We start from the raw sequence: 57,671 nt of genomic DNA on the forward strand, positions 1-57,671 counted from the left end.
CGCGTCTATGAATATTTCTTGAAGGAATTTGCCGTAAACGCCACGAAGGAAGAAGGTGAATTCTATACTCCCCACGATGTGGTGCAGTTGATAGCCTCGATGATTGAACCTTACGACGGAACGCTCTACGACCCGTGCTGTGGCTCGGGCGGCATGTTCATCCAGAGTGCGGAACTGGTCAAATCCAAGCAGGGCGACGTCAACCGCATCAACATTTACGGTCAAGAAAAAGAGGCCGCCACTTACCGCCTTGCCAAAATGAACCTCGCCTTGCGCGGGCTCAGCCACCATCTGGGCGAGACAAACGATTCAACATTTAGGAACGACTTGCACAGGGGACTCTATTTCGATTACATCATGGCGAACCCGCCTTTTAATCTCAAGGGTTGGTACGACAGCGATTTGAAAGATGATGCGCGCTGGGCCGATTACGAAACTCCTCCAGAAAGCAATGCAAACTACGCTTGGATTTTGCACATGCTCTCGCACCTCAAGCCTGCCGATGGTGTTGCCGGATTCTTGCTGGCGAACGGTGCGTTGAATGATGAGGATACGGTTAACATTCGCAAGAAACTTATCCAAAACGACAAGGTTGAAGCGATTGTCGTATTGCCGCGAGAATTGTTCATTACCACCGATATCAGTGTGACGCTATGGATACTGAACCAGAACAAGAAGGGCGGAAAATACAACGGTCGTAAACTGCGCAACCGCACGCACGAAATTCTCTTTATGGATTTACGTCAATGGACGGAAAACCCCGTGAAGAACGAACAGAAGAAAAAGGTGCGTCTTGTCACGGAGCAGATTGAACGTGCCGTTGGCATCTATCACACCTGGCAGAACGAGGGAACCAACGGCATGAATTATGCGGTGCCGGAACTTTACCGCAGCGTAGGAATTAAGGAAATCGAAGAAAAGGGTTGGGCACTTACGCCGAGCAAGTATATCGAATTCATCGACCACGATCTGGATATTGATTACAAGAAAGAAATGAAACGTATTCAGAAAGAAATGAAGGATTTGCTCAAGACAGAACGCGAGTCGCAGCAGATGCTTGTTGATGCATTCAAAGGAATTGGCTTTGATATTGAGGATCGATAATGGCTGTGAAGAAATATAAATTTGGTGATTTGATTGAATTAACGAATGAACAAAATTCTGATGGGAAATATGGGGTAAATGATGCCATCGGAGTGAATATTGGCAAGACTATTATTCCTATGAGGGGTGATAATTCGCAAAAAGACTTACGAAAATTTCATATTGTTCCTCCTAGGCATTTTGCTTATAATCCACGTGGGAGTCGAAAACTTGGACTTGGTTATAATGATACAAACGTTACATATATAATCACATTCAATGATAACGTTTTTCGAATAAAAAAAACAAAAGAAACTACGGTCTTAAATAAGTATTTGTTTATGTATTTAAGCAGACAAGAGTGGGATCGCTATGCGGAAAGCGTGTCTTGGGGAAGTTCAACAGAAGTTTTTGATTGGAAAGTTTTTTGCGATATAGATATTGTTTTGCCAGATTTGCCGACCCAACAGAAGTATGTGGATATTTACGAGTCAATGGTCGCTAACCAAAAATCTTACGAAAAAGGCCTTGACGACCTAAAGTTCACCTGCGATGCGTATATTGAAGAACTGCGAAGAAAAACGAAATGTGAAAAAATTGGAAAATATCTACATGAAGAAAATGTACGAAACAATGATAATAAACTAAACAACGTTTTGGGCGTGAGCAAAGATAAAGTTTTTATTCCAACCGTAGCTAATTTGATGGGAATAGATCTTGATAATTATAAAGTAGTCAATCCAAATTGGTTCGCTTACAGCAATCGAATAAATATTGGAAGTATAGCGTTAAGGTATAAATCTGCATGTTTGGTTTCCCCATCATATACATTTTTTTCAATAGATGAACAAAAGATTAATCCAGAATATTTTGCCTTATGGCTTCAACGAGAGGAATTTTTACACTTTGCATTTTTTTATTCTATGGGAACAGTAAAGGACGAGTTAGATGTTGAAGAACTTGGACAGATGGAAATACCTATTCCTAGTTTAAATGTACAAGAAAGCATTGTAAATATCTACAAAGTCTATACAGAACGCAAGCGCATCAACGAACAGCTGAAACAACAGATAAAGGATATCTGTCCCATTCTCATCAAGGGTTCGTTGGAGGAATAAATTATGGCGAAATTGATAAACTTCAACGGTCGCTTCTGCGAATCGGATTACGAATTTGCCTTTATCTCATATCTTGAAACGGAAGGTTGGCTGTATTTGCCGGGCAACAAACTTGCCCGAGAAGAAATCAAGGAAGTCCTTCACGCTGATGACATCAAGGAATATCTGGCCACAAATAATCCCGACTTGCCGAAGGACGATGTCGAAAAACTGTTCGACACCATTCGCCTCGTGGGTGCCGAAAGCGATTTCGCGACACTCCACAAGTTCTACAACTGGCTTATAGACGGCATCAAGTTCACTCCGCAAGACGGGAAACCAAGAACAATACAACTGATAGATTTTGAACGCCCTGAAAATAATATTTTCCGCGTTGTGAATCAGTTGACGGTAGAATACATCAACAACGGCAAAAAAGAAAACCGCCGTCCCGATGTAATGCTATATGTAAATGGGTTCCCACTTTGCGTTATAGAACTGAAAAACCCCGCCGATGCAAATGCCACTATTTATGACGCCTGGGAACAAATCAACATCCGCTACTGGCGCGATATTCCGCATCTTTTGCATTATTGCCCATTGGCCTGTATTTCCGACGGCGTAAAGACCCGTCTTGGAACAGTCCGCACGCCTTACGAACATTTCTATGCGTGGCGACGAATAAACGAAGGTGACAAGATTTCAACGATGCCGTTTGCCGAAACCGAGGCGATGATAAAGGGCGTCTATAACCCAGTCCGCTTCCTTGAAATTTTCCGCGATTACGTTTACTTTCAGGACAGCGAATACGACCACGACGAAAAGGAAATCGTCTGCCGTTATCCGCAGTTCTTCGCCTCCCGTTTGCTAAAACAGAGCATTGTCAAGTCTGTCATTGAAAAAAGCGGCAAGGGCGGCACCTACTTTGGTGCGACAGGCTGTGGTAAAACTTACACGATGGCGTTTCTTGCCCGTCAATTGGCACTTCGCTGTTCCGATATTCCCGAAATCGGGTCTCCTACAATCGTGATGATTGTGGACCGCGAGGAATTACAAAAGCAGGGAGCAAAACTTTTTAAGAAAAGCACGGAGTTCCTGAATCTTGGAAGCGTCGAAGTCGTAAAGAACCGCAAACAACTTCGTGAAGAACTGGGTGCGCGCGAAAGCGGAGGGTTCTACATTTGCACCATCCAAAAATTCTGCGACCGCGAAGACGATAAAATCGGCCTGATCAACAACCGTGCCAACATCATCTGCTTTTCAGACGAGGCTCACCGAACCCAACTGGAACATTCCAAGAAAATCCAGTTCAGCAAAGACGAAAACATGAAGGCGATGATTTCGAAGCCTTATGCGAAAGTCCTGCGCGAAGCGTTCCCGCATGCGACTTTCGTTGGCTTTACGGGCACGCCGATTGCAGAAACGTACCAGACCTTCGGTGACGAAATCGACCGCTATACCATGGACCAGGCGGTTGCCGACGGCTTGACGGTTCCTATCAAGTATCACCCTCGAATTGCAAAGGTGCTGCTTGACAAGGAAAAAGTCAAAGAAATTGAAGATTACTATAAGAAGTGCGCTGAAGATGGTGCAACAGCCGAAGACATTCAGGCCAGTAAAAAGGCGATGAGTTCCATGGAGGTGATTCTTGGGGATCCCGCTCGCTTGGAACGCCTCGCAGTTGATATTCACGACCATTATGTTTCTAGTTGCGCAGGCGAACCGGACCGCGTACAAAAAGCAATGATCGTGTGCTCTTCTCGCCAAATTGCATACGACCTGCTGAAGAAATTCCAGGAGAAGTATCCTGAATGGTTTGTCGAAAAGAAAACACCTGATGGTGTTATAGCAACTGAAGAAGAATTGAAGAAAATGCAGCCCGTGCCTTTTATGGCGATGGTTGCAAGCGTCGGGAGTAACGACCGCAAGGAAATGTACGATTATCTTGGTGGAGTCAAAAACGATTCCCGTTCCGAAGAATTAGATATTGCCTTCAAGAACGAAAAGTCAAATTTCCGAATCGTCATTGTCGTGGATATGTGGATAACGGGTTTCGACGTTCCCTGTCTTACTTACATGTACAATGACAAGCCTCTGAAAAAGCACATGCTTATCCAGACAATAAGTCGTGTCAACCGTAAAGATACGGGCAAGGGATATGGCTTGATTGTGGACTATATCGGCATTCGCGACAACATGCGCGAAGCGATGAAACTTTATGGCGGAGATACATCCGTTGCTCCGACGGTAGATGATGTGGAACAGGCAACAGCCGTATTCAGGGGCGAATTGGAAATTCTAAAGCACCTGTTTGCCGGGTATGATATCACTCCGTTTCTGGATCCGGAATGCGAACCAGGAAGGCGGTACATGCTGCTTGCAAAAGCCGCTGAATACGTGTTTACCTCAACGCAAGAACTCAATTCGGAAAACAAGAACGGAGCAAAGGCTCCGCAAAAGGTTTCCTTCAAGAATTACTTCTTGCAGGTTGTGAAACGGATGCGCGTGGCGTTTGATATCTGCTCGCCTTCTGGAAATTTGAGCGAAGAAGAATCTGCCCTGGCGCAGTGTTTTATGGCGATTGCAGGCTTTGTGCGGAAAATGAGCGGAACAAGCGACATCGATACCGATACGATGAATCGCAATGTCGCTAAAATGGTAGAAGAAGCGCTCAAGTATAGCAAGGTCGAAAGCGTTCTTGAAAGCGGCGATGAAGAGAATCTTTTCAGCCCGGAATTCTACGAGAAACTTTCCGATGTGAAGATGCCCGCAACTAAGCTTGAACTTCTGGTGAAAATGCTCCGCAAGCAAATCAAGGAATTCGGGAAGATTAACCAAATTGCTGCAAAATCGTTCTTGGAAATGCTCGAAAGGACAATCGAGGAATATCACGAACGCCGCAAGGCGTTGACCGCTGAAGAAGCGGGAGAAACACAGGAACACGCGACGGACGAAATTATCAAGAACGCGACAGAACAAGCGCTTGAGATTTTGCGCCAGATGAACGAAAACCGCGAAAGCTTCCGCAAGATGGGCTTGACCTTCGAAGAAAAGGCTTTCTACGATATTCTGCTTGCTCTCCGCGACCAATACAACTTTGAATATGGCGAAGACAAGAACGTTGACGGCGTGGTCATTAACGAAAAATGCAAGGCCTTGGCGAAGAAGGTGAAGGAAATCATCGACACGAAATCTTCATTTGCCGACTGGCTCAACAATCAGAATGTGCGCAACGCCCTCAAAGTGGATATCAAAATCTGCCTTGTGAAAAACGGATACCCGCCGCAGTACAGTCCCGAAGAATTCAGCAAGGTTATGGAACAAGTGGAAAATTTTGAGGAGAATCAGTAAAACCTCTTGACAACCGCCATTCCGTAATTTATATTTAGTGCACAAGTGTGTATAAAACCAATTTTTGCGCACAGCGTAAAACAATCAAAGCCCCGCCTTTTTATGCTTGTAGGCGGAGGGAGGAAAGATGAATACTAGCCAAACAAGGCCTGAAAATGTTATATTGCCATTAAGCAATATGATGTACCCCTTCATGACACTTGACGACAACGCGGAAATCGTCCATTCCGAAATGGGCAAGGATGGCCGCGTTAAGGTGTACATCGAAAAGCCCGACGCAAAAGACGGCTTCCATCGGGCGACATGCTATTTACCCTCCTATACATGGGAAGATATATTCGGTTTTTCAGATGAGGAAATCAATCGCTATAAGAAGGTGATTGAATCTACGGCTCATTTGATAATGGAATTTTCTCAGAAAGGTGGGTTCAGCAATGCCGCAAATCTTTAAGATAGGATCTTTCTGGGTTTATTTCTGGTCCAACGAAGGTGTTCCTCTGGAACCGGTACATGTCTTGCAAAATATTCTTCGGATTATTGAAGCTCGTCATGAGGACGTTGTTGCGAAATGGATTGCTCATTTCAACGAAATATCGTATTTCTGCTAGACTTACTGCGAATTATGGTAAGGGATTTTCTATGACGAACTTGAAGCAGATGCGGGATTTCTATCTGACTTATCAAATTGGTCAGACGGTGTCTGACCAATTCGTCTTGAGCTGGTCCCATTACTTGTTCCTGATGCGTATCGATAATCCCGATGAACGGAAATTCTACGAAATTGAGGCGAAAAACTCGAATTGGAGCCTGCGGGAACTCAAAAGGCAGTTCGATTCCAAAAAGAAGGCTCAAAGATGGTGTGTCGTTCCGTAAAATTCTGCCATTTTTTTGCCGTTCCCGGCATTACAATCCCAAAATCCTCAGATAGTCCATCCGGCTATTCAAAATTCGAATGACAAAAACTTTATCACGTTCGTTCCGGTAAAAGACCAAATACCCGCTGACAGAAAGGCAACGATACTTCACCAGGTTATTTACTTTACCTCTTAACGAAGGACCAATCTCAGGGAAGACGGCTAAGTTGTCAATGGCATCAAGAATTTCAATGAGTTTTTCGTTCGCCGCCTTGGGACTTCCCAGCTCGGTTTCGATATAAGCTTTGATACCGTCTAAATCTTCGACGGCTTTTGGCGAAAATACGACGGAGGGCATCTAGACCTCGTATTTTTTCCGCACATCAGCGGCGGAAAGCCATCGTCCCTGTTCGGCGGAGCGTTCGCCTTCGGCAAGAGCCTTCTGTAGCTTCAGTTCGGCGACCATGCGTTCGTATTCCTTGATATCAATTACAACGTAACAACCGCGACCGTTCTTGGTCAAAAAGACTGGAGAATCTTCGGTCACGTTCTGAAGAACTTCGTTATAATTGCGCAAATCAGAAACTGGCAAAATACAGGGCATGGGGAACCTCCTTTCCTAAAATACAAAATCTTAAGAATAATTGCAAGTAAAATTCAACGAAGTACGTGCCGTATTGCGAGTTTTCTGCCTTAAATTTATGCTTTATAAGCATATCTAGTTATGAAAACAAAGTATTTGCAATATCTGAAAAACGAAGGTATATTTGGACATGTAAAGACTTCAACCGAGAGGAACCTATGAAAAAAGTATTGGTCTTGTCCAGCAGTTTGCACAAGGGAAGCAACTCCGAAACCTTGGCGCAGGAGTTCGCGAAGGGTGCCGCCGAGGCGGGCAACAAGGTGGAATTCGAGTCGCTGCGCGGCAAGAAGATCGGTTTTTGCATGGGCTGCCTCGCTTGCCAGAAGAAGGGCAAGTGCGTCATCAAGGACGACGCTCCCGCCATCACCAAGAAGATGGAATCGGCGGACGTCATCGTATTCGCAACGCCAATTTACTATTACGAGATGAGCGGCCAGCTCAAGACGATGCTCGACCGCGCCAATTCCCTTTACTCGAGTGATTACAAGTTCCGCGAGATTTACCTGCTCACATCTGCCGCCGACACCGACGCGAAGGCCATGAACATCGCAAAACGCGGCATTGGGGGGTGGATCGCCTGTTTCGACGGCGTGAAGCTCAAGGGAGCCCTCTGCGCTACGGGAGCCGAAAGCGCAGGCGATGTCAAGAAGAATTCCGCGCTCCTGAAAAAAGCGTTCGCCATGGGAAAGAAAGTTTAACTACAAGGAGATAAATCATGAAATCCAGATTCTTTAAAGCGGCGCTCGCCGTGGTTTCCGCATGCACCCTGATGGCATGCTGCCCCGAAAAAGAAAACAATGCTGCACAGGATGCGGCCAAAACCGCCGCACCGGCAACAGAAGCAGCACAACAGACAAAGGACGAAAATATGAACAAGCTCACGCTCACCGCCGAATGGGACAAGGTTTTCCCCAAGAGCGACAAGGTCGAACATTCCAAGGTCACTTTCAAGAACCACTTTGGCATTGAACTCGCTGCCGACATGTTCGTGCCCAAGGACACGAGCCTCAAGGTGAACGGCAAGTGGGCCGCGATTGCAGTCTCGGGCCCGTTCGGCGCCGTCAAGGAACAGTCCAGCGGCCTTTACGCCCAGCAGATGGCGGAACGCGGATTCCTGACCATCGCATTCGACCCGAGCTTCACCGGCGAATCGGGCGGCGAGCCGCGCTACATGAACAGCCCGGACATCAACACCGAAGACTTCATGGCGTCTGTAGATTTTCTCTCGACCCGCGACAATGTTGACCCGGAACGCATCGGCATCATCGGCATTTGCGGCTGGGGCGGCATGGCGATTAACGCTGCCGGCATCGATACCCGCGTCAAGGCGACGGTTGCATCCACCATGTACGACATGAGCCGCGTGACTGCAAACGGCTACTTCGATTCCGCAAACAACGCTGATGCCCGTAACGAGGCCCGCAAGGCATTGATGGCCCAGCGCACCAAGGACTTCAAGAACGGCACGTACGACCTGGCCGGCGGTGTGGTGGACCCGCTCCCGGACGACGCTCCTTACTTTGTCAAGGATTATTTCGCCTACTACAAGACCCCGCGCGGCTACCACAAGCGATCCCTCAACAGTAACAAGGGCTGGGCCGCCTCCGCAGGCACCTCGCTCATGAACACCAAGCTCCTCGCATACGCCGACGAAATCCGTAACCCGGTGCTCATCATCCACGGCGAAAAGGCCCACAGCCGCTACTTCGGCGAAGGCGCATTCGAAAAGATGACCGGCAAGAAGGCGAACGTCCCCGCAAAACTCGACGCCACCAAGAACTGGAGCAAGACCGTTGGCAACAAGGAACTCCTCGTTATCCCCGGAGCCTCCCACGTGGACCTCTACGACAATCTGGAAAAAATCCCCTTCGAAAAGCTAGGCGAATTTTTCAAAGCGAATTTGAAGTAAATTTGCTGGAGACGAGACCTACAAGGATGTCATTCCCGGCTTGACCGGGAATCTCCTTTTAATTATCGGATTAAACTTTATTTAGAGTTTTTTATGAAGATACATATCCTTTACATCGTCGTTTTATTGCTGTTCGCTGCATGCTCTGCTGATGCGGCTTCGTCTGTCAAGCCGACGCAACCTGAAGCCCAGACGCCGAAATCATCAGCCCAAACGGAGACTCCCGTGAAACTCAAGATCCATGTGAACGACACCACCTTCACGGCAACGCTCGAAGAAAATTCCTCGGCCAAGGCCTTCGCCGAATTCCTCGCGCAGGGCGACATGACGCTCGACATGCACGACTACGGCAGTTTCGAGAAGGTGGCCGACCTGCCGCGCAGTTTTCCGCGCAACGACACGCAAATCGACACTGACGCGGGCGACATCATTCTATATCAGGGCAACACCATCACTATCTATTACGACAAGAATTCCTGGAATTTTACGCGCCTTGCCCGCATCGACAACGTGAACAAGAAACGCCTACAGGAAATTCTCGGCAAGGGGAACGTGAAGGCGACTTTTTCTATCGAAAAGTAGCAGAGACGCTATTGATATCTAACGCCTTTCTTCATTTTCGGCGATGGCCTTGATTGTAAAGCCTTTTCGGTGTTCATATAACTCTGCTTCTCCAATATGCCTTATTTCCCAAGTTGGGGAGGCTTCATACGAATATCCAACGATTGTTGAAATAAAAATCCAAAGATTGTACTTTTTATGATGTTTTGTTGTTGCATTTTGTGGTGGAATAATATATATTTGTAGTTATAAGGATTATATTATGGCTACAACTGTAATGCAAATTCGGGTTGATGAAGACCTTAAGAACGATGCCGCAAAGATTTTGGAAAACCTGGGCATGGACGTGCCGACCGCAATCCGCGTGTTCTTCAAGCGGGTGGTCGCCGAGCGGGGAATCCCCTTCGAAGTCCGCGAACCCCGCGCAACCTACGATGCGAATCCTGGCTGGAAGGCTTTTCAGGCATTGAGAAGACAAGCTGCTGAAAGCGGTGCCGCCGGAATGTCCGAAGCGGAAATCGAAGCCGAAATCGCCGCCGCCCGTTCGGGAAAATAATCTATTGAGGTGGCTGTGGTTTACACGGTGATTGATACGAACGTTATTGTTTCGGCGCTTATTTCGAAGAACGAAAAATCGCCGGTTGTCGAAATCGTAAAACGAGCCTACGCAGGGAAGTTTCGCGTTTTGGTGAACAACGCGATATTGGCCGAATATGGGAAAGTTCTAAGACGACCTAAGTTTGGTCTTGCTCTTCAGCAGATAGTCGAAACTTTGGATTTGTTGGCTGAAATTTCTGTAAATGTTGATGTTCCCATGAGCGGTACTATTCTGCCTGACCCAAAAGATGTCGTATTCTATGATGTGGCCTTGGCCCATCAAGATAAGCATGCCTCTCTTGTGACGGGGAATATGAAGCATTTCCCGAATTGCTTTTTTGCCGTGACCCCGAGGGAGTTCTTGGATAGGCTTGAATTGGAAGAACTTTTGGATGGAAACTTTGCCGGATTTGGGCAGACTCTAAACGACTGCCGCGGCTGGACAAGGTATTGCTAGAAATTTTTTTATAATTTTAAGAAGTTTCTTTACGCAAGAGCTTTCGCTCAAGGGAGGGCACTCCCACACGCTCAATTTTTATTACATTCAGCGTAGAATTGAACGTGGAAAATTTTTGATATGAAACAGTTTATTGTTGACGCGTTTACGGACAAACCTTTTGCAGGGAACCCTGCGGCGGTCTGCATTCTAGAGCGGTTCCCGAGCGAAGAACTGATGAAGAACATCGCCCGCGAAAACAACCTTTCGGAAACTGCCTTTGCCGTCAAGGAAGGCGACGCCTATCATTTGCGCTGGTTCACACCGGCAAGGGAAATCGACCTCTGTGGCCACGCCACGCTCGCGACAGCATTTGTCGTCCTCAACTTCTACGAAAAATGCGCTGCAGCCGTGACGTTCAACACCGTGAGTGGCGCTTTGTATGTACGCAAGAACGGAGACCTTTACGAAATGGAGTTCCCTGCCTACGACATCAAGCCGATTCCCGTCACCGACGAGATGACTGCAGCCCTTGGCGTGCGGCCCCTGGAGGCCTTCATGGGGCGGGACTTGCTTTGCGTCATGGATTCCACGGAGTTCGTCAAAAAGTATTCGCCAGCTACAGACAAAATTATATCATTGCCCGGGACTCTTTTGCACATTACGGCAAGGGGCGATGCGAAAGCGGATTGCGTTTCCAGGTCATTCGCGCCCAAAATCGCCATTAACGAGGACCCCGTTTGCGGTTCGGGTCACTGCCATATCGCGCCCTATTGGATGCAAAAACTGCGGAAAACGGAAATTGTCGCCTACCAGGCTTCAGCGCGGGGCGGGACGCTTTACTGCAAGGCGAAAGGCAAGAACCTACTCATCTCCGGCAAAGCGGTTCTCTTCTCCGAAGCCGAAATCAACGAATCGGCGTTTTAAGTTGCTATGGTGGGAAAAATTTTACAATTTCCGCCTGAATTCGGCTGGGTTTACGCCTAGTACCCGCTTTGTGTAGCGACTAAAGTAAGACACACTTGAAAATTCCATACGGTAGGCGATTTGTGAAACGGAGAGTTTCTCGTTTTTCAAAAGTTTTGAAATGATTGGCCCTGTGTAACGGTTGATTAAATATGTGACGGATTTGCCTGTAAGCCTACGGACGGTTTCTGAAAGGTATTTTGGCGAAACATTCAAGCATTTTGCATAGTACGTCACGTCGCGGTGCGTCAAGGTGTCCCCGCGTTCAAGAATTTGGGTAAGATTCTTGACAACGGAGGCCGCACCTTGCGGGATGCCACTTTTGATGTCTTCTTCTAAATCCCTTCGCCTATGAGCTTCGAACAAGTCGTAATTCATTTGCAGGCTTGCCGCCCCCAGAGATTCCTTGTAATAAAAGTTTTCTTTGTCTTGAAGCCTATGGAAAATGTTCAAAAAATCAAGCCTAATGCGTGAGACTTCTCTTTTTTTCCCGTGAATGATAGGCTCGTTATGTAAGCTGTGCTCGCCTTTAATTCCATAGTGATTTTCGGGGAGTTGCGAATTGATGAACCGCAAATCCCCAAGAACAAGCGAAACTTTCAGATGCTTGCCTGCCTTAACATCTGTAATGCGTTCGATATGCGGGGCTATCACTATATCGTTTTTCTTGACTGCATAAAGCGTTCCGTTGTATATGAATCCGCCTGTGCCATTTAAACACACCAAATGCAAACACCAATTTTTTAAATCGGGTCGGATGATGTCCGAAAAATTTTCGGAAAAAATGAATGGTGGTTGTTGTGAAAACCTAGAATTCTTTTGCAGCATAAATCAAATATAAAAATGATTTACGCAATATGTGAAACAATTCCAGCAAAAAGTGAAAGTTTTTGTTCAAAAAGAAAGGTATAATTATAACTACAAATAAAAACGCAAATCAGCTAGCGAAAAATCGCGGAGAAATTATGTCTAAGACTTTGATTCTTTTCTATTCACGCCCGGGAGCAAACTATGTCTCTGGAAACATCGTAAACCTCGAAAAAGGGAACTGCCTTGTGGTGGCAGAAAAAATTGCCGCAACCCTTCGACAAACCCAAGGTGCAGATTCCGTGGATATGTTCCAAGTGAAGCCGCAAAAAGAGTATTCGTCGAATTACACCAAATGCACCGAAGAGGCTAAAGCGGAGCTCAAAGCGGACGCACGCCCCGCATACATAGGGGATATTGATGTTTCGCCTTACGACAACATTATCGTGGGCTACCCCATTTGGTGGGGGACATTTCCCATGCCGCTTTGGACGTTCCTTGAAAATCACGATTTTTCGGGAAAGAAGATTATCCCATTCAGCACGCACGAGGGAAGCGGCCTTGGACATAGCGTAAAAGACATCCAAAAGCTTTGTCCAAAAGCAAACGTTATGGCTGGCATCGCAATTCACGGGAGTAGTGCCGCATATTGTGAAAGCGAAATCCAAAGAATTGTGGAAAGTATTTAACTGTTTTGGTATCAAAGAAAGCAACATACCGAGGGAAGAAATTTGGATTACAAGTTAAAATTACTTTGTTTGTTAATTATGTTGTTTACAGTAATTGTAGGTGCTAAGGAGAGTAAAATGCAAGTCCAAATTGAAATCGGAAATGATAAATACAATGCTTTTTTTGAAAACAGCGGAATTGCCCAAGCGGTAGCAGCACTATTTCCAAAGTCAGTCAAAATGGAAGAGTATGCGGCAAACAATGAATATTATGCACGGCTCGATTCTAAAATTTCATCAAAGGCTTCAGAAGTAGACAAGATTTTCGCGGGCGATATTATGCTTTATAATAGTATTTCGCTCGTTATATTCTATGCAGATGCAGAACACACTTCGGGCTATGTTAAACTGGGGCATATTGAAAATCCTACAGGCTTAAAAAAGTCGCTCGGTGCAGCTGGCGGAAAATTGCGTTTTTCGCTTGCGAATGGAGCGGCAAAAACCGATGAGGTGACAGAACTCCAAAACCTTTACCGCGAAATGTGGAAAATCCTCATAGCAAAAGACGCTTCAGGCATAAAACACACCCATGCAGAAAATTTCGTCTTGATGCACATGACAGGGAGTCGCATGAACCGTGCAGAATTTATTGCTGCCGTTCAAGACGGAACATTAAATTATTACACGGCTGATCACGACGAAATAAACGTGAAAATTGACGGAAACCATGCGACTCTTGTCGGGAAATCCCGCGTGAACGCAGCGGTTTATGGCGGTGGCCGCCATACCTGGCGTTTACAGCAAAATATGACTTTAGAAAAAATAAACGGCGTGTGGCTTTTTACGCATTCAAAAGCGAGTACATATTAAAGACTTTACGCAATTTGTGAAACAAATTAGGCAAAAAGTGAAAGTTTTTCATGATTTTGTAATGTATATTCGTGTAAAACAATAGGTGATTATATGGAACAGAATGAAACCAAAACTTACCCGCAAGGCTATGTTTATGAACTGATGGACAAAGGCGGCCCTACATTTGCAACAGAGCCGTATTTCAAGGAAGCAAGTGCCGAAATGATTCGTGCACGCACGCTTTGTGCACGTGCAAATGCAACGTTCCCAGACGATCCAAGTTATGTAAAATACCTGGAGGAATTATTCGGACGATCTTTAGAGGACATTCGCATTTTAACACCGTTTATTTGCGACTTTGGAAACCGCGTGAAATTCGGGAAGAACGTGTTCATCAATCATTCTGCTATTTTATCTGCAAGCGGTGGCATTGAGTTTGAAGACGGCGTATCTGTTGCACCAGGTTGCCGTATTGCTACAATCAACCACGATTTTAACGAACGCCACACGAAATACACCTACGGAAAAGTGACCATCAAAAAGAACGCATGGCTTGGCATGGGGGTAACTGTATGCCCGGGAGTGACCATTGGCGCGTATGCAGTAGTTGCGGCAGGTGCAGTGGTAACGCACGATGTTCCTGATTATGCGGTCGTTGGAGGCGTGCCAGCAAAGGTCATCAAAATGCAAAATCCAAGTGAACAGAAGGAATTGTAAAGGAGATTTTGAACTCTATGTTTATATTACATACTATGAGAAAACTTACCTTGATTCTTTTAACACTTCTTCTGGGAGTCTCCATGGCTGCAGAAAAGAAAATCCTCGTCGTTTACTATTCCCGCGCCGGCGAAAACTATTCCGTCGGGACAATCACCAAGGGCAATACCGAAATCATTGCTGAGATGATTGCGAAAAAGACGGGCGGCACGCTCTTGCATGTGGAACCCGCGAAGGAATATCCGAAGAAATACGACGACTGCATCAACGTGGCCAAGAAGGAACTTGCGCAGGACGCGCGCCCGGCCATCAAGCCGGTGAACGTGAATCCCGAAGATTACGACGAAATCTACGTCGGCTATCCGGTTTGGTGGGGCGAGATGCCCATGCCGATGTTCACTTTCTTCGAGAAGTATAACCTGAAGGGCAAGACGATTCACCCGTTCGTGACGCACGAAGGTAGCGGGCTTTCTGGCGTGCAACGTCTCAAGAAGGTGACCGGCGCGAACGTGACAGCGGGCCTCGCCATTTACGGACACGTGGCACAGAACGAACGCGAAAAGGCCCAGAAAGAAGTGGACAAGTGGGTGAAGTAGACTGATCGCGCCTCACCGTGTGAGGCGAACCTATGGTTTTCACTCTTCGGCGATGTCAAGAAGAATTCCGCGCTCCTAAAAAAAGCGTTCGCCATGGGAAAGAAAGTTTAACAACAAGGAGAAAAATCATGAAATCCAAATTCTTAAAAGCAGCGTTCGCCGTGGTTTCCGCATGCACCCTGATGGCATGTACCCCCGAAAAAGCCCCTTCGACAAGCTCAGGGACCTCGTCGACAACAAAGCAGGCTACAGAAACTGCCTCCGCGGCACAACAGACAAAGGACGAAAATATGAACAAGCTCACGCTTACCGCCGAATGGGACAAGGTTTTCCCCAAGAGCGACAAGGTCGAACATTCCAAGGTCACTTTCAAGAACCACTTTGGCATTGAACTCGCTGCCGACATGTTCGTGCCCAAGGACACGAGCCTCAAGGTGAACGGCAAGTGGGCCGCGATTGCAGTCTCGGGCCCGTTCGGCGCCGTCAAGGAACAGTCCAGCGGCCTTTACGCCCAGCAGATGGCGGAACGCGGATTCCTGACCATCGCATTCGACCCGAGCTTCACCGGCGAATCGGGCGGCGAGCCGCGCTACATGAACAGCCCGGACATCAACACCGAAGACTTCATGGCGTCTGTAGATTTTCTCTCGACCCGCGACAATGTTGACCCGGAACGCATCGGCATCATCGGCATTTGCGGCTGGGGCGGCATGGCGATTAACGCTGCCGGCATCGATACCCGCGTCAAGGCGACCGTTGCATCCACCATGTACGACATGAGCCGCGTAACCGCGAACGGCTACTTCGATTCCGCAAACAACGCCGACGCCCGTAACGAAGCCCGCAAGGCTCTGATGGCCCAGCGCACCAAGGATTTCAAGAACGGCACATACGACCTGGCCGGCGGTGTTATTGACCCGCTCCCGGACGACGCTCCTTACTTTGTCAAGGATTACTACGCTTACTACAAGACCCCGCGCGGCTACCACAAGCGATCCCTCAACAGCAACAAGGGCTGGGCCGCCTCCGCAGGCACCTCGCTCATGAACACGAAACTCCTCGCATACGCCGACGAAATCCGTAATCCCGTGCTCATCATCCACGGCGAAAAGGCCCACAGCCGCTACTTCGGCGAAGGCGCATTCGAAAAGATGACCGGCAAGAAGGCGAACGTCCCCGCAAAACTCGACGCCACCAAGAACTGGAGCAAGACCGTTGGCAACAAGGAACTCCTCGTTATCCCCGGAGCCTCCCACGTGGACCTCTACGACAACCTGGAAAAAATCCCCTTCGAAAAGCTGAACGAATTCTTCAAGACGAACTTGAAGTAAGCAAAAGTCATCTAACCGCGACAATTATCGCTGCTGTCCAAGGTCACAATTGTGACCTTGGTTGCTTTTTGAGATTATTTACGGCTCAGTTAGAAACTGCGACTTCCCGGCGGGCGTCGCGGTACTTGTGCAAGCCAAACATCACGCGGCGGGCAATCGGCTGCGCGATCAAGATTTCTACCGCAAGCGAAATGGCAAAGTTGCGAGGCCACTTGTAAAAGAAATTCACCAGCGGCTCCATTGTAATTTCGCGGTTTCCGACCCAGGTACCTACAATCGTCAAGATGATGGACATCAGGAAAACCGTGCACATGATGTTGAGTGTAATCACTGCGTGGAAGCTGTCGCCTTTCTGCGTAAGCTTTGAAGTTAGGAACGCCGCAGGCTTGTACGTGACAAGTACCGTCGCGATGACGCACGGCCAGAGTATCGGCATAATCGGGAATACGTGCGCCCAGCTTTCCATGCTAAAGCCCATCTCGAAACAGGTGATGAGCGGCGCGATGATGTTCATCGAGATAATCGAAAGCGTCACGAGAAAAAGGGTGAATTCGCGTTTGCCGCGCGGGAGTTTCATGTAAAAGTCCATTTTAACCTCTTTTGTTGCGGGCCCTGCGCAATAAAAAAGGCGCAAAACCCTGATGTTTGAGTTTCACGCTGAACCATTATACGCAATGAAATTTCGTGCCCATAAATAAAAATATTTTTTGCCTTTGTCAAGAACTTGCCAACGGAAAAATTTTTTCTTAAATTCGCTTGCGAAATCAACGTGTAGCGGTCCCGCATAAGTCCAGTTGTAAGGCTTTGCGGGCTTTTTTTATGGCGATTCCGTGCGGTTTCGCCAAGAGGAATTTATGAGCGGAAAACAGAAATTCACTTTCCTTATGCTGTTGCTTGGGCTGCTTTCGGCATTTGGCCCCTTCGTGACAGACCTTTACTTGCCGGCCCTCCCGAGCCTTGCCGATTACTTTGCGGCAAGCCCCTCGATGGCACAGCTGAGCCTCACCATGAGCATGCTCGGGCTTTCGGTGGGGCAACTCTTTGTAGGCCCACTGAGCGACAAGTACGGCCGCAAAAAGTTGTTGCTAGTTTGTCTGTTGCTTTTTGTTTGCGGGACTATCGCTTGCATTGTCGCGCCGAACATCGTAACCTTCAACGTGTTTCGTTTGTTGCAGGGCATGGCGGCGTCCGGCGGTATCGTGATAGCACGTTCCATTTCGGCAGATTCCTACCGTGGTCCCGTTCTCACGAAGTTCCTTGCCATGGTGAGCGCTGTGAACGGAGTCGCCCCGATTATAGCCCCGGTGCTAGGCGGATTCTTGCTGAATTTCATGAGCTGGAAGGGAACTTTTGCGGTGTTGCTTCTGTATGGCGCATTGCTGCTCTTTATGTCAGGGAAATTCCAGGAATCGCTCCCGGTAAAACGCCGCAGCAAAAAATCCGTCTTTGCAAGCTTTAGCTTGTATGCAAAAGTATTCAAGAACCGCGCCTACGTATCGTATTTCTTGGTATGCACATTCCCAATGGTTATCTTGTTCGGGTATATCGCGTCTTCGCCCTTTATCTACCAAAAAATCTACGGCCTTTCGCCTGTCGGCTTTAGCCTGTGCTTTGCGCTGAACGCCGTTTTCACGGCCATCGGTTGCGCGTTGTCGGGTAAAGTCGGCAACGAATTCAAGGCCCTTAAAATCGCGGGTACGGGAATGTTCGTTTTCGCAATTGCTGTTGCTGCCGCACTCATGACGCACGCTTTACTTCCGCTTCTGCAGGTCGCCTTCATGGGGCTTACGTTCATGTTCGGCATGAGTCAGCCCCCGGCAAACGCATTGGCATTGAATGCGGAACGCGCAAATGCGGGCACCGCAGCCGCGGCCATCGGGGCATCGGGCTTCTTGATGGGCGGAATCGTCTCTCCGCTGGTCGGCATGGGCGACATCGCCACAAGTGTCTCGATCGTCCTAGTTGTGGGTGCCGTTTTGACGCTTATTTCTGTTCTCGCCATCAGTTCACTATGCGCAAAAGGCATAGTGAGTCATAGCAAATAAGTATTTTGAATCGCTCGAGCAATTATTTATATTGTGTATATGCGAAACTTTATCTTTATAGCGTTATTCTTTCTGGTAGCTTGCAGCGACGCGGCGAGCCATTCGTCGCAACCTGAAACTCAGACGCCGAAATCGTCCGCCAGTAAAACGCCCGGCGCAGTGCCAGCAAGTTCATCCGCTCAAACGGAGGCTCCCGTGAAACTCAAAATCCATGTAAACGACACCACCTTCACGGCAACGCTCGAAGAAAATTCCTCCGCCAAGGCCTTCGCCGAATTCCTCACGCAGGGCGACCTCACGCTCGACATGCGCGACTACGGCAGCTTCGAGAAGGTGGCTGACCTGCCGCGCAGTTTCCCGCGCAACGACAAGCAAATCGACACCGACGCAGGCGACATCATCCTTTACCAGGGCAATTCCATCACCATCTACTACGACAAGAATTCCTGGAACTTTACGCGTCTAGCCCGCATCGACAATGTGAACAAGAAACGCCTCCAGCAGATCCTCGGCAAAGGGAACGTGAAGGCGACATTTTCGGTGGAATAAACAGCGAAAGTTCTAACTAACCCTTGTTTTTTTTGTAACCAAATTTTTACTTTAAATTTCTAGTTGTTCTATTGACATTACAACAGCAATTGGATATATTTTGTGTTGTAACAATTAAAGAACAACGAAAAAAAATAAAAAACGGGCTTGGCCCAAGGAGATTTAAAATGGAAAAGAACAACTTCAAGACCGTAAATCTTGGCAAGGGCGTCGTGGAAATCTACGATTTCGGCGCGGTCAAGCTGCATGCCTACAAGACAAACGACCTGATAACCGACGAATGTTTCTTGCTGGAAAAGGGCGGCAAGATGTTCATGGTCGAAGCCCCCTGTTTTTTCGACAACATTAGGGAACTGGAAGCCTACATCAAGGGCCTTTCGGTAGAATTCGTGGGAACGGTGATTGCCTACCATGGCGCGGGCGCGACCTTCATGAAGGATGCTCCCGTGTACAGCACCCGCCATGCCGACGAATACAACCATAACGGAGGCGGTGCGGCCCTGGTCAAGAATTTCACGGCGGCTTTTGGCGATGCTTTTGACAACTCCATTTACGCGACGACAGAATTTATCGAAGGTGAGACTTTGAATCTCGCGGGCATCGACATGCGCATTGTCGCGACCCAGGAGGCATTCGATATCGAATTTCCCGAAATCAACGTTGTCTACACCCACATGATGGGCCACGACGTCCATTCCATCGTGGCAGGGAGCAAGCACGCCGATGCCATCATCGCACAACTTACGGACTACATCGACCGCGGGATTTCCCTGATTCTCACGTCGCACTACACGGTGGAAAACCTGGAAGATGCCCGTGCTAAAATCCAGTACCTGAAGGTGATGAAGAATATCGCCCTCAAGAACGTGAACCCGGCGGCATTCAAGAGCGCCATGAAGCAGGAATTTACGAACTACTCCGGCGAAAATTACCTGGACATGACGGCGGGAATGTTCTACAAATAGACCAAGGTGCGTGTGAACGCAGGCAACAATTGTTAAATTGCGGATTATGAAAGTCAGCGTTCGTTTTACGGCAGCGGTCCACACCTTGCTTTGCATCCACTTCTTCGAGGGGGCGGAGCGGGTGACCTCGGAATTCATATCGGGCAGCACCGGCGTGAATGCGGTCATCATCCGCAAGGTTCTTTTGCAGTTGCAAAAGGCGGGCCTGGTAGAGACGGCTCCCGGCGTAGGGGGCTCTCACCTTGCACGTCCTGCAGACAAGATAACGCTCCTGGATGTCTACAAGGCCATCAACGATAACGACGAAGAACGGATCGTCTTCAGTTTCCACCCGGAACCGAATCCGCTGTGCCCCGTAGGCAGGAACATCCATCGCCTGTTGGACCCAGCCCTGAATTCGGCGCAGACGGCTCTGGAAAGGGAGCTGGAAAAGACGACATTGAACGGACTCGCCGCACAACTCAAGACCGCCCCTGAACCGTCCGGGAGGAAACATGAACCAAGCAGAGCGCAGACTATTCCTGATAAAGTATCTATTGGCGGAAAGTCCCAGGTACAGCGGCACGACCATCCCCGCGGACGCTGAAGGGCAGAAATTCCTGTTGCGCGCCTTGATGAACGTGCGGGAGGCCGCCCCCGCAAGCGATGAATTCTACAGGATTCAGGACGAATACCTGCAGGAATCCATCCGTGACCGCGGAATAACGGATGTCGCGGACATCGAAAGTGTTGGCAGGCGGTTCAGTGCGGGTGCGCCGGACTTGTTTGGCGATTCCCTGTTTTTGTGGCGCGGCGACATCACCACCCTCAGGGTAGATGCAATCGTAAACGCGGCAAACAGCGGCATGACGGGATGCTGGCAGCCTTGCCACAGCTGTATTGACAACTGCATCCACACTTTCGCGGGAGTTCGTCTCCGTAGCGCTTGCGACGCCCTGATGAAACGGCAAGGGCACCCCGAACCTACGGGACAGGCGAAAATCACGCCGGCCTACAACCTGCCCTGCAAATACGTGCTGCACACGGTGGGGCCAATCGTGGGCTACGGCCTTACGGAACGGGACTGCGAGTTGCTGGAATCGTGCTATAGAAACTGCCTCGATGTTGCGGCCCAGAACGGTGTGGAATCTATAGCCTTCTGCTGTATTTCTACAGGTGTATTCCGTTTCCCGCCGGAACGTGCCGCCCAAATCGCGGTGGATACGGTGCTGGAATGGAAACGCCGTACGCAAAACCCCATGAAGGTTGTCTTTAACATTTTCAGCGAAAAGGACGAGGCTATCTATGCGCGGATTTTCGAAAAATTCAATGGATGATTTTTCTGCCGAAGTATCGAGACTGAAAAAGGCGCTGGCAAGGGCGGATGCCGTCGTCGTGGGCGCGGGCGCCGGACTTTCGACATCGGCGGGATTTACCTATTCCGGGGAACGCTTTGTCAAGTACTTCGCCGACTTTTCTGTAAAGTACGGCTTTTCGGACATGTATTCCGGCGGCTTTTTCCCTTACGGCACACCCGAAGAAAAGTGGGCTTTCTGGAGCCGCTATGTCACGATAAACCGCTACATGGCCGCCCCGAAACCCGTCTACGAAAATCTCCTGAAAATCCTACGGGATAAGGATTACTTTGTCCTTACCACCAACGTGGACCATTGTTTCCAGAAAGCGGGCTTTGACAAGGAACGGCTCTTTTACACCCAGGGCGATTACGGGCTTTTCCAATGCAGCAAGCCGTGCCACCCCTGCACCTACGACAACGAAAAGCAGATTCGTGCCATGTTCGACGCCCAGGGATTTTCAAAAGAGACGGGCTTGTTCGGCGCCATGACCGTCCCTGCGAAACTGTTGCCCAGGTGTCCCATTTGCGGCCGCCCCATGTCCATGAACCTGCGTTCCGATTCCACCTTCGTAGAAGACGACGGCTGGCACCGTGCCGCAAAACGTTACCGCGAATTTCTCGACAGATGTAACGCCATGCGCGGCGGAAACGTGTTGTTCCTGGAACTGGGCGTAGGCATGAACACCCCCGGAATCATCAAGTACCCGTTCTGGCAAATGACCGCCCTGAATTCGAACGCCACCTACGCCTGCATCAACTACGGACAGGCCTACGCTCCCGACGACATCGGAACCCGCTCGGTAAGCATCGACAGCGATATCGGCGAGGTGGTGACGAAACTTCTTTGATGAAGGATTTGACGAATCACTCGAATAATTTCATTTCAAAGGAGATGTCGCCGCGGTCGTAGGGGAATTTTTCCTTGTCGACGGGGATTTCTGCAAAGCCGAATTTTTCATATAAGTGAATTGCGTGTGTGCATCTTCGGTTGGAAACGAGAACGATGCTTTTCGCCTGTTTTTCGCGGGCGTACTCGATACAAGCCTTGAGGCAGGCGCTGCCCGCACCGGTTCCCGTGTACATGCCCTTGGCGGCGAATTTCATGATTTCCCATTCCCCTGCACTGCGTAGGGCGACCATGCAGCATGCCATTACGTTGTCGCTGTCGTCAACGGCGAAAAAGATTTCCGCACCTGCCGCAATGGCGGTCTCAACACTTGAAAGTTCGCGTTCGTCTTCGGGTTCCACCTTGAACATGGATGAAATCCACGCCAGGTTCATTTCGACAAAGTCTTTGCAGTACTTTGGGTTGTAAGGAACAATTTTCATGTTGACAATATATAAATTTCCGGACCGTAAAATCGTTAATTCTAGCCGTAATTTTGCTATTGCGTCCATGCGGAGTTTTGCTTAATTTATAGACAAAACGATAAAAGGAAACGCTCTATGAAAAAACTCGCAAGAATTTTCATTCCCGTCTTAACGCTCGCGCTTGCCCTGCTCTCCTTGGTGGGCTGTGCCGAGCGCAACAGGACTGACCAGAACGCCGATGCGGATTTCTCGAAAAAAGGCGATGTGCTGGTGGTGTATTTCACCTGGTCTGGGCACCTGCGGAGCATGGCGCACTGGATTGCCGACGAAGTCGGAGCTGATTACGCCCGCATCTTGCGCAAGGAAGAATACCCTGTTAGCTACAACGAAACAGTCGATGTCGCCAAAAAGGAAAAGGACGGAAATATTTATCCCGAGATAAACCTTTCCTTGAGCGACGAAGAAATGAAACGTTACAAGACGGTGTTTGTCGGCTTTCCGGTCTGGTGGTACGACGTGCCGATGCCCGTGATGACATTCCTGAAGCAGGCGAACTTGCAAGGCAAAAACGTCTATGCGTTCTTCTCTCACGAAGGGTCGTCCGATGGTGCAGGGAGCCTTCCTACACTCGAAAAGTTGATGCAGGCGAAGGGTGCTGCATTCGACAAGAAAACCGCCCTTTCTGTGCGCGGAAGCAAGGTCAAGGATTCCGAAACCGTTGTCCGCGAATGGGTGAAGGCGCTCTCGAAATAATAAACGAGGTCAAATCTTGATTTTTCGTCTAGACAAAATAGCGCTTCGTTGGATGGTGGTTTTGGCTTTTGCCTGTGCCACGGGTTCCGCTGCTGTCGAAGCAGATTCCGCAGTAACCTCGGCGAGTGTCGATAGAGTTCAAAAACTTTCCCCGTTCGATTACCTGGGTCACAACATGTTGCTGAGTGCGTTCGGCTGGCCGCTCGGGTTCCACATGCTCGGTGGAGCGCTTACGTACAAGTTCTCGATGGAAAACAACGACCTGATGGTGGCCCGATTTGCGGCCCGTCAGGACCAGCTCGCGTATGGCATCGCGTTCACTCCCGGCATGATGATGGGGACGTTCTTCCCGATACTCGTCCCCGGTTATATGTACTTCATTAGCGACAATCGCGCGCTGAACAACACCGGTGCCGTCGCCGTGCAGGCTACCGCCGTGGCTTTCCTCTACAACAACATCCTCAAGGCGATTTCGGGCCGTGAACACCCTGACGCAGAACTCAACAGCGGCGAGCGTTCCCGCGATTTCAAGTGGGGGTTCTTCAGGCGCGGAGTCTTTTACGGCTGGCCCTCGGGACATTCCATGACAAACGCGGCCATGGCCATGAGCATCGCAAGCTACAACCGCGACAAGCCTCTCGTCGTGGCGGGCTGCGCCCTGTATGCGGGCTACATCGCGACAAGCATGGTGCTCGGCGCAAAAGGGGAGGCCCACTGGTTCTCCGACGCCGTCGCGGGCTCCCTGATGGGAGCCTCCATCGGCTGGTACATTGGCAGCGTGTTCTACAAGGAAAAAGTCGGCGAAAAGCAGACCCCGCCCAAGGTCACCATCGCCCCGCTATTCTTTGACGACACCAAAGGCGCCGTGCTCAGCGTGAGAATATAAGCCAAACGCCTGGTACACAACCTTGTGGACCACAACCTTGTGTACCGATGGAAGAGGAAAAAATGCATAAACCACTTGACAATCGCGTTCTGATAATTTTATTGGAAAATGTCTCTTGCGTCGCCAGCCCCGAAATGTTAGAAAATACAATCAAGAATCTCTTTGCAAGATTCAATTGTCGCTTCAAATGGAACATCTTTTGCAAACGAAGTTTTTTTTGCATAGTTCTTCCATCGAGTTTGAAGAATGTCGCTCTTTGAAATTTCTTCTAGAAGCAAAAGAGCTTCTTCTTTTTTAAAAGGCGTTTTGCGGTATTGGCAAGTTGTTTCAAAAGATTTCTTCAAGTCAGGAATATTGATGTTATTCCTTTGCAATTGATTGATGATATAGATGTCGTAATAATCTTTGCAGCGGCTATTGAGCAGGCCTCGGAAAAGAATGGTTTGAAGTTTTTCAGCAACAACCGTTTCTAGGTTGTAGGCTCGGAACGCAATGGTTTCATGGCTGAAGAGGCTTTGGTAAGAGTATTCGATATCTTTTGGTGTAATTGGATCGCCCGTGGCAACATCGACATGGAAACTTTGTCTGACATTCTCTAGGCGTCCCGTCAAAAGGATGGAAAATCCGCCGTAGGCGTCTTCATCACGTATTGGAGAAATATCACTTATTTCAAAAGAGATAGAATCGTCTGCATCGATTGCGATGATGTCAGTGAAAATTTTCCTCAATCTATTCTCGTCCATAGTTTCCCTTCTCAAAAGGAAATCAATGTCGGCGGTGTAGCGGTTCTTTACGCCGAGCAATGTAGCGAGATAGAAACCGCCCTTGAAAACAAACTTGTTGGCGTATGTTGACTTGGCCAATCTTGAAATGAATGCATCAAAGAAGAACGATACTAGCAAGACGTTGGCGTGAACGTTCATTTCTTTGGAGAGGTTGTTGATTCTCGCTTGCAGGGAATTCTTATTAATCTTCATTCAGTACCACCGTCATAAGTTCCGCCACTTTGTTCTCTATTTTCAATATTTGGGCGTAATGGAGTAGGTTGCGGGTATTCTTGTCTTTTGATTTTGCGTAAAGCCTGAGCGCTTTGCCGTAAATTTCTGCATCGATCTTTCGGCTGTTCTTGATGATGTCGCAAAGCGTTCGTTCCGTATCGTAGCATTCCACCAGATGTCCAAGCGAAGTCTTGATTTTGCAAATTCCAAGCCTGTAGGTTTCATCGCGAGAATCTGTGTGGATTGCGACGGAAGGGTTCGGAGAAAATGGCCTATAATTCTTGGGCCCGGTTACCTCGAAATAATCGGGTAGGCGGTCTGTTAGCCCATGCAAGAATAGTGCGGAAACGTGTGAAAAGATGAATCTGGGATACTTGTATTGAAAAACAAGGTAATCGTCCCTGATCCATTGCTCCTGGGCGTAAAAACCCTTATCTATCTTGACAAGGCCCTGCTTTCGCACGAAATCGGTCAAGAACCACGAAGGAATCTTGTGGGTGTCGACTTGCTTTCGCGTGATGTAGCCGCTGTTCGCGTTCAGCATTTTTTCCAGTTTCTTCTCGTTTGTTTCTTGCATTTTAAACCAAATATATAATAAAATGGTTGAAAAAGCAAGTTTTTATTTCTTTTACCCGCTACAGAACATTAAAGACGCCAAAATCCCCACGAAAATCAGAAACGGCAGCACTTTCAACAGCAAGGTAATGGCGCAGGCATCCCCTGCGTCGCCAGCCCCGAAAAGGGCCAAAATCCCCAATACTATAAGGAATGTCGTCAGCATAGAACCTCGCGAAAAAAGCAATTTTAGCCAAAATTCGCCTTTTTTCGTTAATTGTGCTCATTTTACCCCCTTTTTAAGGCTAAGACATTCTTTGTCATGTACTTTTATTTAAATTAAAAGCACATAGGGTTTTTACTCTTGTTCCTGTAATCGAAATCGCCAAAATTTCAAATCCAATAGGAACAGGGTGAACGCTCGCGCACATTTGTGCGCGAGCTGTTTGCACTTGTCATTGGAAAGGCTTTGGCGAGCCTCGATTACGACATGCAGATGGCTCGCGCTTTTCTTTTTCCAAAAAATCGCGAAATCTGCTATCGGCACTAGAGTGAAATCTAGTCGAGGTTTTATTGATTGGGCCGACGTTTGTATTGCGATATCAGGTCGAGGTTTGTCTAACCTCGCGTTTAGGTTCGTTTATGCATAAATTCTTCGGTCTCCGTTCCCACAACATTTTCTATTACGCATATTGGAGTTCTCATGGCAAAACGTTCCCCAGAACAAGAAACGGCTGAAGAAATCGTTCTAAACGAAGACCAGCTTATTTGCATCTTGACCAATAAAATTGTCAAGGCGACCGAAAAAGAACGGAACTTGCAATATATGATTCAGATGATGTCAGAAGAATATGGCTTTGACATGTCTGACTTGCAAAGGGACTTCCAGATAGCGTTTGAAAACGACGAAGGCAAGAAACGCCGTGTCAAAATAGACTTGGCGGTCTTTGAAAACGGTCGTGAGCATGATCAGGCAAATTTGATTCGTGCAGTTGTTGTTGCAAAAGATTCTAAGGTGAAAACAAATGACGCCAAGGCAGGCGTGCATATTGTTCTGGATGATGTACTTTCCTATACGAATTGTGACTTTGGGTGCTGGACGAATGGCGAGGATTTGGCGTTTGTCTCGAAGGCCGAGGATGCTTTCGGTCAAGTTGAAATTGAGGACATTTCCGATTTCCCGGCAGCTGGTCAAACTTTGGAAGATTTGGAAAAGGCGGGTGACCACGCGATGCCGCGAAAACCCGCCAACGAATCTTTAGTGAAGGCTTTCAAGCGTTGCCACGATTACATCTATGGTAACGAAGGAATGAAGAAGACTGCTTTCTGGGAATTGCTGAATTTGATATTCTGCAAACTCTATGATGAAAAGAGACGCTTTACAGATGCTCGTGAAGGGAAATCTTATCGTCGCCAATTTTGGGTGGGTGTCAAGGAACAGAATACGCCTGAAGGTCAGAAGGCTGTTGCCGATAGAATTAAGGGGATATTCCGCAAATTGAAAGAAGATGGCTTGTATAGCGATGTCTTTGATGGAAACGAGTCTATCAACTTGTCTGATCGTGGCTTGGCCTTTGTTGCGGCGGAACTTTCCAAGTATTCTTTTTTGGACGCTACTGTTGATGTGAAGGGAACTGCTTACGAAACCATCGTTTCGAATACATTAAAGCAGGAAGCGGGACAGTTCTTTACTCCAAGAAACATCATCAAGTGCATGGTGGAAATGTTGGACCCTGACGAAAATACTCGCGTTCTTGACCCTGCATGCGGTTCTGGAGGGTTTATTGTGATGGTGTTAGACCATGTTCGCCACAAAATTGCGAAAAACATTTGGCCGGAATTAGATGATGTTCGCTTGGAAGCGAAATGCAATTCGGAAAAGGTTGAAGAGAAAGTTCGCGAATATGCGCAGAACATGATTTTCGGTTTCGACTTTGACCCCGATTTGAAGAAAGCGGCAAGGATGAACATGGTGATGGCTGGCGATGGTCACGCCAATGTGTTCAATATTAATTCTCTTGACTATCCGAAAGGTTCAAAACCCGATGTTCCTAAGGTTGCAGAAAAAGTTAACGAAAGTATTGCTGTAAGTAAGGATAAAAAGTTCAAGTTTGAAACGGCTGACGATAACGCTCAGGGTAAATTCGATATGATTTTCACAAATCCGCCTTTTGGTTCAAAGGTGGAAGTTGATAAGGAAATAGCGGATCGCTATTACTTAGGCCGTGAATTGGGGAGTAACGCTCCCGAAGTTCTTTTTATCGAAGCTTGTTATAATTTCTTGAAACCGGGTGGAAAGATGGCGATTGTCTTGCCGGATGGCATTCTTGGCAATCCGAATATGGAAGAAACGCGAATTTGGATTTTGAAGCATTTCAAGTTGTTAGCGTCTGTAGATTTGCCGGTGGAGACATTCTTGCCGCAGGTCGGTGTGCAGGCTTCGCTGTTGTTCTTGCAAAAGAAAACTGCCAAGGAACAATTGATTCCTATCGATGATGAAGATTACGATGTGTTTATGGCAATTGTGGAACATGTCGGCAAGGACCGTCGCGGTGTTCCTATTTACAAGAGGGATGATGACGGAGCAGAACTGCTTTTTGACAATGTAAAGAAATGGCTGACTCGCGACGAACGCGGTCGAGAAGTAGTCCGTGAGCGTAAGGAAAGAATCAAAAAAATTGATGACGACCTTCCTGAAGTTGTAAATGCGTATGCAAAATTTAAGGAAGCGCATAAATGAAAATTTCCAAGATAAAAACACGAGTATTCAAATCGAATGGCTTTCGTATCGATGCCTCTTTCCATTTGAGTGATGGTGTTGTTGTTCGCAGAAAGATTGCTGCTTCGCCATATAAAATTATGAAAGTTGGCGATGCTGCTAACCAAATATTCTACGGCAATAGAGCGAAACGTGTATATGTCCAAAAACGTGAAAATGGGATTCCGTTTTTGAGTAGTTCTGATATTTTACAGGCCGATCTTGAAAATGTCAAACTAGCGTCAAAGAAATACACTCCGTGTATTGAACAGATGCGACTGCAAGAAGGGTGGATTCTGATATCTCGTTCTGGAACTATAGGTAATACGGCCTGGGCTACTAAGCAACATGCTCAGAAGCTAGCTTCTGAGCATGTTATTAGGATAGATCCTAATAACATCCTCAGGGCGGGTTTTGTCTATGCGTATCTATCGAGTTCTTATGGACATTCCTTGTTGACGCAGGGAACCTTTGGTGCGGTTATTCAGCATATAGAGCCTGATTTTGTTGCATCTTTGCCTATACCACAGTTTCCTGCAAAGTTTCAAGAAAAAGTAGATAATTTAATTAAGGAAAGTGCCCGTCTCCGCGAAGAAGCGAATAGATTCTTAAACGAGGCTGTATCTGAATTTGAAAAGTGCTTAAATCCTGAATGTTATAAGAGAGAATTTTGCACATCTACTGTTTCTACAAAGCAGATCTTGAAAAAATTTAATCGATTAGATTCACATTATCAAATTGCACAAAAGGAATTTGTTAAAAGACGTAAAAGAGGTCTGAGATACGAAAAAATAGGCCCGAAGGCTGAAAAAATATTTGTAGGCAATCGGGGAAAAAGACTTTATTCTAAAGAGGGGGTTCCTTTTTTGTCTTCGTCTGATATGATGTTGTTTAACGCTTTGCGTTACTCCAAAAATATTAGCGTAAATACCCCTTCACTAAAAATGATGCAAGTTCATAAGAATGAAATATTAATTTCTCGATCTGGAACCGTTGGAAATAGTGTTTTAATTGGTGATTTGTTAAATAAGAAGGCCGTTTCAGAACATGCATTGCGATTGCTGCTAGATGAACAAAAGATAAAACCATCGTATGTTTTTGCTTATTTGAATACTGAAGAAGGTCGAGAATTGTTGCAATCTCTTGCTTATGGTTCGGTAATCGTTACTTTGGGTGAAGATTTTGTTGCTGATATTGATTTGCCCATTTTAGATGAACAAATTCAAAGAAAAATTATCCAAAAAATTAACGAATATGTTTGGGCTAGTGATTCTGCAGCTGAAAAAGAATCTTTGGCTATTTCTCTAGTTGAAAAAGAAATTGATGGTTGGAAAGTATAACTTCTGTTAGAAAAGGTTTTTATATGGCTCAAGTAAAATTCCCTGTTCATAGCGATGGTTTTGTCAATGCAGGCGAAAAACGCCTAATTGATTATTTGCAGAACAATCTTCCTGCCGATTATTGGATTGTTCCTAACGGAGAATATGCCAATAAAAATCCACAGGGTCTTGTGGCTAGCAGCGAATACGACTGCATCGTTGTTGCTCCTCATGCCATTTACCATATTGAAAATAAGGATTGGGGTGGCAATCTTCAAGGTGATGATTATGCGTGGTTTGTAAATGGGGCCGAACGAAAAAATCCGTTTGTGGCTGCAGAACGTAAAACACGCATCTTGGCTTCTATGTTAAGGTCTCATAACCATTTGTGGGGCGGGGCCTTCGTACAGACTGCGGTAACGCTGAGTTTTCCGGGCCAGTCAAAAACAGGTATTGACCATTACAGCAAATCGTATGACCAGATTTTTTTGCTAGAAAAACCGCTTATTGATTTTATTAAAGATAACGCAAAAGTCCGTAAGGCTCCAGATGCTATAAAAGCATATCAGAAAGACATTGTCGATTTTTTAACTGGTAGTGCATCGGTTGCACAATATCGTCGAAGAAGAAAAGTCCTTCTGGACTATCAAATCATCGAGGTTTTGCAAGAGACAGATTCGTTTACGGAATACTTGTGTAAGGCAAAGTTCTTTGCAGATAGAAAGTATAAAATTAGAGAGTATCCGCTGGATTACGCGGAAAAGTCCAAACAAGAACTTGATACTATTCGCAGAAAGGCCGAAAATGCCAAGTATGTTCATGAAAAACTTGGTTTCCGCGGAAACATTATTCCGTGTGAAAGTATTCTAAGCGAAGACGGTTGTTTTTATTATGAAAAAAGCCTGTACATGGAAGAATCTACGTTACGGGCTCATATAAAAAAGAAGACTTTGACCGACTTGGAAAAAATCCAGATTGTTCTCGATATTGCAAACGCCCTAAAAGAAGCGCATTCTGAAGGAATTTACCATCGTGATGTTTGCCCAGAGAATATCTATGTAACAAACTCTGGGGCAGCCCTTGCGAATTTCAGACTTTCGTGGTTTACCGAACATCAGACAATGGGTTACACTGTCGCAACCGAACTTGTGCCGACGAAAGATTCTCCCTATGTTTCTCCTGAACAAGATGACAATGATGTCAGTGCATCTAGCGACTTGTTCTCTTTAGGAGTAGTCTTTTACGAACTGATGACGGGTAAGTTGCCATTTAATGATTCACAGTCTTTCAGGGTGCATGGTGGAAAACTAGATGAATCGCTGATGCCATCCAAGGTAATTTCTCAATTGCCACCATGGTTCGATGAACTGGTGCGAAAGACTGTTGTTGTTGATGTCAATAATCGTTTTGCCTCCGCTGAGGAAATGATTGAGTTTATCAACATCAACTTAAAGCCTGCTGCCCAGGAATCTATTCGCAAAAAACAGGCCGAGTCTCCCATTGCTAATCAAACGCAAAAGAAAATTGAGGATTTGAAACCCGGTGATCAGGTGACTCCGGAGATTGTCTTGTATGAACCGCTGGGGAAAGGTGGTTTTGGCCGTGTTTTTAAGGCAAAGCAGACGTTACAGAACAAATTTTACGCCATCAAAATTTTTGACAGAGATTCTTCTGCACAAGAAACGATAAATGAGTACCAGACACTCAATAAATTGTCTCACGATAATATCGTAAAGTTCATTTACAACGGAATAACCACTCAGGGTTTCTTCTATACGTTAATGGAACTACTTGAGGGCGACAACTTGAATAAGTTTGTCGAAGGTGATTTGAAGATGACCATGAACGAACTGTATAAAATGGTTTGTCAAATCCTTTACGCTCTCAAGTACATGCAGGAACAAAATCCGCCGATGTACCATCGTGATGTCAAACCCAATAATATCATTTGGGATAAGTCCTCTCGATATGTGCTGATAGACTTTAACATATCATCCCAAATAGACGATAAGGCTTTTGCAGGAACATATCCTTATCTGGCTCCAGACTTGATTCAGGGGAGTTCTGTTATCAACTGGGATTGCTCTGCAGATACTTTTGCTCTTGGAGTATCAATTTATCAGTTAATTGCTCATGCATATCCCTGGCAGGGAAAAAATAATCAGCCTATCGTTGGCGTAGAGCCTGCAGATATTGCGCAATATGCAGAAAGACTTTCTCCAGAATTTGCAGCATTTGTCATGCGTTCTATCAAGACTGACAAAGCGGAAAGATTTGCGAATGCCGCAGAAATGCTTGCCGCTCTTGAAAAAATTGGGCTGAACGGAATGCTTAAGGAAACGGAAAAAATAATCCGTTTAGATTCCGATGGCAAAAGAACCGATTATGTAGATTATCTTAATACCCTTTATAGCCAGAGTAGTCATGGCAATAGTGGTGTTGTCGCCAAATCAAAAACGACTAATAGTTTTGATGATTTGACCTATATCGAGACAAAGTTGGATAAACGCCTCATTGACGATATCACGAACTTGAAATACAAACTGGTTGTAATTACCGGTAATGCAGGTGATGGTAAGACTGCATTTATCAAGCAAATAGAAAGCCGTAATGCTCCCGTGCAGGCTAAAACCGTCGGTAATGGCAGCACGTTCACCATCAATGGCGTGAAGTTTGAAACCAACTATGATGGCTCACAGGATGAAGATACAAAGCTGAACAATGATGTTTTGAATTCTTTCTTTGAGCCGTTCTTTGATTTGGATGATTATACCAAGGCTTCGGAAGGTCGCATTATTGCTATTAATGAAGGCAGGCTTGTAGATTTCCTCAGCCAACAACCAAGATTAAAGAAGTTTGAAACAAACATTGAGGAATTCTTCTTCAACGAAGGCCATGTAGAGTTGCTCCCCGGATTAATTGTAATTAATCTCAATTTGAGGTCGATTACAGCAAGAGAAGGCGATTCTCAGAGTTTGTTGGGCCAGCAAATTCAAAAGATGGTTGCAAGCGAATTGTGGACAAAATGCGAAGGTTGCCCTGTTGCAGAAAAATGCTTTATCAAGTATAATGCAGACACTTTCAGGGATAGTAGTGTTGGTCTTGAAGTGACGAACCGTCTGGAATGGTTGCTACGCACAATAGTCTATAAACGCGAATTGCATGTGACAATGCGTGATTTACGTTCAATGATTGCTTATATGCTTACACGTGATTATTCGTGTGAACAAGTGAAAAAGCTTATCGATATTGTGCAAACGGAAGGATTGCGGAGCTATTATTGGCAATACTATTATTTCAATATTACAGCACCGGCAATAAAGCCGAATGTCGCCTCCTTTGATTTACCGACATTGGATTCTAATGACCGTTTAATTCGCATGCTGCGAGAAACGGATATTGCCGAAGTGGCTTGGCCTGCAGTTGACCGCGATTTGTATTATAAGGAGAAAACTTCGGAAAATTACTTACTGTTTAGTGATAGGAAACAGAACCTCATTGATGACTTTAATGCGGTAGGGATGAAACCGATTTGGCAAATGGATGATGAAAATGAACGTAATGAAATTGAATGCGTACAGAAGGTTTTTGTTCGACATCAATATTTTGAAGGCAACCTCAAATTCAAACGTCGCTTGCCGTATCGCTACATTACAGATTTTTACGAATCTCTACGTGATGAAAGTGCTGACAAGTTGGCTGAATCTAAACTGAATTTGGCAAAGGCTATTTCCATTAGCGAAGGTTGCGAAAATGCGGAATTGTCAAAGGCTCATCTTCTTTTGGCCAGCTCGCAGTCGAATGATCCGATATCAAAAAGTTATCGAAGATTCCCGATTGATGAATTTGAATTGTATGTGAATAAAACAGACCATTTGACACAATATGTTGAATATGAAAGTGACAGTTTTATTTTTAGGCATAAAGCTGAGAAACATATTCAATTGACGGTTTCACTTGATTTGTACGAAATGCTCAAGTTTATCCAGAATGGTTTTAGCCCGTCTGTAAACGACTTGCAAGGGCGATTTATTGAATTGCAGGTGTTCAAGAATCTGTTGCAGAGTAAGACTTACAAGGAAATTATTGTCACCAAGAATAATCAGAAGTTTACCATTATTCGTCTTGACGAGAATAAACATATTGTGTTCGAATCCTTAAAGCAGGAGAATAACTAGTATGATGTTGAAATTGAAAAAAGGTACAGTGATATTCCGTAATCCTCAAATTTTTGCTGTTGATACTAAGTTGGTTGTTCTAGAGCGTGTTTTGACAAAATTGTTCATGCTTATTTATACAGATGGAGTTTCTCTAACGCTGAAGGTTAAAAAGGAGCATGATGTAAAAACATTAACTGAATATGTTGAATTGCTGGAAAAAGATGGGTTAGTTTCTAATGCCGAAAAAAATTTTGACGCAGTTGAAGACTGGCTACGTAGCAATCTACTTGAAATGGTTTTCCGAGGCAACGTCATTAAGGAAAAAGTATGTAGTCTTAAACCAATGCATTTGCTGAGTTTTAGAATTCAAAATCTAAAGTATTGCCGCGACTATAATACATCGGACCAGTTGTATCTTATGTTACGAAGCTGTCCAGAGGTTCTTGCAGGGTTAAAGCAGTATCTTTGTAAAGGGTGGGATGTAAATAGTAATTCTCTTGTAAAATCTGCGGATCTTGACGTGGACACCGCAGGGATTCTTTATCTAGTTAAAGAACTGAAGGAAACAAAAACTCTTAATACAAAGGACACTCCTGAGCCATTGCTGAAAAAGCAATCTGATTTATTCAATGATGATGTTCGCCGTCTTCTTGTTTATCAAGAAAAATTACCAAGATCCGTATTTATTGAATACTTCAAGATTCTTTGTGGATTTCATCTCGCTTTATATACGATGAAACTTGTCTACCTTTTGCCCCAAATGGTCGATCAGGGGAAAATCGATGTCGAAGATGATTGGTCGATGATTGTTGATGTGACGGATAATTTGAATAGTAAGATTTCAAAATATGCTAAGGATGATTTTGAAAAGAACGAAAATAATTATCGTCGGTATATTAGAGCGACATACTCCATAGATGTTGTTCAAAATTGGCTTTCGAGAAATAATACAAAGGTGACTATCGCTCAGGTTCTTCAAAAGATTAAAGATGGGTTGAGCGAAGAATATTTTAATATCCGATTACAGGATGTGTTGAGCGATTTGCCTGATGTAAGCGAAAAGGAATTTGATAAAAAAGACTATGAAGAACAATTCAAATATTTTAAGGATTACTCTTCTTTCCAGAAATTTGTTTATTTATTAGAGTCTTCGAATTTAGGTTTTTCTCAATACAAATATCTTAGACAGTTTATTGATGCTGCAACAATGAAAAATTCGCCATCAAAATTACTTGCGGATGGCCGTTCCAGAAAATATCCGAGACGTGGAGCCTTAGGTTCAAAACTGCTGGAAACGCTGGTTCAAATTTTGGTTCTGGAACCTATTGATGGTGGAAATTATCAGTCCAAATCGTTGTCTATTGATGAATTGGCTCAACTGATCCGTTCTCGGTATGGCTTGATTATCAATGGCGTTGGCGATTCTCGATTCAAGAATGCAGACGTGGAAACATGTTCAGCATTTAAGGAAAATATGGATGCGTTCAAGAATAAGTTGCGGCAAATCGGTTTCTATACAGATTTGAGCGATGCTTGCTTATTGCAAAAAATTCGTCCCCGTTACAATTTTAACTAAGGTGTTGTCATGAGTATTCAGGAATTGTATTACGACAAGTTTCTCGGATTCGTTGTTTCTCGTTATGAGAAGACTATTAAAGAAGTTAAGCCGGGACACCGAATGAAAATTACAGGTTTGTCGCTTGACAAACTTCAGCGGCTGATTACGCCTTTGCGAGAGATAAACCCCTCCGTTAAGATGTTTATTCTTTCGGATTCACTTTCGGGTGATGATTATGTCCATGCTTCGAAATTGATTGAACTCAGAAATGAAAGCCCCGATGCAATTCTTGCCTTAATTCCATCGGATAGTTCAACATCTGCTGAAGATTCCTATGGTGCGGCATTTCAGGAATTGTCTGTGTCGGATTTGCAAAAAGACTTTTTGGACTTCTTGCTTGCTAAAATTCCCCAAGATAAAACACATTTGTTCCAGATTTTTTTCAACGCTTTTGCTGAATTTAAACTATTTGCATCGGATGATTTAAGCAATTTAGTGAACTATTTGCTTTTTGTTAATTCCGAAAATTATTCTCTTGAATCGTGGGGCAATGGTCTCCAATTCATGGGAATGATTCCCGATTCAGATTTGGCGAAAAATGAACAGGATTTGAAGCGTTATTTCAAATTGAATTTTGAAATGTGCACATCTCTGCTTTGTGATTTTTCTTTAACAGAACTGGATCGCGTCAATAAGCTTCCTTTAAGCCCTGATTCCATTCAAAATGAAGTTATTGATTTCTTGACAAAAGAAAAAGATGTTCGTGATAGCATTGAACTTTGCAAAAGAATTTATGAGAAATATCCTAAACTTAATTTCTCTAGATGGAAAAACTATCTCACAGTTGCTGTAAACAAGAAAAATGTTAAGGTCTATGCTGATTTGGTGCCAGGGAAAAAAGATGGTGAAGAATTAATAAAAGACCCTACTGGAAATTTGGTGCTGAACATTAAGGATGGAAAGAAAAAAGGGAAAATCTCTTTTACAGTTGTTGTTGATCCGGCTCCAGCGCAAAACCCAGATATTATGGCGTTTGAAATATGCTTGATAAGGCGTGAAGACTTTACGTTGGTGGATACGCTAAAGAAAGCGAAACTTGGTGCCAATCGAAAAAGTGCCAAACGCAAAATGTCCGTTAATATTGAAAACGAAGCATACGAATCCGGTGATTATATGCTTCGTGTCAATGCTATTGACGAAAACGATGTTGTTCTTAATGTTGACAATGATTTTAAGGACGAAGAAAAACAAAGTAAATGGGAGGAAGAAAAGGCTGAAAATCCGGAAAAGTCCAAAGAACAATTTCGATTGGATAATCAGGCTGCCTATTGTAATGAAACCGTTGTGTTTACAATAAACAATGCCGTATCTTCTGACGAACTTGAAGAGTCTGAAGAAGTTGAAAAAAGAGCGAAGGTCAATACATTTTTGCAGGGGTTCATCCGTCAACGAGTATCGCTGTTAGTGAGCGATAAAGAAATTGAACTGGATGAATACGATGAACCCAAAAATGGTTGGCAGCATGGTTCCTTGAATGACATTTTCCAGTTTGATTTGTCGTCTAAATTTGCGTTCCAAATACAGTTGCCAAAGAAACTTATTGCCCTAGAAACATCCTTCTTAAAAAATCGAGATGCGTTTGGATATATCAATGCTACAGTCGGTGCGAATATAACTGATGTAAATTTGCAAAGTTTACGATTTAGCGCTTTGTCTCAAGATAAAATTCCAGTCGAATTAAAAAAATTAAGGTCTGAATTGTTTGAGGTTATTTCGCAGTCGGCAAAAGAAGATTCTGGCTTGCTTGAAACATTTGATATTGCAAATAACCAAGACTTGATTATAAATTATTTGGCGGAATATAATTCCTGGTTGGCTGATTTGTCGGCTCAGAATCTTTCGGAAAGTGACTCTGTTGCCGTTCAGTTTATTGATATGGTTAAATTGGAGGTGGAACTTCCTAACGGGACTTACACCGATGTTTGCCTTATTTCGCCTTTGCATCCACTTCGTTTGGGTTGGATGGTAAATCTATGGGGTTTGTTCCAAAATTGGGAAAACAGTACAAAAGAGTTTGATGCATACCGGAAATCTTGGACAAAAAAGCTGGACCAGCTTTTCTATGGCAAACTGAAAATGGATGTAGCTCCATTAATCTTGGCTGATGAAAAGTTGCAAGACCCGTATCAATATATTGGTGAAATAACATTTGGATGGGGAATTTATTCTCGCCCCGCAATAAGCAAGGATAAGTCTTTGTCTTCTGATGCAAGGCAAATAAAGGCTTATACATCGTCCTTGCTCAATATCTCCAGCGATAAGATTATTGACAGCGATGTTAGTGCTGAATTGGTGGAAAAATACATCAACCGATTTGCCAAATCGCATCCTTATGCGAAAAAATTGGTTCTGAACTTGTTCAATGCGGGTGATGCGATTTCTTTTGTAAATGCCTTGAAGTCAATTGAATTGAAAAACTCTGCATTGACTTATGAAATAAGAATCTTTTCAGAGTCGAATTTGATAAAATCTGGAAGCGCTCTTCGAGAACTTATAAATCCGGAATCCAATGTCGCCGAAGGTGCGGAGGCCTTTTCGCAAGCATCGCGTAATCGACTTTTTCCAAAAATACGTTTCTCCTTGAATGATACGCAGCAATTTATTCAAGACCCGAACCATTATCAAGCCCATATTTCGTTCTTGATAAATCCGTTCCAGATTCAATCATCTTTGGTGCGACCCAATAAATTAGATCGATCTTTCTACTTGAATTCCTTGATTTGCCGTAGCGTAATTGCGTATGAGGAAAATGGTGGCGACTCCACGTGGTATCGCTATATATCTGAAAAAATCTTGCCGAATCCTGTAGAGGAATTTGCTAACACAGAAGTTGATTTGTTGAAAAACATTCAAAATTTGGTGGGTAAGATAATGTCTAATACCATAGACAGTTCGTTGCCTACGACAACATTAGTTTTGAAGGAATCCGACCGTGTTCTCCTTAATTTGGTTCACGATGTTTCTGATTGGGTGGTGACATTCGATAAGAACATGGGGCCTGAATTCTTCGACCTTCCGGCAAATTCGGGAGAAAATCAAAAGATTCCTTATTTGCTGGACTATATTCCAGGACAAGAATCCGCAGGAACATCAGCTTTCTTGACTTCTAAGCCCACAAGTGAAATTGAGGGGCTAATGAAGCCAATGTTTAGCGAGTATGGAATTGATTTGTCTGGCAATGAACAGTTCTTGGAATTACTTGAAGATGTAAGAACTGTTAGCAGTTCTCTCATAATGCAAGCAGGAACGACGAAAAATAAGGCTTTTGAAGTTTTAGGGACGACCCTGACAAAGCGGTTCTTGAAGAAGAAAGGTTTGTTAAACGAGGCTTTTATTATCCCTATCGATTTGCATCAAGAACTGTTTGCGGATCTTGATACGGGCGATCGTGAACGTGCTGACAATTTGCTTGTAAATATTGATGTTGAATCCAAGGAAATTGTATTTACCGTTGTTGAAATAAAGTGCAGAAAATCTCTGAGTGAAAGCGAAGAAAATGACTTGAAATGTAAAATACAGGCTCAACTTATCAATACTGTGTCTGCTTTGCAACAACGATTTGGTAAACCGTTAGATGGTAGTCCAGAGAGATTGGATAGAGAACTCCAGATTTTGGAATTAGTTGATTTGTTGAGTTTCTATATCAAGAGGTCTCAGCGCTATGCACAATTAGACCCGATTGTTGCTGAAGAATATTTGGTATTCTTGTCAGAATTGGAAAAGTTGGATTATAACCTAAAGTTCAAGCAAATTGGTGTGATATATAACTTTAGCCAACATGAACGCCAAAAGAAATGTTTTGAAGGCGATAGTTGCATTTTTACGATGGGCGAATCTGTTATTGGAGAAATTCTGGGCGACAATGCAACACTGAATACAGAACGATTGAAGCAACTTGATAACGATAAGGAATTCTGTGATGCGTTTGAACCGAATCGTAAAGAAAATATTGTACGGATTAGAACTTTGCGAGATGGTGGCATTTTGCCTGAAGACCGTCAAGAAGAACCTGAATCTGATGATGTTGAAATTGCCAATGAAAAAGATGAGAATGCTAGTACGGCGGTAATTGAAGCTCCTACAGATTTCATTCCGAAAGAAATAGAATCAGCGACTTTAGAGGAAGAACCGATTCAACCAGAATCCCTTTCAAAGGAAACTCAGGAAAAACCTGCTGCGGAATCAAAATCTGTGGCTGATTTTTCGCCTAAGGAAAAAGCATCTAGTGATGAGAACATTCAGGAGAATGTAGATAGTAATTATGAACCTCCTGTTTGTGATGTATTGATTGGTAAAACAGATGCGGATACTCCACAATATGGCATTATTGGAAAAACTGTAGATAACAAACGATTAATCGGTATTGATTTGAATGAATGCAATACTGTCAGTTTGTTCGGTGTTCAAGGGGCTGGGAAGAGTTATACAATTGGAACTGTTGCAGAAATGACTTTGAAACAGTTTAGTAAAGTGAATAAGTTGCCTGCACCTCTTGCTAGTGTCATTTTCCATTATAGCGAGAGCATGGATTATGCCCCTGAGTTCACATCAATGGTTTATCCAAATGATGACGAAAGACAGCTTGCTCGTTTGAAACAAGAATATGGTGCCGAAGCAGGATCTGTAAAAGATGTAATACTTCTTACGCCTGAAAGCCAAGTCGAAAAAAGAAAGAGCGAATACCCTGGCATAGAAATTGCGCCAATTGGGTTTGCTGCCTCGGAATTGAATGTCGCTGATTGGATGTTCCTGCTTGGAGCTATAGGCAACGAGTCCACATATGTGAAAGAACTAAAGCAGATAATGAAGGCATGTCGCCATGATATGACGCTAACAAACATTAGGATGGGCGTTAATCAGAACGCATTCCTGTCAAGTTCTCAGAAGAATTTGGCTTTGCAAAAACTGAAGTTTGCCGAAGACTATATTTTGAACGATAGTTTGCTTAAACAATATATGCGTCCTGGTCGCTTGATTATTGTGGATCTGCGTGATGAATTCATTGAGAAGAATGAAGCGCTAGGATTATTCGTTGTGATGCTCAATATATTTGCAAGTGTCAAGGCCGTTGATGGTAAACAGTTTAACAAATTCATTGTTTTTGATGAAGCCCATAAATACATGAATGACAAGGACCTTGTCGCCTCTATTACTACGGCAATTCGTGAAATGAGACATAAAGGTGTGTCCATTATGATTGCTAGCCAAGATCCGATGAGTTTGCCAAGTGAAATTATTGAACTTAGTTCTATTGTGATAATGCACAAGTTTAGTTCGCCTGCGTGGGTAAAACATGTCCAAAAGGCGATTACGGCTTTACAAACATTGACGCCTGCAGCGATGTCTTCACTCTCATCTGGTGAAGCATATTTGTGGGCAAACAAAGCTACGGATAGGGCATTTACGCAAAGGCCCGTGAAAATATCGATCCGCCCCCGTGTTACTAAGCATGGTGGCGATACGATAAATGCGGTAAAGTAAAGAATTTATGAAAAAAGAGAAAGCCTATGTCTAAATCCCTAGAAAAATTTAATGTATCCATCCAAGATTCAAAGAATCTTTTAGATATGTTTGACAAACAGAGTAAATCAAATCCTGAAAATGCTGAGGTGTTGAAACGTGCCGGACTTGTCATGGCTTTTACGGCATGGGAAACATACGTGGAGGATCGCTTGACGGAGTCCTTGTCGCTGCAGATGAAGTTGATAAAAGGATGCTCGTTAGGAGATTTTTTCCAAAAGAAATTAGATGAAGAATTAAAACGATTCAATACGCCGACATCCGACAAAACAAAGAAATTATACAAGGATTTCTTGGGAATTGAAGATGTAACGGAAGGCTGGAAATGGAGTAATTATGAGCCCGCCAAATCGCGAGAACAATTGAACAAATGGATTGCCTTGCGTGGTGAGATTGTGCACCATGCAAAAGGTGTTTCGACAAATCCGCAACCTCACATTGTAAAGAAAGATGATTTGTCCAAATGCATTACCTTTTTAGAAGGACTTGTAAAAACTTTTGATGCATATGTAGAAAAGGTCCTTTGATATATATGGATAAAGAAAAACTTATAAAGGCAATCAATCAAAAAGGGTTGCGTAATAGTCTCATTTCTATTTATTACAACATAGGAAGAACGTTGCCGTTCCGTGCGCAGCGCTTTCCTGATGGTCGGGTTTCCGATTGGTATCGGTCGCAGTTTGTTGAAGTCCATGAGGTAAAGCCTGGTGGTAAAGGCGGAAAGTACGGTTACGCCTATGGATTCTATTTCAGGAATGGAGAACGCGCGGATGCTACGGAAAACAACCCCGAGCAGAGTTGGTGCAAAACGAGTGATACCGAGCCGCAGGGGATTCCGTGTGCCGCTTGTGGTTCATGGGTGCTTCTAGATATTCTGGGAGAAGCGACATCGGAGCCTACAAAAATTTATGGCGTAAACGATGTCTTGGAAGTCGGCAAGCATAAGGGAAAGACTTTGGCTGAAGTTATCCGCTCTGATTGGGGGTGGGTAAAGTGGGCTAAAGAAAATGCGGAACACATCTTTTTTGATATGGATGAAGTGGTGGAGGAAAGGAATAAAAGCATTAAGCCCCTTCATCCAGAAGATGTGTTGACCTATGGTAAGTATAAAGGGCAAAGTATTAGAGATATAGCCGATCTCGATATGAATTATCTAAAATGGCTTGCTGCTAATAACGATGACTTTGTCTTTGATTTCACAGAATTGTCCTAAAAGTGCGATATTTGCTTTTTGCGTTAGGGATAGTGACCCCTTGGGGCGGAGACTTGCAATGGAGATCCCCGCCTTCGCGGGGATGACAAGTGTAAGGCTCCGTTTTATGAGGTTGGGCGGGAACGGAGTGAACCGGGCAACCCATAAAATATAGCCCGGCCCACGCAAGTGGGAAACGCCCCCAAAAAGGCGATATTAAACGGTTGGCTATTTGACTTTTTGCCTCTATTTATATATTTTATAGGAAACTGGTCCCATTAAGGTGAAAGCAGGCTTCATGCCATGCGTTTCGACAGAAACCATAAAAGCGCGTGTTTTCACTATGCGTCCTGCGCATACTGAGCATGAAAATTAAGCATTTTGTGCATGCTCCGAAATTATTTATATTATGTTTAAAGCATTTCGGAGTGGCAAAATGAAACTCAAGTTTTTAACACTATTTTCAATCCTTGCGCTCGCTGCGAGCGTTTTTGCGGAGAGTGCCATGAGCAACATTACGGTAAACCTGCGCTATACGGGCAAGAACGGGGCGGCAAAGAAGTTCGCCGAAGAGATGGTCTCTAGCGGGACGGTGGCGAAAATCCGTGCCGAGAAGGGAAACATCCGCTACGAATATTTCCAGTCGCTGGACGATCCCGAGACCATCTTGCTGATTGACGCGTGGGAAAGCCAGGCCGCCATCGATGTGCACCATGCTTCGCCCATGATGAAGACGATTGCGAAACTCCGCGACAAGTACGACTTGAAAATGACTGTCGAACGCTACACGCCCGACAACACCATGCCCAAGACCGACGAAAAATTCATCAGGAAATAAGTCGCGACAATGCAATGCCCGCGCACTATTTCATTAACTTAACCTTGAAAAATTCCACGTTCATTTCGCGGTCGGCGAGCGGCACAATCTTGCGGTCCTTGGGAATGTCGTAATCGAACTTTTGGTCCGAAACGAACGTCAACAGCGAAGACTGCTCGATGAGCTTTGAAAAGCCCTTCACACTGTCGTGCTTGATGAAGGTGGCGTCGGGAATCTTCTTGCGCTTGACCTGCTCCCAGAAGCCTACGTTACTGCGCTGGATGATGGTTTCGCCCTTGAGTTCCCGGAGCCGGATGGACTTGCGCTTCGCAAGCGGGTGCTTTTTCGGGAGCGCAATCGAGAGCCGCTCCTGCATGTATTTTTCGGCGCGGTATTTCTTTGCACGGGGGGCCTTAAGCGTGATGCCGATATCCGCCGTGCCCTCGTTCAAGGCCTTCAGCACGCCCGCCTCATTGTCGATAATCTCGTAGGTGACCTGCGCACCGGGGTATTTTTCCTGCAGTTCCTGCACCATCCGCATGGCGGGGAGGATGGCCACCGACGCGATAGAGAACGTGCGCGTGGCACCCTGCGGGCTTACCTTTTCCATCATCTCGCCTTGCAAATCCATGATGCGCTTAGCGTATTCGGCGACTGTGCGTCCCTTCTCGTTCAGCTCAATGCGGTTCTTTTTGCGCTCGAAGAGCGGAGCACCGATTTCGTCTTCCAGCTTCTTGAACGCGCGGCTCACCGCCGGCTGCGAAGTGTAGAGCTTGTCCGCAACGGCCGAAAGCGTGCCATATTCCAGGAACCCGGCCAGCAATCGCAAAATGTAGGTCTCGACAAACATAAAAAGCCCCTTTTGGGGGAGAATATAATAAATCTGCTATGCGTCAAGTGAATAGTGGGGCTATTTTCACCAGTTCTCGTAGCGGTGTCCCGTATTTAAGGAGGCTATTTGCTTCATTTCGTCGTCTGTCAACTCGAAGTCGAAAATCGATATGTTTTCTGCGATGTGGTCAGGGTTCTTGGAGCCAGGAATGGCAATGTAGCCCGATTGCACATGCCAGCGCAACACCACCTGTGCAGCCGATTTCCCGTGAGCTTTCGCTATCTTTGCGACAACCTTGTTCCCCAAGACGTCTTCGGTGTGGCCGCGCCCGCCCAGCGGGTAATAAGATTCCACCACAGCGCCGTATCGTTTTGCGTATTCCTTGAATTCCGTGTTCTGGTAAAACACATGGTTCTCGTTTTGCACCACGGCAGGCTTGATTTCGAAATCGGCAAAAAAGCGCTTCGCCGTCTTTTCGGTGTAGTAATTCGAAATGCCGATGGAACGGATCTTCTTCGCCTTCACAGCACGTTCCATAGCCTTGTAAACAGCCTTGTCCTCGGCGTCGCTCCCGTGCTGGTGCAACAGCATCAAATCAATATATTCGAGCCCCAACCTTTCGAGTGAGTCGTCGATGTCTTCGTCCAGGGAACTGCTCCACGGCACCAGTTTCGATGTCACGAACAAATCTTCGCGCTTCACGAGCCCTTCGTCAATCGCCCGGCGGATTCCCTTGCCCACGGCTTCTTCGTTGTCGTAATATTTTGCCGTATCAATCAATCGATACCCGTTCTTGATGGCGACATAGACTGCGTCTTCAGCCACCTTGCCGCGCAAAGTCCAAGTGCCAAGCCCGAGAACCGGCATATCGAAACCCGAATTCAACTTGACCGTTGGGGCCGCCCCTTTGCTATTCTGCACGATCGAATCTCCTTTGTCCGAAACCTTCGGCACCGCCTGCGACGCAGCATCGCTCGAACACGCCACGAACAGGAAAACGAACAAGAAACTGAACCACCTCATGCCCTAAAAATAAACAAATCTCGCAACAAACCCAAATACTTATTTCGCATAAAAGATATGCTTTGAAGGCATGGGTGGGGGAAGTCTCCCCCTCGCTCTCCTTCGTTGGCTCCGTGACAAAGGTCCCTGAGCCTGCCGAAGGGCCGCTACCCCCTCTCCTAAGGGGCTCTGCCCCCTAAAACCCCCGCAAGGCGTGCGTAAAACAACCGTGCAAAAGTCCTATTTTCTTTACAAATCGGGCAAATAACGCCGTTTTTATCACAAAAAGGCACCCTTTTGTAAATTTATTGTTCCGTAAGGGCGATTTTAAGTTATTTTTAGATTGGACATATTAGAGAGTTTAGCTCTTGTTCTCTAAGTGAAATCTAGACAATTTCCATTGACTGAGAACGAGGCGAACGCTCACGCAGATATGCCGTTTTGCGGCGTATCTCGGTTTGCTGTACCAGCCCTCAAGGCTGGACTTTGGTCGTATAGGCCAAAAGCAACAGCCCTTTTGGGGCGTGGGTCGTTTGCGTTTATCAGTCAGAGGCAGTCTAGAGCCCCACTTAGGTAAATGCAACGATCTGCGCCTTTTCTTGTATCCACACAAAATTTGGCGAAATTCTTTGCTGAGCTGGGGCAAACTCCATAGGTGTATATGATGGAGGCTGCGATGGTTAAGAAAGCCGCGCATGGATTTGAACTTGATAAAAATGACTTTGTAATGCTTACGAAGTCAAATGCCGAATTAGCTCAAAAAAAAGTGGATGGTTCACCTAAAGAAGTGAATGAGAAAAAAGCTTCAAAAATACAAAAAACTCTCCGTGCAATTGGAGAAAATAGTTCTATCCAAAATGAGTTGTGTCAACTTATTCAAGAAAAAGCAAAGGTAAACTTCTCCGGTGGTTTCTTAGAAATCATCAGAAGGATTAATATTACGAATTCCACAAGGTTGAGTGAGGAAGAACAAGAGGAATTTGCGGAGTACATTAGATGCAATAAAGAAAAAATATTGAAGCGAATAAAAAAAGGTGAAGTTGGTGTTGTTAATGACATAGCAGAGGCAGGTACCAAAACAAGTAAAAAACGATATAATTTTAGTTTCGCCTCAAAATTTTGCACTTATATATCTCGTTATCATTTTAATGAATATGACAAATTTATGCCTTATGATAATGTTTTACAAAGTGTTTTGCCTTATTATGCTTGGGTATATTGCAAAATCAAAAAAGTTGAGGATTTTAAGAAAAAAGGGAATTATCAAGGATATATTGATTTGGCTCGTAAAATCATCGAACAGAGTCAAGTCTTGTATGGCTCAGAGGAACGGTTAACGCTGAAAGAATTTGATCGATTACTCTGGTATAAATACAAAGGTCTGTTAGGAGAAGATTTAATAGGTAATCCGAATTCACTTCTAATCAAGGAGACTTAATCATGAAAATCACTAAACTCTATTTAATTATTGTCTCCTTGGTTGCGTTGCTTGCGGGTAATGCGATTGCGGCGGCATGGACAGGTTCTATGTCTGAACCAGAGAATATGAAAAAGATTGACGGCAAGTCTTTCTATGTCATCACAACTGCAGATGAACTCGCCTGGTTTGCTGCTCAAGTGAATGGTGGAAGATCAACCATAAACGCTGTTCTTGGAAATGATATTGTTTTTGGAAAGGATAAAAATACCACAAGTACTGTGCAATGGACTCCAATTGGAAAGGATATTTCCCATAGATTCGATGGGATTTTTGATGGGGCAAATTATACAATTTATGGAATGTATTCGATAGGTATCTCTTTGGCAAGTTTTATTGGTGTATTGAATACAAATGGTATTGTACGAAATTTAAAAACAAATGCTGGATACTTCAGCGGAATATTTCGTATAGGAGGCGTGGTTGCTCACAACAACGGGACGATTCAAAATGTTGAAAACAACAATAAACTTGAAGCTTCCTATAAGAAAGGGGATTCGACTGCTTTTTTTATAGGAGGGATTGCTGCGCATAATCAAGGGATGATTATTAGTTGTTCCAATAAGGCATCTGTTAATAATACTGCGTTAGAAGCACGTTCAGGCGGTATCGCCGGATACAATACAGGAAAAATAGAAAATTCGGGCAATAGTGGAAGTATTTCCGGAACAACCGTTTATGCGGGAGTAAAAGATGGAAATAAACATAAAATCTATTCTGGAGGTATTGTTGGCTACAATACTGGTTCAATAAATAAAACAAGAAATGTTGGTTCAATCTCTGCTAAAGGATATTATACCTATAAAGAATCGTCTCTTTCTGCGACACCTTCAGGCTCGCAATATGTTGATTACACGGTATATGTCCATAGTGAAACTTATTCGGGGGGGATTTGCGGTTATGGATCAAATACGATCAGTAATGCGATCAATAGTGGAAATATCACCAATGGTAATAGCGCTGCTGATAATGGCCATACTGATGGAATTGTTGCTTCGGGCAAAGCAAAAAATTCCATTGATTTGCAAACATTAAAATATTGGCTCAATGAAACCGAAGTCCAAGGAACCGCGGAGAACATGCAGAAAGACCAATTCGCCTGGATCTTGAATACGACGAACGGAACAGAATCCAACAGCGGCATATGGACTCGTACAACGGGCTATCCTGACTTCGCAAAAGATTCTAATCTTCCGATATATAGGGTCGTGTTTAACGACGATGGTGCAACATCAAATCGCTACACCAATTACAAGGGACTTGCAACATTCCCTGAAAATCCAGAACCTGCCGAAGGCCTCGTATTTAAGGGGTGGTACAATTCAGAAGACATTAGAGTCAAACCAACAACGGTATTTTCGTCTGACCAAACTGTCAATGCTGTTTACATGAACGCGACAGACATCTACTGGACAATTAATTTCTTCAATACAGATGCAAATTCAACATTGTTGGAGACAAAACAATATCAACATGGCAGCATTGTCGCTTACGAGGGCGAAACACCCACAAAAGAAACGACAGCAAAATACACCTACACATTTAAAGGTTGGAACGTAGAGCCGACAAACGCAGTTGAAGACTTTGACTACTATGCGGTTTATGATTCAATCATTCGTTCCTACACGATTACTTTTAAAGACTACGATGGTTCGGAAATTAGTAGCGGTGCGTTTGAATATGGCTCAATTCCCAGTTGCAGTAAAACGCCCTCGCGAATTGCAACGGCTGAATGGATATATACACATAAAGGATGGAAACCCGCTCTTGATTATGTAACCGAAGCAACCGCATATACAGCCACTTATGATTCTACTAAAGTGGAATACAAAGTTACCTTTATGAACGGTGTCGATATCATTGACGAACAGATGGTCCCTTATGGTGAGGCCGCCATTGCTCCGACGAATGTGACACGTGAAGGGTATAAGTTTACTGGATGGAATACATCATTCTCAAACATTACAGAGAATTTGACTGTAAAGGCTCTATTTGAAGAACTGGCAACTTACATTGTTAAGGTTCTAGATGGAGACGGAACAAAAATTGATAGCGTAAAAATTGTGGAAGGCGAATCTTACACACTGCCAACAGCTCCACAAAAAGACGGTTACACCTTTGATGCCTATTATAACGGGAAAACCATGCTAGGTGTTGTCGGTGAAGTTATCCCCGTCACCGCGAATATCACAATTACAGCCATATATACAAAAGATCCGGAAAGCAGTTCTAGCTCTGTTGTAAAATCAAGTTCCAGTAGTGCAAAGTCGAGTTCTAGCAGCATTCCGAAATCTTCAAGTTCTATCAAGAGCAGTAGTTCTGCAAAGAGTTCAAGCAGTGCTGTCAAGTCAAGTTCCAGTCAAACCCACTCGTCTTCTAGTAGTTTACCCAAAGAAGTTGTCATATCAGGAAAATTAGAACAAACACTCGGAGTGTATGACTGGATGGACTTAATAATATTTAGTGGTGTCCAAAATTATTCTCGAGAGAGTTACAACATTCCCTTCCTTGAAATAACAAAATCAGGAACTGATTTGACTATTCGTGGGACAGTTCCTGGAACCTACAGGGATCTTGTATGCAATGGGGACAAAAAAACAGATTCTTTGAAAGTTAATGGGCGAATATATAAGATAGAGCTGACAATAAAAAATCCAAACAAACCCTGCAATTCTGCACTTACACTTGTGTCTGCAAAAAAGCAATTCTCTGTAAAGACTTACAATCGTAATCTCCTAATTTCGGGGGCAAAGGTTGGAGAGTCTTACGCAATATTCGACTTGCAGGGACGTATTCTTAAAAAAGGTCGTGTTGAATCTGTGAATTTCAATATTCCAGTTACGCTGGCCGGAAATTATGTCGCAAAAATCGGACACATAACGCAGCTTGTCCAAATAAGATAGTTTCCTAGGTTTGCAATTTTGGGTGGGCGATACGCCCACCCTTTTTGCGTTAGGGGACGTCGCACCGCCTCGCGGTGGCGAGACGCACAAGCGGCTCGATGAGCCGAGGAACGAGGCGAGCAGCACTCGCCACGGCCCCCCGTTCGGCAGGTTCAGGGACCAGGCCGGGGAGCGCCCAAAATTTCAGTTTTTTACAAAATGTCATAATATGACATTGTAAGAATGTATATTTGCGCAGTGAGCAATAAAAGACCCGCAATTCCAAGCTTGTTTGCGGGCAGGAGCGAAAATGAAGAAAAAGACCGGAAAAGGAATAGAGATAGCCCAAGCCCAAAGCAATGGGTACAAGAATCTTGTAACGCAAATAGGCTCATTACTGGTTGAAAGCCGTAAACAGGTGTTTCAAGCAGTGAACACCACTCTCGTAAATACCTATTGGCAAATTGGTCGTCATATTGTAGAATATGAACAAGATGGCAATGCAAAAGCCCAATATGGGGCAGAACTGTTGGATAACCTCGCTAAGGACTTGACAGCGCAATTTGGAAAAGGGTTCAGCCGATCAAACCTATTCCAAGTGAGGCTATTTTACCTAAAATTCCCAAAAATCCAGACACTGTCTGGAAAATTGAGTTGGAGTCATTATACAGAAATCATCAAGGCAAACTCTAACTTGGAAATTGGTTTTTACACAAAGCAATGCGAAAACGAGAACTGGAGCGTCAGGGAACTCAAGCGTCAGATGAAAAGTCTGCTGTTCCATAGGATTGCCTTGAGCAAGGACAAGAAGAGCGTGCTGGAAATAAGCAAGCAAGGAATCCAAACGCAAAAGCCCGAAGACATCATAAAGGACCCTTACGTTTTGGAATTTCTTGGGGTAAACGAAGACCAGAAATACCTTGAAGGAGATATCGAGGAGAAGGTTGTCGCCAACTTGCAAACATTCTTGTTGGAGTTCGGCAAAGGCTTCGCTTTTATCGGACGGCAGTACAAGATGCAGATTGGTGCCAGACAGTTCAAAGTTGATTTGGTGTTCTACAATTACAATCTCAAGTGCTTTGTTCTTATTGATTTAAAACGCGGCGAAATCGAGCATTACGATGTGGGGCAAATGAACATGTACCTGAATTTCTTCAAAAAAGAGGTCTGCGCCCAAGATGACAATCCGCCTATCGGAATCGTACTCGGTGCCTACAAGGACCAGTTGTTGATGGAATACGCGATGCAGGGAATAGAAAACAATTTATTCGTAAGCAAGTACCAACTTTATCTTCCCAAGCGCGAAGAATTGCAGAGCGAACTTGAAAAACTGCTTTCGGGAAAGTGACATAAAGACTCGCAATTTCAAGTTTGTTTGCGGACAGAAACGAACAATACTTGCTGATTTTTGCCGAATTTAGTCTAATAATGGATTTTCTTTCAAGTGCAGGTGGCCGCTTCTACTATGCGCAACACGCATAGTGGGCATAAAAATTACGCATTACGCGGCCGTCCTGAAATTATTTATATTAAAGGCAACCGGTTCAAAGGAATTTTTTACAGAAAAGGCGGATCCCATGAAAAAAATCACCTTGATTCTTTTATCACTTCTTCTAGGAGTCTCTATGGCAGCAGAAAAGAAAATCCTCGTCGTTTACTATTCCCGTGCTGACGAAAACTATTCCGTCGGGAACATTTCCAAGGGCAATACTGAAATCATTGCCGAGATGATTGCGAAAAAGACGGGCGGCACGCTCTTGCACGTGGAACCCGCGAAGGAATACCCCAAGGGCTACGACGACTGCATCAACGTGGCCAAGAAGGAACTTGCGCAGGACGCGCGTCCGGCAATCAAGCCGGTGAACGTGAACCCCGAAGAATTCGACGAAATTTACGTCGGCTACCCGGTGTGGTGGGGCGAGATGCCCATGCCCATGTTCACCTTCTTCGAAAAGTATAACCTGAAGGGCAAGACGATTCACCCGTTCGTGACCCACGAAGGCAGCGGCCTTTCGGGTGTTGCCCGCCTCAAGAAGGTGACCGGCGCGAATGTGACCCCCGGCCTTGCCATCTACGGACACGTGGCCCAGAACGAACGCGACAAGGCCCAGAAAGAAGTGGACAAGTGGGTGAAGTAATCGGCTAGCGCCTTAGTTAGAATCGCTAGTCTGCTTTCTTTTCAGTTCAATTAAATCGAAATACATCAGACGGCTGTTCAATGGCCTGTCAGGACCGAGGCAACGAAATTCGCGTTCCTGTTCTTCGGTGCTGAACAGGAACTTGAACTCATTGTTCTGGTAGAACTTGAGGTTTCGTTCGTTATTGTAGGAATCTACCAGCAGAAAACGGCAACCGGTCTTGTTGAGCGGATCGACGAACCAGGCCTTTATAAAACTGAGAACGTCGCTTCCCAAATGCTTGCTTTGGAATTTTTGGCTAATTCCGAGACGACCGATCATGACTGCCGGATAACTGCTGTATATTTTTTCGCGGGGGATGTTTTTCTCAATCTTTCTTTTGCGAGATCCGGGAATTTTCTTGATGCTGTCATTGGAAAGAGTGAAAACCGCCACCAGTTGTGCCGGGTCATCAACAAGGGAGAAACAATAATTCTTGCAAAGCAATTCGTCGCTCTGCAAAAAAGCGTCTTTTGTGAAGAAATCGTCCAAGTCGTTGTCCCCGCACTTGAATGATTTGCATAGGGCGGCCTTGCCTTGAGTGTAGAACCCAAAGCGGCAATTCTGTTGGAGAAAGTTCATTACTTAAATTCTCTAAAATCGGCCTTGGAGAGGATGTCCCTGGCCTGTTCAATTTGCTTGGAGAAATCGATGGAACCGCGACGCTTTTCGCTTTCTTCCATCATGAGGTCAAACCTGTCCGACGCTTCGCCGGTCAGTATCGGTACTGATGCGATTGCTAGTGCCATGATGACCTCCATTGTTGAATTGAACTATAGTCAATATACATTTTTCCTCGTGCTGGTGCAAGTGGTGAAACTGGAGTCAATTGGCTTATTTGAGGAAAATGAAGCCTTTTGACCATACAAGAGCAAAAATATATTTTTAGAGTGTCATAAAATGACAAAATGGAAAAGAAACGGAATTTTGTCGTTTTCACTATGCGTTTCGCGCATACTGAGCATGAAAAAATGGTATTTTGCGGGGTTTGCGCATTTATTTATATTAAAGGCGTAGAAAAAAAGGAATAAACCATGAAACTAGGGACGATTATGACGATGCTTGGTATGGGTGCGGTGCTTGCCGCGTGTGATTGCTGCCCGCAGGGCGAGGCAAAGGCGCTTTCGCAGGACAAGGAACTGCGTGCCGTGATGGACAACTTCACGCAGAACGAGGTTCCGGCGGCGACTCCGCTTGTGGAAAAGCGCGAGGTGGAGTTGATTCGCCTGGTGTCGCTTGTGACGCAGCAGTCGGGCGCTCTTTTGCAAGAAGAAGTGGCGACAGCGCTTGCGCAGGGGCTTGCTCCCGAAGAAATTCTCGAGGCGATTTACCAGTGCGCTCCCTACACCGGGTTCCCGCGGACAGTGGATGCGGTTGAAATTGCCCGCAACGTGTTCAAGGCGAAGAACGTGAAGGTGGACGAAAACCGTGCGACGGTGACGGCGCAGTCCCGTCTGGAGGCGGGTGCAGATGCGCAGGGAACGCTGTTCGGCCAGACTTTCCGCGACATGGCGAAGAACGGCAAGAGCGGTATGCCGACTATCAACTACTTCCTTGCGAGCAACTGCTTTGGCGATTACTACACCCGCAAGGGGCTCGACCTGAATACCCGCGAACTCTTGACGATGGCGATTCTCGTGAACCTGGGAACGGAGCCGCAGCTCAAGGCGCATATCGGCGCGAACCTGAAGATTCGCACGGCCGAATATGTGGAACAGGCGATTTACAACTGCCTGCCGTATTGCGGTTATCCGCGCACGCTGAATGCGTTGCGACTGCTTAAGGAAGCAGTGGCTGAGACGGCAAGCCAACAAGGCCCTTCGGCAAGCTCAGGGACCTTGAACGCGGCTGGTGCTGTAAACGCGGCGGTCGCAAAAACCATGCCGGGCAAGGACTGGAGTGTGTTCCCGGTGGGCAAGCCGAACGACGCCTACGCCAAGTATTTCATGGGCAAGAGCTATCTCGACATGATCAGCAAGGAACAGGTGGGTGTCGGGAACGTGACTTTTGAACCGGCATGCCGCAACAACTGGCATATCCATCATGCAAAGAAGGGCGGTGGCCAAATTCTCATCGCGACGGCGGGCCGCGGCTACTATCAGGAATGGGGCAAGCCGGCGGTGGAACTGAAGCCCGGCGACGTGGTGAACATTCCGGCTGGTGTCAAGCATTGGCACGGGGCGGCTCCGGATTCCTGGTTCCAACATTTGGCAATTGAAGTCCCTGGTGAAGGCAGTCGCAACGAATGGCTTGAGCCCGTGAGCGACGAAGACTACGGGAAGTTGAAATAATGTTTGCCAGAATTCTCGCTTGTGCATTTATTGGCCTTATGACGGTAGGAACTTTTGCGGCGGCACCTGTGCCCGATGGCTTCGTGCTTATCAAGGGCGGAACTTGAACTCGTGAAGCCCTATTCCGACGACTACAATACCGTCTTGAAGCAGGCGCAGAACGACCAGCACAAACAGGCGCGCCCTGCCCTCAAGAAAAAGCCCGACGCAAAGAAGTGGGCCGACTACGAAACGATTATCATCGGTTACCCCAACTGGTGGGCGAGTATCCCGATGCCTATTGCGACTTTGCTCGAAAGTTACGACTTTACGGGCAAGCGGATTCTGCCGTTCTGCTCCCACGGTGGCGGGCGCTTTGGCCAGAGCATCACCGCGATTGCGAAACTCGCGCCCAACGCAAAAATCGGCGAAGGCCTTTCGGTGCATTATTCCGGCGGTTCAAGCCTCTCGAAAGATGTGGCCAAGTGGCTCGAGAAAAACGGCGTGAAGACGAAATAATGTATATTCCCTGATATGCCTATTTCCGCCAAAATCCGTATGATGCTTGATATCGCGATGACGGTCGCGACGTTCGTGCTGATGGGCGGCAATTACTTCTTTGAATCGACGGCCGTTCACGAGATTCTGGGCGTGGTGCTGCTTGTTCTGTGGGCGGTGCACATCACGCTGAACCGGCGATTCTTCCTTTCGCTGTTCAAGGGCCGCTACAACGCATTCCGCATTTTGCAGGCGGTCGTGAATTGTGGTATTCTTTTATGTGCAATTTTCCTGATGGTGAGCGGTATTATGCTTTCGAACCATGTGTTCGCATTCCTCGGGATTGAATCGGGTGCAAGCTTTGCCCGCACGGCGCACCTGCTCGCAAGCCACTGGTATTACGTGTTCATGTCGCTCCACATCGGGCTGCATGTGAGCCTGATTGCAAACCGCTTGGGACTTGCGGGTGCATTCAAGTCAAAGACTGCCCTAACTGCAACTCGCGTGGTTGCAATTCTTGTGGCAGGCTACGGAATTTACGCCTTCGCCATTCGCGGGCTTTGGAAATACATGTTCCTGCAGCAGCCCTTCTTCTTCTTTGACGCGGAACGCGGCTACGCCCTCTTTTTCGCGGACTATATCGCCATCGTCGTGCTGTTTGCCGTCGCGGTGCATTATACGGCGAAACTTACCAAATGATTTTTCGGAAAGTCGTTACTTAATTGCGATTCTTGAAGCGTCTTGCTGCCAACAAGCCCGTTTCAAAGAGCAGATACGTCGGTGCGCCCAGAAGTAGTTGGCTTATTATGTCGGGTGGAGTAAGGAGTGCGGCGAACAACAGGATTGCCACCACCACGTAGGGGCGCTTGCTGCAGACGGTTTCGTAATTCACGATGCCCGCACGGATTAACGCGTAGGTCACCAGCGGGAACTGGAACATGCATCCGAACGCAAGCGAAAGCCAGAGCGCGAGTGTTACCAGGTTAGAGACGCCAAATACGGGTTGCAGAGTCGTGCTTGCAAAGCTCATGCCGAACTGCACAATCAGCGGGAAGCAGACGACAAGGCAGAAGGCGACGCCTGCGATAAACAGCCCGCTGGTCATGGCCACGATGGAGCGGATGAATCGTTTCTCGTTATCGTATAGAGCAGGAAGCACGAACTGCCACATGTTCCAGGCGATGTAGGGCGAAAACAGCACGCAGTCCAGCAGAGCAGAAATCTTGAGCTGCAGCAGGAACACTTCCATCGGGGAAAAGTAATGGAGTGTGACGTCGCCCTGCAGGGCAATTTGCTTACAGAACCAGTCCAGAACGTAGGGTGAAACTAGGAACAGGGGCACGATGCCGATGGCAAGGGCGACAATAGAACGCAAAAGCGCCCGTCGGAGCGCTTCCAGGTGCGAAATCAGCGTAGCCTCTTGATCCTGCTTGGAGGTCATCAGCCTTTCTTTTCTTCTTCGGTTGCTGAGCGTGCCGAAGCATCGGCGGCTTTTTCCACCGTCTTCTGTAGGTCTTCAGCTTCTTCCTTCAGGGCGTCTTTCGCCTTCTTGTACTCGTTCTGGGCCTTGCCCAGGGAACGTGCAAGTTCAGGAATGCGCTTTGCCCCGAACAAAAGGAGCACCACGACCACAATCAGGATTATTTCTGGAATTCCGATGGACATTTTTTACCTGCCTTTTCGTAGAAATATAACATAATTTCTTTGTATATTTAAGGCAAAAGACAAAGGAGCTTATCATGAAGGTCGTTTTATTCAATGGAAGCCGTCGCGAAAAGGGTTGCACTTATACGGCGCTGAGCCTCGTGGCCGGCGAACTCAAGGCCGCTGGCATCGAGACGGAAATCTTCTTCGTGGGTGGCCGCGTGCTCAAGGGCGAAACCGATGCCGTTGTTCACGAAGCCAAGGAAATCCTTAAAACGGCCGACGCCGTCGTTTACGGATCTCCGGTGTACTACGCATCCCCGAGTGGCGAAATGCTGATGTTCCTGGACAGGCTTTACGGCATTGCCGAAGCGGAACTGCTCTTTAAGCCTGCCGCAACGGTTGCCTCTGCCCGCCGTGCAGGGACGAGCGCTACGCTTGATGCACTGAACAAGTATCCTGCATTTGCGCAGCAGCCCATGGTGGCATCGCGCTACTGGAATATGGTCCACGGTTCTAGCCCCGAAGATGTGCTGAAGGACGAAGAAGGCGTGCAGATTATGAAGGAACTGGGCCGCAACATGGCATGGATCCTGAAGAGCATCGAAGCGGGCAAGAAGGCGGGTGTAGAACAGCCCGTTGCCGAAAAGAAAATCTTCACGAACTTTATCCGCTAGATATAGTTTTTTCTATATTTGGCCGCAAAATGAAAGACCTTTTAGATTTTGATAGCGAGCATTTGTGGCATCCATATGCGGCGCTGAAAAATACTCCCGCAAGATTTCTTGCCAAGACAGCTCACGGAACAACGATTGAAACGGCAGACGGCTTGAAACTGATTGACGCCGTGTCTAGCTGGTGGTGCATGGCGCACGGACACAACGCCCCTGAAATTGTCGAGGCAATTCAGAAGCAAAGCGAAAAGATGTGCCACGTGATGTTCGGCGGTTTTACGCATGAACCCGCGATTGAGTTGGGCGAAAAGTTAGTGAATTTTTTGCCCGAAGGCTTGAATAAAATTTTCTTTGCGGATTCGGGAAGCATTTCTGTGGAATGTGCCGCCAAGATGGCGGTGCAATACCAGTATTCCCTCGGACATCCGGAGCGCTGCAAGTTGGTTGCCTTGAAGGGCGGTTACCATGGAGATACCGCAGGGGCGATGGCGCTCAGCGACCCGGACGGAATGCATGCGCTTTTCCGCGGAATCATGCCGCACCATTACTTTGCGGAACGTCCGAACTGCCGCTTTGACGAGACTTGGAACCAGGCGGATTTCGCTTCGATGGAACGCGTTGTCGAAGAACATAAGGGTGAAATCGCAGCCGTGATTTGCGAACCCGTTTTCCAGGGTGGAAACGGCATGTGGCTTTACAATGCGGGTTACCTGAAGGCACTTCGCGAACTTTGCGACCGTTACGGCATCTTGCTTATTCTGGATGAAATCGCCTCTGGCTTTTACCGGACTGGCCCGCGATTTGCGATGATGCATACTGCCGAAAATAACGGCGCTGACTTTATAAAGCCGGACATCATGTGTATCGGCAAGGCGCTCACGGGCGGAAGCATTACGATGGCGGCCTGCGTCGCGTCCGAGAAGGTTGCCGAAACAATCACGAACAGCAAAATCCTGGCATTCATG

Annotated in this window: 53 protein-coding genes and 3 pseudogenes (2 of these 56 running past the window's edge); 42 read left to right on the forward strand and 14 right to left on the reverse strand. The window is 45.8% G+C overall.

What is annotated here, in order from left to right; all coding sequences use genetic code 11:
- The 5 genes and pseudogenes from B7994_RS04650 to B7994_RS04670 form a co-directional block, all read left to right on the forward strand.
- Window positions 1–1,104 carry the 3' portion of an N-6 DNA methylase gene (locus tag B7994_RS04650; protein ID WP_088637545.1) on the forward strand. Its footprint begins 510 nt before the window's first position, so 1,104 of the gene's 1,614 nt are visible here — the last part of the coding sequence; its start codon lies beyond the left edge, outside the window; its stop codon occupies window positions 1,102–1,104.
- Window positions 1,104–2,201: a restriction endonuclease subunit S gene (locus B7994_RS04655; protein ID WP_088637321.1), complete on the forward strand. Its 1,098-nt coding sequence runs from the start codon at window positions 1,104–1,106 to the stop codon at window positions 2,199–2,201. The genes B7994_RS04650 and B7994_RS04655 overlap by 1 nt, the downstream gene beginning before the upstream one ends.
- Before the next feature lie 3 nt (window positions 2,202–2,204).
- Window positions 2,205–5,531 (forward strand): type I restriction endonuclease subunit R, encoded by a 3,327-nt coding sequence (locus tag B7994_RS04660; RefSeq protein WP_088637322.1) that lies wholly within the window; start codon window positions 2,205–2,207, stop codon window positions 5,529–5,531.
- A 178-nt stretch (window positions 5,532–5,709) separates the two neighbouring features.
- On the forward strand, window positions 5,710–5,982 hold the full coding sequence (locus tag B7994_RS04665; RefSeq protein WP_073055544.1) for a hypothetical protein: 273 nt from the start codon (window positions 5,710–5,712) through the stop codon (window positions 5,980–5,982).
- Between the two features lie 146 nt (window positions 5,983–6,128).
- Window positions 6,129–6,368, forward strand: a pseudogene (locus B7994_RS04670) (DUF1016 N-terminal domain-containing protein); the annotation flags it as partial.
- Window positions 6,369–6,434: 66 nt separating this feature from the next.
- On the opposite strand, the gene B7994_RS04675 reads toward B7994_RS04670, so the two are convergent.
- Together B7994_RS04675 and B7994_RS04680 are read right to left on the reverse strand one after the other, a co-directional pair.
- Window positions 6,435–6,743 (reverse strand): type II toxin-antitoxin system RelE/ParE family toxin, encoded by a 309-nt coding sequence (locus B7994_RS04675; RefSeq protein ID WP_088637323.1) that lies wholly within the window; start codon window positions 6,741–6,743, stop codon window positions 6,435–6,437.
- The gene (locus B7994_RS04680; RefSeq protein WP_072812991.1) at window positions 6,744–6,989 is read right to left on the reverse strand and encodes a type II toxin-antitoxin system prevent-host-death family antitoxin; all 246 of its coding nucleotides are present in this window, start codon (window positions 6,987–6,989) and stop codon (window positions 6,744–6,746) included.
- A 197-nt stretch (window positions 6,990–7,186) separates the two neighbouring features.
- On the opposite strand from B7994_RS04680, the gene B7994_RS04685 reads away from it, so the two are divergent.
- From B7994_RS04685 to B7994_RS04710, 6 genes are all read left to right on the forward strand, one after another.
- Window positions 7,187–7,726: a flavodoxin family protein gene (locus B7994_RS04685; protein WP_088637324.1), complete on the forward strand. Its 540-nt coding sequence runs from the start codon at window positions 7,187–7,189 to the stop codon at window positions 7,724–7,726.
- 17 nt (window positions 7,727–7,743) lie between these two features.
- On the forward strand, window positions 7,744–8,937 hold the full coding sequence (locus B7994_RS04690) for an alpha/beta hydrolase (RefSeq protein ID WP_088637325.1): 1,194 nt from the start codon (window positions 7,744–7,746) through the stop codon (window positions 8,935–8,937).
- Window positions 8,938–9,030: 93 nt separating this feature from the next.
- Window positions 9,031–9,519 carry a cyclophilin-like fold protein gene (locus B7994_RS04695; protein WP_233143033.1) on the forward strand — a complete coding sequence of 163 codons (489 nt, stop codon included), beginning with the start codon at window positions 9,031–9,033 and terminating at the stop codon, window positions 9,517–9,519.
- A 241-nt stretch (window positions 9,520–9,760) separates the two neighbouring features.
- Window positions 9,761–10,054 (forward strand): type II toxin-antitoxin system RelB/DinJ family antitoxin, encoded by a 294-nt coding sequence (locus B7994_RS04700; RefSeq protein ID WP_088637327.1) that lies wholly within the window; start codon window positions 9,761–9,763, stop codon window positions 10,052–10,054.
- Window positions 10,055–10,069: 15 nt separating this feature from the next.
- Entirely contained in the window at window positions 10,070–10,552 is a 483-nt protein-coding gene (locus B7994_RS04705) for a putative toxin-antitoxin system toxin component, PIN family (protein WP_088637546.1), read from the forward strand.
- A 120-nt stretch (window positions 10,553–10,672) separates the two neighbouring features.
- Entirely contained in the window at window positions 10,673–11,458 is a 786-nt protein-coding gene (locus B7994_RS04710) for a PhzF family phenazine biosynthesis protein (protein ID WP_088637328.1), read from the forward strand.
- Between the two features lie 21 nt (window positions 11,459–11,479).
- Here B7994_RS04710 and B7994_RS04715 read toward each other — a convergent pair whose 3' ends face one another.
- Complete coding sequence (locus tag B7994_RS04715; protein WP_088637329.1) at window positions 11,480–12,325, reverse strand: AraC family transcriptional regulator; 846 nt, start codon at window positions 12,323–12,325, stop codon at window positions 11,480–11,482.
- A gap of 137 nt (window positions 12,326–12,462) precedes the next feature.
- Between B7994_RS04715 and B7994_RS04720 the strand changes: the two genes are divergently transcribed.
- The 5 genes from B7994_RS04720 (at window position 12,463) to B7994_RS04740 (ending at window position 16,468) form a co-directional block, all read left to right on the forward strand.
- Window positions 12,463–12,993, forward strand: a complete 531-nt coding sequence (locus tag B7994_RS04720) for a flavodoxin (protein WP_088637547.1) — start codon at window positions 12,463–12,465, stop codon at window positions 12,991–12,993.
- A gap of 42 nt (window positions 12,994–13,035) precedes the next feature.
- Entirely contained in the window at window positions 13,036–13,842 is an 807-nt protein-coding gene (locus tag B7994_RS04725; protein WP_088637330.1) for a cyclophilin-like fold protein, read from the forward strand.
- Window positions 13,843–13,935: 93 nt separating this feature from the next.
- Window positions 13,936–14,541: a maltose acetyltransferase gene (locus B7994_RS04730; protein ID WP_088637331.1), complete on the forward strand. Its 606-nt coding sequence runs from the start codon at window positions 13,936–13,938 to the stop codon at window positions 14,539–14,541.
- Window positions 14,542–14,624: 83 nt separating this feature from the next.
- The gene (locus B7994_RS04735) at window positions 14,625–15,137 is read left to right on the forward strand and encodes a flavodoxin (RefSeq protein ID WP_088637332.1); all 513 of its coding nucleotides are present in this window, start codon (window positions 14,625–14,627) and stop codon (window positions 15,135–15,137) included.
- 128 nt (window positions 15,138–15,265) lie between these two features.
- Window positions 15,266–16,468, forward strand: a complete 1,203-nt coding sequence (locus B7994_RS04740) for an alpha/beta hydrolase (RefSeq protein WP_088637333.1) — start codon at window positions 15,266–15,268, stop codon at window positions 16,466–16,468.
- Between the two features lie 85 nt (window positions 16,469–16,553).
- Here the strand turns inward: B7994_RS04740 and B7994_RS04745 are convergent, their stop codons facing one another.
- Window positions 16,554–17,057 (reverse strand): hypothetical protein, encoded by a 504-nt coding sequence (locus B7994_RS04745; protein ID WP_088637334.1) that lies wholly within the window; start codon window positions 17,055–17,057, stop codon window positions 16,554–16,556.
- Between the two features lie 265 nt (window positions 17,058–17,322).
- On the opposite strand from B7994_RS04745, the gene B7994_RS04755 reads away from it, so the two are divergent.
- The 6 genes and pseudogenes from B7994_RS04755 (at window position 17,323) to B7994_RS04780 (ending at window position 22,211) form a co-directional block, all read left to right on the forward strand.
- Window positions 17,323–18,513, forward strand: a complete 1,191-nt coding sequence (locus B7994_RS04755; protein WP_088637336.1) for a Bcr/CflA family efflux MFS transporter — start codon at window positions 17,323–17,325, stop codon at window positions 18,511–18,513.
- A 195-nt stretch (window positions 18,514–18,708) separates the two neighbouring features.
- Window positions 18,709–19,062, forward strand: coding sequence for a cyclophilin-like fold protein (locus tag B7994_RS04760; RefSeq protein ID WP_088637337.1), 354 nt, complete (start codon window positions 18,709–18,711; stop codon window positions 19,060–19,062).
- Between the two features lie 167 nt (window positions 19,063–19,229).
- Window positions 19,230–20,027 (forward strand): hypothetical protein, encoded by a 798-nt coding sequence (locus tag B7994_RS04765; RefSeq protein WP_088637338.1) that lies wholly within the window; start codon window positions 19,230–19,232, stop codon window positions 20,025–20,027.
- A gap of 46 nt (window positions 20,028–20,073) precedes the next feature.
- A pseudogene (locus tag B7994_RS04770) lies at window positions 20,074–20,490 on the forward strand (Rrf2 family transcriptional regulator); the annotation flags it as partial.
- A 31-nt stretch (window positions 20,491–20,521) separates the two neighbouring features.
- Window positions 20,522–21,343 carry a protein-ADP-ribose hydrolase gene (locus B7994_RS04775; RefSeq protein WP_088637340.1) on the forward strand — a complete coding sequence of 274 codons (822 nt, stop codon included), beginning with the start codon at window positions 20,522–20,524 and terminating at the stop codon, window positions 21,341–21,343.
- Window positions 21,336–22,211, forward strand: a complete 876-nt coding sequence (locus B7994_RS04780; RefSeq protein ID WP_088637341.1) for a Sir2 silent information regulator family NAD-dependent deacetylase — start codon at window positions 21,336–21,338, stop codon at window positions 22,209–22,211. Before B7994_RS04775 ends, B7994_RS04780 begins: the two co-directional genes overlap by 8 nt.
- Before the next feature lie 16 nt (window positions 22,212–22,227).
- Here the strand turns inward: B7994_RS04780 and B7994_RS04785 are convergent, their stop codons facing one another.
- Window positions 22,228–22,692, reverse strand: a complete 465-nt coding sequence (locus B7994_RS04785; RefSeq protein WP_088637342.1) for a GNAT family N-acetyltransferase — start codon at window positions 22,690–22,692, stop codon at window positions 22,228–22,230.
- Between the two features lie 117 nt (window positions 22,693–22,809).
- Between B7994_RS04785 and B7994_RS04790 the strand changes: the two genes are divergently transcribed.
- Both B7994_RS04790 and B7994_RS04795 read left to right on the forward strand, forming a co-directional pair.
- Window positions 22,810–23,427, forward strand: coding sequence for a flavodoxin (locus B7994_RS04790; RefSeq protein WP_088637343.1), 618 nt, complete (start codon window positions 22,810–22,812; stop codon window positions 23,425–23,427).
- 61 nt (window positions 23,428–23,488) lie between these two features.
- Window positions 23,489–24,313 carry a phosphatase PAP2 family protein gene (locus tag B7994_RS04795; RefSeq protein WP_158213075.1) on the forward strand — a complete coding sequence of 275 codons (825 nt, stop codon included), beginning with the start codon at window positions 23,489–23,491 and terminating at the stop codon, window positions 24,311–24,313.
- Between the two features lie 137 nt (window positions 24,314–24,450).
- Here the strand turns inward: B7994_RS04795 and B7994_RS04800 are convergent, their stop codons facing one another.
- From B7994_RS04800 to B7994_RS14035, 3 genes are read right to left on the reverse strand one after another with little or no spacing between them, the layout of a single operon-like run.
- Window positions 24,451–25,290: a nucleotidyl transferase AbiEii/AbiGii toxin family protein gene (locus B7994_RS04800; RefSeq protein ID WP_083597037.1), complete on the reverse strand. Its 840-nt coding sequence runs from the start codon at window positions 25,288–25,290 to the stop codon at window positions 24,451–24,453.
- A complete protein-coding gene (locus B7994_RS04805) occupies window positions 25,280–25,888 on the reverse strand; it encodes a hypothetical protein (RefSeq protein ID WP_144063754.1) in 609 nt (202 codons plus the stop codon). Before B7994_RS04805 ends, B7994_RS04800 begins: the two co-directional genes overlap by 11 nt.
- Window positions 25,889–25,946: 58 nt before the next feature.
- Window positions 25,947–26,153, reverse strand: coding sequence for a hypothetical protein (locus B7994_RS14035; RefSeq protein ID WP_158213076.1), 207 nt, complete (start codon window positions 26,151–26,153; stop codon window positions 25,947–25,949).
- A 416-nt stretch (window positions 26,154–26,569) separates the two neighbouring features.
- On the opposite strand from B7994_RS14035, the gene B7994_RS04815 reads away from it, so the two are divergent.
- From B7994_RS04815 to B7994_RS04850, 8 genes are all read left to right on the forward strand, one after another.
- Window positions 26,570–28,606 carry a class I SAM-dependent DNA methyltransferase gene (locus B7994_RS04815; RefSeq protein ID WP_088637347.1) on the forward strand — a complete coding sequence of 679 codons (2,037 nt, stop codon included), beginning with the start codon at window positions 26,570–26,572 and terminating at the stop codon, window positions 28,604–28,606.
- A complete protein-coding gene (locus B7994_RS04820) occupies window positions 28,603–29,964 on the forward strand; it encodes a restriction endonuclease subunit S (protein WP_088637348.1) in 1,362 nt (453 codons plus the stop codon). Before B7994_RS04815 ends, B7994_RS04820 begins: the two co-directional genes overlap by 4 nt.
- Before the next feature lie 23 nt (window positions 29,965–29,987).
- A complete protein-coding gene (locus B7994_RS04825; protein ID WP_088637349.1) occupies window positions 29,988–34,121 on the forward strand; it encodes a protein kinase in 4,134 nt (1,377 codons plus the stop codon).
- Between the two features lies 1 nt (window position 34,122).
- A complete protein-coding gene (locus B7994_RS04830) occupies window positions 34,123–35,679 on the forward strand; it encodes a hypothetical protein (protein WP_088637350.1) in 1,557 nt (518 codons plus the stop codon).
- Between the two features lie 9 nt (window positions 35,680–35,688).
- Entirely contained in the window at window positions 35,689–41,202 is a 5,514-nt protein-coding gene (locus B7994_RS04835) for an ATP-binding protein (protein ID WP_088637351.1), read from the forward strand.
- Between the two features lie 26 nt (window positions 41,203–41,228).
- Entirely contained in the window at window positions 41,229–41,768 is a 540-nt protein-coding gene (locus B7994_RS04840; protein ID WP_088637352.1) for a HEPN domain-containing protein, read from the forward strand.
- A gap of 5 nt (window positions 41,769–41,773) precedes the next feature.
- Entirely contained in the window at window positions 41,774–42,454 is a 681-nt protein-coding gene (locus tag B7994_RS04845) for a hypothetical protein (protein ID WP_088637548.1), read from the forward strand.
- A gap of 484 nt (window positions 42,455–42,938) precedes the next feature.
- On the forward strand, window positions 42,939–43,271 hold the full coding sequence (locus B7994_RS04850) for a putative quinol monooxygenase (protein ID WP_072980505.1): 333 nt from the start codon (window positions 42,939–42,941) through the stop codon (window positions 43,269–43,271).
- Window positions 43,272–43,296: 25 nt separating this feature from the next.
- On the opposite strand, the gene B7994_RS04855 is transcribed toward B7994_RS04850, so the two are convergent.
- Both B7994_RS04855 and B7994_RS04860 read right to left on the reverse strand, forming a co-directional pair.
- The gene (locus tag B7994_RS04855) at window positions 43,297–44,100 is read right to left on the reverse strand and encodes a LysR family transcriptional regulator (RefSeq protein WP_088637353.1); all 804 of its coding nucleotides are present in this window, start codon (window positions 44,098–44,100) and stop codon (window positions 43,297–43,299) included.
- A gap of 66 nt (window positions 44,101–44,166) precedes the next feature.
- On the reverse strand, window positions 44,167–45,105 hold the full coding sequence (locus tag B7994_RS04860; RefSeq protein ID WP_233143037.1) for an aldo/keto reductase: 939 nt from the start codon (window positions 45,103–45,105) through the stop codon (window positions 44,167–44,169).
- Window positions 45,106–45,760: 655 nt separating this feature from the next.
- On the opposite strand from B7994_RS04860, the gene B7994_RS04865 reads away from it, so the two are divergent.
- The 4 genes from B7994_RS04865 (at window position 45,761) to B7994_RS04880 (ending at window position 51,581) form a co-directional block, all read left to right on the forward strand.
- Window positions 45,761–46,522 carry a hypothetical protein gene (locus tag B7994_RS04865; RefSeq protein WP_144063755.1) on the forward strand — a complete coding sequence of 254 codons (762 nt, stop codon included), beginning with the start codon at window positions 45,761–45,763 and terminating at the stop codon, window positions 46,520–46,522.
- 2 nt (window positions 46,523–46,524) lie between these two features.
- Complete coding sequence (locus tag B7994_RS04870; RefSeq protein WP_088637355.1) at window positions 46,525–49,464, forward strand: InlB B-repeat-containing protein; 2,940 nt, start codon at window positions 46,525–46,527, stop codon at window positions 49,462–49,464.
- Between the two features lie 289 nt (window positions 49,465–49,753).
- Window positions 49,754–50,791: a YhcG family protein gene (locus B7994_RS04875; RefSeq protein ID WP_088637356.1), complete on the forward strand. Its 1,038-nt coding sequence runs from the start codon at window positions 49,754–49,756 to the stop codon at window positions 50,789–50,791.
- Between the two features lie 277 nt (window positions 50,792–51,068).
- Window positions 51,069–51,581: a flavodoxin gene (locus B7994_RS04880; protein ID WP_088637357.1), complete on the forward strand. Its 513-nt coding sequence runs from the start codon at window positions 51,069–51,071 to the stop codon at window positions 51,579–51,581.
- Between the two features lie 12 nt (window positions 51,582–51,593).
- Here B7994_RS04880 and B7994_RS04885 read toward each other — a convergent pair whose 3' ends face one another.
- Together B7994_RS04885 and B7994_RS14150 are read right to left on the reverse strand one after the other, a co-directional pair.
- Window positions 51,594–52,202 carry a GNAT family N-acetyltransferase gene (locus tag B7994_RS04885; protein WP_088637358.1) on the reverse strand — a complete coding sequence of 203 codons (609 nt, stop codon included), beginning with the start codon at window positions 52,200–52,202 and terminating at the stop codon, window positions 51,594–51,596.
- A complete protein-coding gene (locus B7994_RS14150) occupies window positions 52,202–52,369 on the reverse strand; it encodes a hypothetical protein (protein ID WP_173319863.1) in 168 nt (55 codons plus the stop codon). Before B7994_RS14150 ends, B7994_RS04885 begins: the two co-directional genes overlap by 1 nt.
- A 402-nt stretch (window positions 52,370–52,771) precedes the next feature.
- On the opposite strand from B7994_RS14150, the pseudogene B7994_RS14435 reads away from it, so the two are divergent.
- The 4 genes and pseudogenes from B7994_RS14435 to B7994_RS04905 all read left to right on the forward strand — a co-directional run.
- Window positions 52,772–52,996: pseudogene (locus B7994_RS14435) on the forward strand (carboxymuconolactone decarboxylase family protein); the annotation flags it as partial.
- 132 nt (window positions 52,997–53,128) lie between these two features.
- Complete coding sequence (locus B7994_RS14440) at window positions 53,129–53,911, forward strand: carboxymuconolactone decarboxylase family protein (protein WP_369832758.1); 783 nt, start codon at window positions 53,129–53,131, stop codon at window positions 53,909–53,911.
- A gap of 75 nt (window positions 53,912–53,986) precedes the next feature.
- Complete coding sequence (locus B7994_RS04900) at window positions 53,987–54,409, forward strand: flavodoxin (RefSeq protein WP_233143039.1); 423 nt, start codon at window positions 53,987–53,989, stop codon at window positions 54,407–54,409.
- 15 nt (window positions 54,410–54,424) lie between these two features.
- Complete coding sequence (locus B7994_RS04905) at window positions 54,425–55,087, forward strand: DUF4405 domain-containing protein (RefSeq protein WP_088637360.1); 663 nt, start codon at window positions 54,425–54,427, stop codon at window positions 55,085–55,087.
- A 19-nt stretch (window positions 55,088–55,106) separates the two neighbouring features.
- Here B7994_RS04905 and tatC read toward each other — a convergent pair whose 3' ends face one another.
- On the reverse strand, window positions 55,107–55,829 hold the full coding sequence (gene tatC, locus B7994_RS04910; protein ID WP_088637361.1) for a twin-arginine translocase subunit TatC: 723 nt from the start codon (window positions 55,827–55,829) through the stop codon (window positions 55,107–55,109).
- Window positions 55,829–56,053: a twin-arginine translocase TatA/TatE family subunit gene (locus tag B7994_RS04915; protein ID WP_088637362.1), complete on the reverse strand. Its 225-nt coding sequence runs from the start codon at window positions 56,051–56,053 to the stop codon at window positions 55,829–55,831. The genes tatC and B7994_RS04915 overlap by 1 nt, the downstream gene beginning before the upstream one ends.
- 74 nt (window positions 56,054–56,127) lie before the next feature.
- Between B7994_RS04915 and B7994_RS04920 the strand changes: the two genes are divergently transcribed.
- The gene (locus B7994_RS04920; protein ID WP_072980848.1) at window positions 56,128–56,709 is read left to right on the forward strand and encodes a flavodoxin family protein; all 582 of its coding nucleotides are present in this window, start codon (window positions 56,128–56,130) and stop codon (window positions 56,707–56,709) included.
- A gap of 29 nt (window positions 56,710–56,738) precedes the next feature.
- On the forward strand, window positions 56,739–57,671 hold the 5' portion of the coding sequence (bioA, locus tag B7994_RS04925) for an adenosylmethionine--8-amino-7-oxononanoate transaminase (protein WP_088637363.1). 399 nt of this gene lie beyond the right edge of the window; 933 of the gene's 1,332 nt are visible here — the first part of the coding sequence; its start codon is at window positions 56,739–56,741; its stop codon lies off the right edge, out of view.

The organism is Fibrobacter sp. UWR2 (assembly GCF_002210285.1).
GTDB lineage: Bacteria > Fibrobacterota > Fibrobacteria > Fibrobacterales > Fibrobacteraceae > Fibrobacter.

Coding starts and splice junctions, on each gene's coding strand:
- B7994_RS04815 (WP_088637347.1), top strand. CDS start 26,570: ATGGCAAAACGTTCCCCAGAACAAGAAACGGCTGAAGAAATCGTTCTA.
- B7994_RS04685 (WP_088637324.1), top strand. CDS start 7,187: ATGAAAAAAGTATTGGTCTTGTCCAGCAGTTTGCACAAGGGAAGCAAC.
- B7994_RS04875 (WP_088637356.1), top strand. CDS start 49,754: ATGAAGAAAAAGACCGGAAAAGGAATAGAGATAGCCCAAGCCCAAAGC.
- B7994_RS04735 (WP_088637332.1), top strand. CDS start 14,625: ATGGCTGCAGAAAAGAAAATCCTCGTCGTTTACTATTCCCGCGCCGGC.
- B7994_RS04665 (WP_073055544.1), top strand. CDS start 5,710: ATGATGTACCCCTTCATGACACTTGACGACAACGCGGAAATCGTCCAT.
- B7994_RS14440 (WP_369832758.1), top strand. CDS start 53,129: ATGGCGAAGAACGGCAAGAGCGGTATGCCGACTATCAACTACTTCCTT.
- B7994_RS04675 (WP_088637323.1), bottom strand. CDS start 6,743: ATGCCCTCCGTCGTATTTTCGCCAAAAGCCGTCGAAGATTTAGACGGT.
- B7994_RS04885 (WP_088637358.1), bottom strand. CDS start 52,202: ATGAACTTTCTCCAACAGAATTGCCGCTTTGGGTTCTACACTCAAGGC.
- B7994_RS04740 (WP_088637333.1), top strand. CDS start 15,266: ATGAAATCCAAATTCTTAAAAGCAGCGTTCGCCGTGGTTTCCGCATGC.
- B7994_RS04785 (WP_088637342.1), bottom strand. CDS start 22,692: ATGAAAATTGTTCCTTACAACCCAAAGTACTGCAAAGACTTTGTCGAA.
- B7994_RS04845 (WP_088637548.1), top strand. CDS start 41,774: ATGGATAAAGAAAAACTTATAAAGGCAATCAATCAAAAAGGGTTGCGT.
- B7994_RS04855 (WP_088637353.1), bottom strand. CDS start 44,100: ATGTTTGTCGAGACCTACATTTTGCGATTGCTGGCCGGGTTCCTGGAA.
- B7994_RS14035 (WP_158213076.1), bottom strand. CDS start 26,153: ATGAGCACAATTAACGAAAAAAGGCGAATTTTGGCTAAAATTGCTTTT.
- B7994_RS04660 (WP_088637322.1), top strand. CDS start 2,205: ATGGCGAAATTGATAAACTTCAACGGTCGCTTCTGCGAATCGGATTAC.
- B7994_RS04695 (WP_233143033.1), top strand. CDS start 9,031: ATGAAGATACATATCCTTTACATCGTCGTTTTATTGCTGTTCGCTGCA.
- B7994_RS04790 (WP_088637343.1), top strand. CDS start 22,810: ATGAAAAAACTCGCAAGAATTTTCATTCCCGTCTTAACGCTCGCGCTT.
- B7994_RS04835 (WP_088637351.1), top strand. CDS start 35,689: ATGAGTATTCAGGAATTGTATTACGACAAGTTTCTCGGATTCGTTGTT.
- B7994_RS04780 (WP_088637341.1), top strand. CDS start 21,336: ATGGATGATTTTTCTGCCGAAGTATCGAGACTGAAAAAGGCGCTGGCA.
- B7994_RS04755 (WP_088637336.1), top strand. CDS start 17,323: ATGAGCGGAAAACAGAAATTCACTTTCCTTATGCTGTTGCTTGGGCTG.
- B7994_RS04745 (WP_088637334.1), bottom strand. CDS start 17,057: ATGGACTTTTACATGAAACTCCCGCGCGGCAAACGCGAATTCACCCTT.
- B7994_RS04765 (WP_088637338.1), top strand. CDS start 19,230: ATGGAAAAGAACAACTTCAAGACCGTAAATCTTGGCAAGGGCGTCGTG.
- B7994_RS04710 (WP_088637328.1), top strand. CDS start 10,673: ATGAAACAGTTTATTGTTGACGCGTTTACGGACAAACCTTTTGCAGGG.
- B7994_RS04800 (WP_083597037.1), bottom strand. CDS start 25,290: ATGAAGATTAATAAGAATTCCCTGCAAGCGAGAATCAACAACCTCTCC.
- B7994_RS14150 (WP_173319863.1), bottom strand. CDS start 52,369: ATGGCACTAGCAATCGCATCAGTACCGATACTGACCGGCGAAGCGTCG.
- B7994_RS04840 (WP_088637352.1), top strand. CDS start 41,229: ATGTCTAAATCCCTAGAAAAATTTAATGTATCCATCCAAGATTCAAAG.
- B7994_RS04860 (WP_233143037.1), bottom strand. CDS start 45,105: ATGAGGTGGTTCAGTTTCTTGTTCGTTTTCCTGTTCGTGGCGTGTTCG.
- B7994_RS04700 (WP_088637327.1), top strand. CDS start 9,761: ATGGCTACAACTGTAATGCAAATTCGGGTTGATGAAGACCTTAAGAAC.
- B7994_RS04805 (WP_144063754.1), bottom strand. CDS start 25,888: ATGCAAGAAACAAACGAGAAGAAACTGGAAAAAATGCTGAACGCGAAC.
- B7994_RS04905 (WP_088637360.1), top strand. CDS start 54,425: ATGCCTATTTCCGCCAAAATCCGTATGATGCTTGATATCGCGATGACG.
- B7994_RS04830 (WP_088637350.1), top strand. CDS start 34,123: ATGATGTTGAAATTGAAAAAAGGTACAGTGATATTCCGTAATCCTCAA.
- B7994_RS04730 (WP_088637331.1), top strand. CDS start 13,936: ATGGAACAGAATGAAACCAAAACTTACCCGCAAGGCTATGTTTATGAA.
- B7994_RS04880 (WP_088637357.1), top strand. CDS start 51,069: ATGGCAGCAGAAAAGAAAATCCTCGTCGTTTACTATTCCCGTGCTGAC.
- B7994_RS04690 (WP_088637325.1), top strand. CDS start 7,744: ATGAAATCCAGATTCTTTAAAGCGGCGCTCGCCGTGGTTTCCGCATGC.
- B7994_RS04655 (WP_088637321.1), top strand. CDS start 1,104: ATGGCTGTGAAGAAATATAAATTTGGTGATTTGATTGAATTAACGAAT.
- B7994_RS04775 (WP_088637340.1), top strand. CDS start 20,522: ATGAACCAAGCAGAGCGCAGACTATTCCTGATAAAGTATCTATTGGCG.
- tatC (WP_088637361.1), bottom strand. CDS start 55,829: ATGACCTCCAAGCAGGATCAAGAGGCTACGCTGATTTCGCACCTGGAA.
- B7994_RS04720 (WP_088637547.1), top strand. CDS start 12,463: ATGTCTAAGACTTTGATTCTTTTCTATTCACGCCCGGGAGCAAACTAT.
- B7994_RS04870 (WP_088637355.1), top strand. CDS start 46,525: ATGAAAATCACTAAACTCTATTTAATTATTGTCTCCTTGGTTGCGTTG.
- B7994_RS04850 (WP_072980505.1), top strand. CDS start 42,939: ATGAGCAACATTACGGTAAACCTGCGCTATACGGGCAAGAACGGGGCG.
- B7994_RS04715 (WP_088637329.1), bottom strand. CDS start 12,325: ATGCTGCAAAAGAATTCTAGGTTTTCACAACAACCACCATTCATTTTT.
- B7994_RS04680 (WP_072812991.1), bottom strand. CDS start 6,989: ATGCCCTGTATTTTGCCAGTTTCTGATTTGCGCAATTATAACGAAGTT.
- B7994_RS04920 (WP_072980848.1), top strand. CDS start 56,128: ATGAAGGTCGTTTTATTCAATGGAAGCCGTCGCGAAAAGGGTTGCACT.
- B7994_RS04820 (WP_088637348.1), top strand. CDS start 28,603: ATGAAAATTTCCAAGATAAAAACACGAGTATTCAAATCGAATGGCTTT.
- B7994_RS04900 (WP_233143039.1), top strand. CDS start 53,987: ATGGCTTCGTGCTTATCAAGGGCGGAACTTGAACTCGTGAAGCCCTAT.
- B7994_RS04825 (WP_088637349.1), top strand. CDS start 29,988: ATGGCTCAAGTAAAATTCCCTGTTCATAGCGATGGTTTTGTCAATGCA.
- B7994_RS04915 (WP_088637362.1), bottom strand. CDS start 56,053: ATGTCCATCGGAATTCCAGAAATAATCCTGATTGTGGTCGTGGTGCTC.
- B7994_RS04865 (WP_144063755.1), top strand. CDS start 45,761: ATGGTTAAGAAAGCCGCGCATGGATTTGAACTTGATAAAAATGACTTT.